This is a genomic window from Pseudomonas sp. ENNP23, assembly GCF_001728945.1.
Lineage (GTDB): Bacteria > Pseudomonadota > Gammaproteobacteria > Pseudomonadales > Pseudomonadaceae > Metapseudomonas > Metapseudomonas otitidis.
In genome coordinates, this window is sequence record NZ_LYSP01000030.1 from 1 (window position 1) to 56,328 (window position 56,328).

At 66.6% G+C, this 56,328-nt stretch carries 50 protein-coding genes (1 of these 50 only partly in view); 28 read left to right on the plus strand and 22 right to left on the minus strand.

Annotated elements, in window-relative coordinates; all coding sequences use genetic code 11:
* Positions 1 to 109: 109 nt before the first annotated feature.
* A complete protein-coding gene (locus A9G05_RS17010) occupies positions 110 to 1,018 on the minus strand; it encodes a LysR family transcriptional regulator (protein WP_069562102.1) in 909 nt (302 codons plus the stop codon).
* Positions 1,019 to 1,128: 110 nt separating this feature from the next.
* Here A9G05_RS17010 and A9G05_RS17015 point away from each other — a divergent pair, with 110 nt between their 5' ends.
* The 5 genes from A9G05_RS17015 (at position 1,129) to A9G05_RS17040 (ending at position 7,951) form a co-directional block, all read left to right on the plus strand.
* On the plus strand, positions 1,129 to 2,853 hold the full coding sequence (locus A9G05_RS17015) for an acyl-CoA dehydrogenase family protein (RefSeq protein ID WP_069562103.1): 1,725 nt from the start codon (positions 1,129 to 1,131) through the stop codon (positions 2,851 to 2,853).
* 17 nt (positions 2,854 to 2,870) lie between these two features.
* Positions 2,871 to 4,067: a CaiB/BaiF CoA-transferase family protein gene (locus A9G05_RS17020; protein ID WP_069562104.1), complete on the plus strand. Its 1,197-nt coding sequence runs from the start codon at positions 2,871 to 2,873 to the stop codon at positions 4,065 to 4,067.
* A gap of 45 nt (positions 4,068 to 4,112) precedes the next feature.
* Positions 4,113 to 4,910, plus strand: a complete 798-nt coding sequence (locus A9G05_RS17025) for an enoyl-CoA hydratase-related protein (protein ID WP_069562105.1) — start codon at positions 4,113 to 4,115, stop codon at positions 4,908 to 4,910.
* Positions 4,907 to 6,442 (plus strand): 3-hydroxyacyl-CoA dehydrogenase, encoded by a 1,536-nt coding sequence (locus tag A9G05_RS17030; protein WP_069562106.1) that lies wholly within the window; start codon positions 4,907 to 4,909, stop codon positions 6,440 to 6,442. Before A9G05_RS17025 ends, A9G05_RS17030 begins: the two co-directional genes overlap by 4 nt.
* A gap of 252 nt (positions 6,443 to 6,694) precedes the next feature.
* On the plus strand, positions 6,695 to 7,951 hold the full coding sequence (locus tag A9G05_RS17040; RefSeq protein WP_069562108.1) for an OprD family porin: 1,257 nt from the start codon (positions 6,695 to 6,697) through the stop codon (positions 7,949 to 7,951).
* Between the two features lie 1,028 nt (positions 7,952 to 8,979).
* Here the strand turns inward: A9G05_RS17040 and metR are convergent.
* Positions 8,980 to 9,897 carry a transcriptional regulator MetR gene (gene metR, locus A9G05_RS17045; protein WP_069562109.1) on the minus strand — a complete coding sequence of 306 codons (918 nt, stop codon included), beginning with the start codon at positions 9,895 to 9,897 and terminating at the stop codon, positions 8,980 to 8,982.
* A 147-nt stretch (positions 9,898 to 10,044) separates the two neighbouring features.
* Here metR and A9G05_RS17050 point away from each other — a divergent pair, with 147 nt between their 5' ends.
* The 5 genes from A9G05_RS17050 (at position 10,045) to A9G05_RS17070 (ending at position 16,753) form a co-directional block, all read left to right on the plus strand.
* Positions 10,045 to 10,932, plus strand: coding sequence for a LysR substrate-binding domain-containing protein (locus A9G05_RS17050; RefSeq protein WP_069562110.1), 888 nt, complete (start codon positions 10,045 to 10,047; stop codon positions 10,930 to 10,932).
* 95 nt (positions 10,933 to 11,027) lie between these two features.
* Complete coding sequence (aguA, locus tag A9G05_RS17055; protein WP_069562111.1) at positions 11,028 to 12,137, plus strand: agmatine deiminase; 1,110 nt, start codon at positions 11,028 to 11,030, stop codon at positions 12,135 to 12,137.
* An 8-nt stretch (positions 12,138 to 12,145) separates the two neighbouring features.
* Complete coding sequence (locus A9G05_RS17060) at positions 12,146 to 13,231, plus strand: extracellular solute-binding protein (protein ID WP_069562112.1); 1,086 nt, start codon at positions 12,146 to 12,148, stop codon at positions 13,229 to 13,231.
* 109 nt (positions 13,232 to 13,340) lie between these two features.
* Complete coding sequence (gene metE / locus A9G05_RS17065) at positions 13,341 to 15,626, plus strand: 5-methyltetrahydropteroyltriglutamate--homocysteine S-methyltransferase (protein ID WP_069562113.1); 2,286 nt, start codon at positions 13,341 to 13,343, stop codon at positions 15,624 to 15,626.
* Positions 15,627 to 15,757: 131 nt separating this feature from the next.
* Positions 15,758 to 16,753, plus strand: coding sequence for an alpha/beta fold hydrolase (locus A9G05_RS17070; RefSeq protein ID WP_069562114.1), 996 nt, complete (start codon positions 15,758 to 15,760; stop codon positions 16,751 to 16,753).
* Positions 16,754 to 17,410: 657 nt separating this feature from the next.
* Here the strand turns inward: A9G05_RS17070 and glpD are convergent.
* On the minus strand, positions 17,411 to 18,937 hold the full coding sequence (gene glpD, locus A9G05_RS17075) for a glycerol-3-phosphate dehydrogenase (RefSeq protein ID WP_069562115.1): 1,527 nt from the start codon (positions 18,935 to 18,937) through the stop codon (positions 17,411 to 17,413).
* A gap of 127 nt (positions 18,938 to 19,064) precedes the next feature.
* Positions 19,065 to 19,823, minus strand: a complete 759-nt coding sequence (locus tag A9G05_RS17080; protein WP_069562116.1) for a DeoR/GlpR family DNA-binding transcription regulator — start codon at positions 19,821 to 19,823, stop codon at positions 19,065 to 19,067.
* Positions 19,824 to 19,928: 105 nt separating this feature from the next.
* Between A9G05_RS17080 and ybaK the strand changes: the two genes are divergently transcribed.
* The 3 genes from ybaK to A9G05_RS17095 are packed head-to-tail and all read left to right on the plus strand — an operon-like array spanning position 19,929 to position 22,747.
* Positions 19,929 to 20,399 carry a Cys-tRNA(Pro) deacylase gene (gene ybaK / locus A9G05_RS17085; protein WP_069562117.1) on the plus strand — a complete coding sequence of 157 codons (471 nt, stop codon included), beginning with the start codon at positions 19,929 to 19,931 and terminating at the stop codon, positions 20,397 to 20,399.
* 27 nt (positions 20,400 to 20,426) lie between these two features.
* Positions 20,427 to 21,923 carry a glycerol kinase GlpK gene (gene glpK / locus A9G05_RS17090; RefSeq protein WP_069562118.1) on the plus strand — a complete coding sequence of 499 codons (1,497 nt, stop codon included), beginning with the start codon at positions 20,427 to 20,429 and terminating at the stop codon, positions 21,921 to 21,923.
* Positions 21,924 to 21,961: 38 nt separating this feature from the next.
* Complete coding sequence (locus A9G05_RS17095; protein WP_240915621.1) at positions 21,962 to 22,747, plus strand: ABC transporter substrate-binding protein; 786 nt, start codon at positions 21,962 to 21,964, stop codon at positions 22,745 to 22,747.
* 24 nt (positions 22,748 to 22,771) lie between these two features.
* Here the strand turns inward: A9G05_RS17095 and A9G05_RS17100 are convergent, their stop codons facing one another.
* A complete protein-coding gene (locus A9G05_RS17100; protein WP_069562120.1) occupies positions 22,772 to 23,881 on the minus strand; it encodes an ABC transporter ATP-binding protein in 1,110 nt (369 codons plus the stop codon).
* Positions 23,878 to 24,795, minus strand: coding sequence for an ornithine carbamoyltransferase (gene argF, locus A9G05_RS17105; RefSeq protein ID WP_069562121.1), 918 nt, complete (start codon positions 24,793 to 24,795; stop codon positions 23,878 to 23,880). Before argF ends, A9G05_RS17100 begins: the two co-directional genes overlap by 4 nt.
* 331 nt (positions 24,796 to 25,126) lie before the next feature.
* On the opposite strand from argF, the gene A9G05_RS17110 reads away from it, so the two are divergent.
* The 3 genes from A9G05_RS17110 (at position 25,127) to grxD (ending at position 28,232) form a co-directional block, all read left to right on the plus strand.
* On the plus strand, positions 25,127 to 25,561 hold the full coding sequence (locus tag A9G05_RS17110; protein ID WP_069562122.1) for a hypothetical protein: 435 nt from the start codon (positions 25,127 to 25,129) through the stop codon (positions 25,559 to 25,561).
* A 139-nt stretch (positions 25,562 to 25,700) separates the two neighbouring features.
* The gene (locus tag A9G05_RS17115; RefSeq protein ID WP_069562123.1) at positions 25,701 to 27,809 is read left to right on the plus strand and encodes a molybdopterin oxidoreductase family protein; all 2,109 of its coding nucleotides are present in this window, start codon (positions 25,701 to 25,703) and stop codon (positions 27,807 to 27,809) included.
* A 96-nt stretch (positions 27,810 to 27,905) separates the two neighbouring features.
* Positions 27,906 to 28,232, plus strand: a complete 327-nt coding sequence (grxD, locus tag A9G05_RS17120) for a Grx4 family monothiol glutaredoxin (protein WP_044414422.1) — start codon at positions 27,906 to 27,908, stop codon at positions 28,230 to 28,232.
* A gap of 57 nt (positions 28,233 to 28,289) precedes the next feature.
* On the opposite strand, the gene bfr is transcribed toward grxD, so the two are convergent.
* The 7 genes from bfr to A9G05_RS17155 all read right to left on the minus strand — a co-directional run bounded on the left by bfr (position 28,290) and on the right by A9G05_RS17155 (position 34,998).
* On the minus strand, positions 28,290 to 28,760 hold the full coding sequence (gene bfr, locus A9G05_RS17125; RefSeq protein ID WP_044414420.1) for a bacterioferritin: 471 nt from the start codon (positions 28,758 to 28,760) through the stop codon (positions 28,290 to 28,292).
* Positions 28,761 to 28,955: 195 nt separating this feature from the next.
* Entirely contained in the window at positions 28,956 to 29,174 is a 219-nt protein-coding gene (locus A9G05_RS17130; protein ID WP_069562124.1) for a bacterioferritin-associated ferredoxin, read from the minus strand.
* 241 nt (positions 29,175 to 29,415) lie between these two features.
* Positions 29,416 to 29,787, minus strand: a complete 372-nt coding sequence (locus A9G05_RS17135; RefSeq protein WP_069562125.1) for a hypothetical protein — start codon at positions 29,785 to 29,787, stop codon at positions 29,416 to 29,418.
* Between the two features lie 97 nt (positions 29,788 to 29,884).
* The gene (locus A9G05_RS17140) at positions 29,885 to 30,688 is read right to left on the minus strand and encodes a putative RNA methyltransferase (RefSeq protein WP_069562126.1); all 804 of its coding nucleotides are present in this window, start codon (positions 30,686 to 30,688) and stop codon (positions 29,885 to 29,887) included.
* A 2-nt stretch (positions 30,689 to 30,690) separates the two neighbouring features.
* Positions 30,691 to 31,830, minus strand: a complete 1,140-nt coding sequence (dapE, locus tag A9G05_RS17145; RefSeq protein ID WP_069562127.1) for a succinyl-diaminopimelate desuccinylase — start codon at positions 31,828 to 31,830, stop codon at positions 30,691 to 30,693.
* A 90-nt stretch (positions 31,831 to 31,920) separates the two neighbouring features.
* Positions 31,921 to 34,515: a glycosyltransferase gene (locus A9G05_RS17150; RefSeq protein ID WP_069562128.1), complete on the minus strand. Its 2,595-nt coding sequence runs from the start codon at positions 34,513 to 34,515 to the stop codon at positions 31,921 to 31,923.
* A 201-nt stretch (positions 34,516 to 34,716) separates the two neighbouring features.
* Positions 34,717 to 34,998, minus strand: a complete 282-nt coding sequence (locus A9G05_RS17155) for an iron-containing alcohol dehydrogenase (RefSeq protein WP_069562129.1) — start codon at positions 34,996 to 34,998, stop codon at positions 34,717 to 34,719.
* 148 nt (positions 34,999 to 35,146) lie between these two features.
* On the opposite strand from A9G05_RS17155, the gene tcdA reads away from it, so the two are divergent.
* Complete coding sequence (tcdA, locus tag A9G05_RS17160) at positions 35,147 to 35,947, plus strand: tRNA cyclic N6-threonylcarbamoyladenosine(37) synthase TcdA (RefSeq protein WP_069562130.1); 801 nt, start codon at positions 35,147 to 35,149, stop codon at positions 35,945 to 35,947.
* Positions 35,948 to 36,224: 277 nt separating this feature from the next.
* Here tcdA and A9G05_RS17165 read toward each other — a convergent pair whose 3' ends face one another.
* The 9 genes from A9G05_RS17165 to map form a co-directional block, all read right to left on the minus strand.
* Positions 36,225 to 36,629, minus strand: coding sequence for a SufE family protein (locus A9G05_RS17165; protein WP_069562131.1), 405 nt, complete (start codon positions 36,627 to 36,629; stop codon positions 36,225 to 36,227).
* Positions 36,626 to 37,828 (minus strand): aminotransferase class V-fold PLP-dependent enzyme, encoded by a 1,203-nt coding sequence (locus A9G05_RS17170; protein WP_069562132.1) that lies wholly within the window; start codon positions 37,826 to 37,828, stop codon positions 36,626 to 36,628. The genes A9G05_RS17165 and A9G05_RS17170 overlap by 4 nt, the downstream gene beginning before the upstream one ends.
* An 86-nt stretch (positions 37,829 to 37,914) precedes the next feature.
* Entirely contained in the window at positions 37,915 to 38,949 is a 1,035-nt protein-coding gene (dapD, locus tag A9G05_RS17175; protein ID WP_069562133.1) for a 2,3,4,5-tetrahydropyridine-2,6-dicarboxylate N-succinyltransferase, read from the minus strand.
* A gap of 85 nt (positions 38,950 to 39,034) precedes the next feature.
* Complete coding sequence (locus tag A9G05_RS17180; protein ID WP_069562134.1) at positions 39,035 to 39,382, minus strand: ArsC family reductase; 348 nt, start codon at positions 39,380 to 39,382, stop codon at positions 39,035 to 39,037.
* 99 nt (positions 39,383 to 39,481) lie between these two features.
* Positions 39,482 to 39,703 carry a hypothetical protein gene (locus A9G05_RS17185; protein ID WP_069562135.1) on the minus strand — a complete coding sequence of 74 codons (222 nt, stop codon included), beginning with the start codon at positions 39,701 to 39,703 and terminating at the stop codon, positions 39,482 to 39,484.
* Positions 39,704 to 39,713: 10 nt separating this feature from the next.
* On the minus strand, positions 39,714 to 40,100 hold the full coding sequence (locus A9G05_RS17190) for a hypothetical protein (RefSeq protein ID WP_069562136.1): 387 nt from the start codon (positions 40,098 to 40,100) through the stop codon (positions 39,714 to 39,716).
* A gap of 160 nt (positions 40,101 to 40,260) precedes the next feature.
* A complete protein-coding gene (gene dapC, locus A9G05_RS17195) occupies positions 40,261 to 41,457 on the minus strand; it encodes a succinyldiaminopimelate transaminase (protein WP_069562137.1) in 1,197 nt (398 codons plus the stop codon).
* Positions 41,458 to 41,487: 30 nt separating this feature from the next.
* Positions 41,488 to 44,190 (minus strand): [protein-PII] uridylyltransferase, encoded by a 2,703-nt coding sequence (locus A9G05_RS17200; RefSeq protein ID WP_069562138.1) that lies wholly within the window; start codon positions 44,188 to 44,190, stop codon positions 41,488 to 41,490.
* 29 nt (positions 44,191 to 44,219) lie between these two features.
* Positions 44,220 to 45,002 (minus strand): type I methionyl aminopeptidase, encoded by a 783-nt coding sequence (gene map, locus A9G05_RS17205; protein WP_069562139.1) that lies wholly within the window; start codon positions 45,000 to 45,002, stop codon positions 44,220 to 44,222.
* Between the two features lie 255 nt (positions 45,003 to 45,257).
* Between map and rpsB the strand changes: the two genes are divergently transcribed.
* From rpsB to lpxD, 11 genes are all read left to right on the plus strand, one after another.
* Positions 45,258 to 45,998 (plus strand): 30S ribosomal protein S2, encoded by a 741-nt coding sequence (gene rpsB / locus A9G05_RS17210; RefSeq protein WP_069562140.1) that lies wholly within the window; start codon positions 45,258 to 45,260, stop codon positions 45,996 to 45,998.
* Between the two features lie 127 nt (positions 45,999 to 46,125).
* Positions 46,126 to 46,995 carry a translation elongation factor Ts gene (gene tsf / locus A9G05_RS17215; protein ID WP_069562141.1) on the plus strand — a complete coding sequence of 290 codons (870 nt, stop codon included), beginning with the start codon at positions 46,126 to 46,128 and terminating at the stop codon, positions 46,993 to 46,995.
* A gap of 191 nt (positions 46,996 to 47,186) precedes the next feature.
* Positions 47,187 to 47,930: a UMP kinase gene (gene pyrH / locus A9G05_RS17220; RefSeq protein ID WP_044414381.1), complete on the plus strand. Its 744-nt coding sequence runs from the start codon at positions 47,187 to 47,189 to the stop codon at positions 47,928 to 47,930.
* Positions 47,927 to 48,484, plus strand: coding sequence for a ribosome recycling factor (gene frr, locus A9G05_RS17225; RefSeq protein WP_044414379.1), 558 nt, complete (start codon positions 47,927 to 47,929; stop codon positions 48,482 to 48,484). Before pyrH ends, frr begins: the two co-directional genes overlap by 4 nt.
* A 12-nt stretch (positions 48,485 to 48,496) precedes the next feature.
* The gene (uppS, locus tag A9G05_RS17230; RefSeq protein ID WP_044414376.1) at positions 48,497 to 49,246 is read left to right on the plus strand and encodes a polyprenyl diphosphate synthase; all 750 of its coding nucleotides are present in this window, start codon (positions 48,497 to 48,499) and stop codon (positions 49,244 to 49,246) included.
* Entirely contained in the window at positions 49,246 to 50,061 is an 816-nt protein-coding gene (locus A9G05_RS17235; RefSeq protein ID WP_069562142.1) for a phosphatidate cytidylyltransferase, read from the plus strand. Before uppS ends, A9G05_RS17235 begins: the two co-directional genes overlap by 1 nt.
* Positions 50,058 to 51,248, plus strand: a complete 1,191-nt coding sequence (ispC, locus tag A9G05_RS17240; RefSeq protein WP_069562166.1) for a 1-deoxy-D-xylulose-5-phosphate reductoisomerase — start codon at positions 50,058 to 50,060, stop codon at positions 51,246 to 51,248. Before A9G05_RS17235 ends, ispC begins: the two co-directional genes overlap by 4 nt.
* 16 nt (positions 51,249 to 51,264) lie before the next feature.
* Positions 51,265 to 52,620 carry an RIP metalloprotease RseP gene (gene rseP / locus A9G05_RS17245; protein ID WP_069562143.1) on the plus strand — a complete coding sequence of 452 codons (1,356 nt, stop codon included), beginning with the start codon at positions 51,265 to 51,267 and terminating at the stop codon, positions 52,618 to 52,620.
* A gap of 72 nt (positions 52,621 to 52,692) precedes the next feature.
* The gene (gene bamA / locus A9G05_RS17250) at positions 52,693 to 55,044 is read left to right on the plus strand and encodes an outer membrane protein assembly factor BamA (protein ID WP_069562144.1); all 2,352 of its coding nucleotides are present in this window, start codon (positions 52,693 to 52,695) and stop codon (positions 55,042 to 55,044) included.
* Positions 55,045 to 55,089: 45 nt separating this feature from the next.
* Positions 55,090 to 55,593 (plus strand): OmpH family outer membrane protein, encoded by a 504-nt coding sequence (locus tag A9G05_RS17255; protein ID WP_069562145.1) that lies wholly within the window; start codon positions 55,090 to 55,092, stop codon positions 55,591 to 55,593.
* 2 nt (positions 55,594 to 55,595) lie between these two features.
* On the plus strand, positions 55,596 to 56,328 hold the 5' portion of the coding sequence (lpxD, locus tag A9G05_RS17260) for a UDP-3-O-(3-hydroxymyristoyl)glucosamine N-acyltransferase (RefSeq protein ID WP_069562146.1). The gene runs 326 nt beyond the window's last position; only the first 733 of its 1,059 coding nucleotides appear in the window; it begins with the start codon at positions 55,596 to 55,598; the stop codon falls past the right edge of the window.

The window sequence follows — 56,328 nt, forward strand, 5'->3', positions numbered from 1 at the left end:
CCCCGCCGATGCAGACAAGGGGTGTGGCGGGGCGGGCTGGCGCGTGGCTTGAGACTCGAGTCGAGCCGGAGTCTAGGAGGGCGGTCGGCAAATCAATAGTCGTTTGTTCTTATGGCGCGATAACGGAATCCGTATCGTCGCGCGCCAGTTGCCGTTGCAGGCGTGCGAGGAAGGCGTGCGCCGCCTCGGGGGCGTTCTCCTCGCTGCACAGGGCGTGGATTTCCGACAGCGCGCCTTCCTGCACCAGCGGGACGCCGACGACGCCCGGCCAGGCGCGGCACAGGGACGCCGGCAGCAGCGCGACGCCCATGCCCTGCGCCACCATGGCGACGATGGTCTGCCACAGCCGCGCCTCATGGCGGATCTGCGGGCTGAAGCCGGCCCCGACGCAGCAGGCGATGATCAGATCGTGGTAATGCGGCGCCGCCGGGCGCGGGAAGAGGATGAACGGATCGTCGCGCAGTTCGGCCAGGTCGATGCGCTCGGCACCCGCCAGGCGGTGCCCGGGCGGCAGGCAGCAGAGGAAGGGTTCGGCCAGCAGGGCCTCGGAGCGCAGCCCCGCCGCCAGTGGGCCGCGATGGACGAAACCGATGTCGATCTGCCCGCGCTGCAGCGCCAGGGCCTGCTCGGCGCTGTTCATCTCCTGCAGCACCACCTCCATGCCCGGTTGCTCCGCCTCGAAGCCGCGCACCGCTGCCGGCAGGCCGCGGTAGAGCATCGAGCTGACGAACCCCACGCGCAGCCGGCCCAGCGCGCCCTGGGCCGAGCGCAACGTCAGGCGCCGTGCCTGCTCGGCCTGTTGCAGCAGGCTGCGGGCCTCGTCCAGCAGCACCTGGCCAGGGGCGGTGAGCTTCACCGACTTGTTGGTGCGCACCAGCAGTTGCACGCCCAACTGCTCCTCCAGCTTCTTGATGTCGAAGGAGAGCGCCGGCTGAGAGATGAACAGGCGCGCGGCGGCGCGGCCGAAGTGCAGTTCCTCGGCGACGGCGATGAAGTAGCGAAGCTGCTTGAGGTCCATTCGGTGCTCCCTTCAACGATATGATTTTCTTATCGTATGGGCCTTTTATTCTATTGGATACTTATCGTAGGGCTTCCTAGTCTCGGCGCACGACACGAAGGAGTGACGCCATGAACGCCCTGATCGAACGCCCCGTCATCGAAGACCTGAACATCCCCGACAGCCGCGGGATGAACCTGTTCGACGCCGACCCCGAGCTTGCCCGCCTGCTGTCCCTTTACCTGCCCGAAGCTGTGCTGGCGCCCTGGCTGCCGCGCCTGCAGGCGCTGGGCGCCCGTGCCGGTGGCGAGCTGGACGCGCTGGCACTCTCGGCGGACAAGAACCCCCCGGTGCTGGCCAGCCGCACCCGCCGTGGCGAGGACCTGCAACGGGTGCTCAAGCACCCCGACTACGTGGCCCTGGAGCGGGTGGCCTATGCCGAGCTGGGCCTGGCCTCCATGAGCCACGTGGCCGACGGCCCGCCGCCGCTGGTCAAGTACGCGCTGACCTACCTGTTTGTGCAGGCCGAGTTCGGCCTCTGCTGCCCGGTGAGCATGACCGACTCCCTCACCCGCACCCTGCGCAAGTACGGCGCCCCGGAGCTGGTGGAGCGCTACCTGCCGAACCTCACCTCGCGGGACTTCGACAGCCTCTACCAGGGTGCCATGTTCATGACCGAGCAGGCCGCCGGCTCCGACGTGGCGCGCACCCGCACCGTGGCGCGGCAGCAGGACGGGGCCTGGACCCTGCACGGCGACAAATGGTTCTGCTCCAACCCCGACGCCGACCTCGCCATGGTGCTCGCCCGCCCCGAGGACGCCCCCGAAGGCATGGCCGGGGTCAGCCTGTTCCTGCTGCCCAGGCACCGGCCCGATGGCAGCCGCAACGCGTACCGCATCGTGCGCCTGAAGGACAAGCTCGGCACCCGCTCCATGGCCAGCGGCGAGATCACCCTGGAAGGCGCCACCGCCTACCTGATCGGCGAGGTGGGGCGCGGCTTCCAGCAGATGGCCGACATGGTCAACATGTCGCGCCTGTCCAACGGCGTGCGGGCCGCCGGGCTGATGCGCCGGGGGCTCAACGAGGCGCTGTTCGTCGCCCGCCAGCGCCAGGCCTTCGGCAAGCGCCTGGTGGACATGCCGCTGATGCAGCGCCAGCTGCTCAAGCTGATGCTGCCCGCCGAGCAGGCGCGTTCCCTGTTCATGCAGATCGCCACCCTCCTGCCCCGTGCCGACGGCGGCGACGAGGCGGCGCAAAAGTGCGTGCGCATCCTCACCCCGCTGATCAAGTTCCGCGCCTGCCGCGATGCCCGCCGTGCCACCGGCGACGCCATGGAGGTGCGCGGCGGCGTCGGCTACATCGAGGAATGGAGCGACGCCCGCCTGGTGCGCGACGCCCACCTGGGCTCGATCTGGGAGGGCACCAGCAACATCGTGGCGCTGGACATCGCCCGCGCCGTGACCCGCGAAGGCGCCCTGGAACCCCTGGCCCGCCACCTGCGCGGCCTGCTTGACGAGGCGGCCCTGCCTGCCGCCGCCGATGCGCTGCTGCGCAGCAGCCTGGACAAGGCCGTCGCGCTGATGGCCGAAGTCGCCGAGGCCCGCCGCCACCAGCAGGTGCGCCAGGCCGGCAGCGCGCTCTACCACGTCGCCACGGCCATCGCCCTGGCGTGGGAAGGCGCGCGTCTTGCCCCCAACCACCGGCGCCTGGCCCTGGCCCTGCTGGTGCTGCGCCATCGCGTGCTGCCCCGCGACCCCCTGGCGGCCGAGGCGGATGCCGGCGAGGCCCTGCTGCCGGCCCTGCTGGCCGAAGGCCCGCTGAGCCTGGACGACGCCCTGCGCCTGCTGCCCCACTGATCGCGGAGCCTCCGACCATGACCACAACGACAGCTCCTCGGGGCGCCTTGCATGGCATCCGTGTTCTCGACCTCAGCCGCGTCCTGGGCGGCCCCTACTGCTCCCAGGCCCTGGCCGATCACGGCGCCGAGGTGATCAAGCTGGAACCCCCGACCGGCGACGAGACCCGGGGCTGGGGCCCGCCCTTCGAGGGCGACACCGCCTCCTACTTCCGTGGCATCAACCGCAACAAGAAGGGGCTGGTGGTGGACCTCGCCCAGCCCGAGGGCCGCCAGTTGCTGCTGCGCCTGCTGGAAGACGCTGACGTGCTGCTGGAGAACTTCAAGCCCGGCACCCTGGAGCGCTGGGGCATCGGCTATGCCGAGGTGCTGGCCGAGCGCTTTCCCCGGCTGATCCACTGCGCCGTCTCCGGCTTCGGCGCCGACGGCCCGCTCGGCGGGCTGCCCGGCTACGACGCGGCGATCCAGGCCATGGCCGGGCTGATGAGCGTGAACGGCGAGGCCGACGGCGGGCCGCTGCGGGTCGGCCTGCCGGTAGTGGACATGGTCACCGGGCTCAACGCCCTGGCCGGCATCCTTCTCGCGCTGCATGAGCGGCAGCACAGCGGGCGCGGGCAGTCCGTGGACATCACCCTCTATGACTGCGGCCTGTCGCTCCTGCACCCGCACCTGCCCAACTACTTCGGCTCGGGCCGGGCGACCCCGCGCAGCGGCAACGCCCACCCCAACATCGCCCCCTACGACAGCTACCGCACCGGCGGCGAGCCGATCTTCCTCGCCGTGGGCAACGACCGCCAGTTCGCCCGGCTCTGCGAGCACCTGGGCGCCGAGGCCCTGCTGGACGACCCGCGCTTCGCCGACAACGGCAGCCGCTCGGTGCATCGCCAGGCGCTGAAGGCGGCGCTCGAATGCCATCTGGCCAGCCATGACGGCCCGCCCCTGGCCGAGGCGCTGATCCGCCTGGGCGTGCCCTGCGGCGCGGTGACCACGGTGGATCAGGCGATCGCCCATCCGCACACCCGCCACCGGGCAATGCTGGTGGAGCTGGGTGATTACCGCGGTATCGCCTCGCCGGTGAAGCTTTCGCGCACCCCGGCGCAGTACCGCAGCCCGCCGCCGGGTCTGGGCCAGCACAGCCGCGAGCTGCTCGATGGCCTCGGCCTGGATGCCGGGCAGGTCGACGACCTGATCCAACGCGGGATCGTGCGCGGCTGACGCACCCCCGTTCCCCCCTGCACAGAGAACTGATCGGAGATCGTCATGAGGGTCCATGAAGAACGCGTTTGCCCGCCGCCTCCGCTGCGGCTCGAACACCCCGGCGCCGGCATCGCCCTGCTGACGCTGGATCGCCCGGAGCGGCGCAACGCCCTGGACCTGGTCTTGCGGCGCACGCTCGCCGAAACGGTTCAAGGGCTGGATGACGACCCGTCGGTGCGGGTCATCGTCATCAGCGGTGGCCCCACGGTGTTCGCCGCCGGGGCGGACCTGGGCGAGCTGGTGGAGGCCGGCCCGCTGCAGGTCCAGCAACGCCGCGTGGAGCGCTACTGGCAGGCCCTGGCGCAGTGCCGCACGCCAATCATCGCAGCGGTCAACGGCCTGGCCCTGGGCGGCGGCTGCGAGCTGGCGCTGCACGCCGACCTGATCGTTGCCGGTGCCACGGCGCGCTTCGGCCAGCCCGAGGTGCGCCTCGGCATCATGCCCGGTGCCGGTGGCACCCAGCGCCTGGTGCGCGCAGTGGGCAAGTACCGGGCCCTGCGCCTGCTGCTGACCGGCTGCCTGGTGGGAGCCGAGGAGGCCCTGGCCATGGGCCTGGTCAGCGAGCTGGCAGAGGACGACGCGCTGCCCCGCGCGCTGGCCCTGGCCGAAGAGATCGCCCGCCTGCCGGCGCTGGCCGTGGCGCAGATCAAGGCGGTGGTGCGCGACGGTGCCGACCTGCCCCTGGAGAGCGCGCTGCTGCTGGAGCGCCAGGCCTTCCAACTGCTGTTCGACAGCCAGGACCAGAAGGAGGGCATGCGCGCCTTCCTCGCCAAGCGCGAGCCGGAGTACCAGGGCCGATGAACGGGAACGAGATCACCCGCCTCGGCGTGGTCGGCTGCGGCGCCATGGGCCAGGGCATCGCCCAGTTGGCGGCCTGTGCCGGCTTGCAGGTGCGGCTGCACGACATGCGGCCCGATGCGGCGGCACAGGCCCGCGAACGCATCCTTGCCGAGCTGGAGAAGCAGCGGGACAAGGGCCGGGTCAGCGACGCCCAGCTTGAACAGGCCCGTGTCGGCCTGCTGCCGGTGGAGGAGGGGTTGCAGGGCCTGGCCGGCTGCCAACTGGTGGTGGAGGCGATCGTCGAGGCGCTGCCCGCCAAGCAGGCGCTGTTCCGCCAGTTGGAGGTGCTGCTGGGGGGCGAGGCGATTCTCGCCAGCAACACCTCGTCGTTGTCGATCACCGCCATCGCCTCGGCCTGCGAGGCGCCGGGGCGGGTGGCCGGGCTGCACTTCTTCAACCCGGTGCCGCGCATGCGCCTGGTGGAGGTGATCCCGGGGCTCGCCACCGACGAGCACGTGGTCGAGCACCTGCTGGCGCTGGTGCGGCGGCTCGGTCACCAGCCGGTGCGGGTGCAGGACTCGCCGGGCTTCCTGGTCAACCATGCCGGGCGCGCCTATGGCACCGAGGCGCTGCGCATCCTCGCCGAGGGCGTGGCGGCGCCGGCCGAAGTGGATGCCTTGTTGCGCGATGGCGCGGGCTTCCCCATGGGGCCTTTCGAGCTGATGGACCTGGTGGGGCTGGATGTCAGCGTGCCGGTGATGGAATCCATCTACCAGCAGTTCTACGAGGAGCCGCGCTACCGCCCGCACCCGCTGCTGCACCAGCGCCTGGCCGCCGGCTATCTGGGGCGCAAGAGCGGGCGTGGTTTCCATCGCTATCCGGCGGTTGCCGAGCCGGTTCCGCAACCGCGCGCCAGCGGCCCACGGATGCCGGTATGGCTGGGGCTGGACGAGGGCTTCGACGCCGCGCTCTTGCGCCCCTGGCTGAGCGGCATGGGCGCGGAGCTGGAGCAGGGCAAGCGGCCTTCCGCCGACGCGCTCTGCCTGCTCGCTCCCCTGGGCCTGGACGCCACCGAAGCGGCGCTGCACTTCGAACTCGACCCCACGCGCGTGGTGGCCTTCGACGCCCTGGCGGAGCGCGCCTCGCACCGCTGCCTGATGCCCACGCCCGCCACTGGGGCGGGCTGCCTGGAGGCCGCGCGAGCCCTGTTCGCGGCCGATGGCGGCAGGGTCACGGTGATCCGCGACAGCGCGGGCTTCGTGGTCCAGCGCACCCTGGCCGGTATCGTCAACCTGGCCTGCGACATCGCCCAGCAGGGCATCGCCACGCCCACCGATATCGACCTGGCCGTGCGCCTCGGCCTCGGCTACCCCCACGGCCCGCTGGCCTGGGGTGACCGCCTGGGGCCGGCGCGGGTGCTGTCGATCCTCCAGCGCCTGCACACCCTCAGCGGTGACCCGCGCTACCGCCCCAGCCCCTGGCTACGCCGCCGCGCGCAGCTGGGCCTGTCCCTGCTGCACACCGGACAGCCACCCCATTCGGGAGAAGACTGATGCTCGACGCCTCTAGCCATGCGGGCCTGCGCACTCCGATCGGCCGCCACGGCGGTGCCATCGCCCTCGGCCATTCGCCGGGCGCCCCCGGCGCTGACCGTCTGCCGCACCCTGCAATGCAAGAACCCGCGCGACCCCCTGGTCAGCCTCGGTGTGGGGCTGGGCCAGGGCGTGGCCGTGGTCCTGGAGCGCCCTTGAGCGCTTCGTGATGGAGGGCGCGCCCGCCGCTCGCCCCGAGCCTTGGAGAGCACCATGCATAACAACAAGAAACACCCCGCTGCATTCACTGCCCTGCTGCTGGGCGGCGCGGCCCCCTGCGCCCTGGCCGCCGATGGTTTCATCGAGGCCTCCAGCGCCACCCTGCAGATGCGCAACTTCTACATGAACCGCGATTTCCGTGATGGCGCGGGCGACTCGCGGCACGAGGAATGGGCCCATGGCTTCCTCCTCGACTATCGCTCCGGCTACACCGCCGGCACCGTCGGTTTCGGCCTCGACGCCATGGGGCGCCTGGGCCTGAAGCTGGACTCCGGCAAGGGTCGTTCCGGCACCGGGCTGCTGGCAGTGCAGGACGATGGCCGCGCCGCCGACGACTACGGCCGCCTCGACGGGACCTTCAAGGCGCGGGTGTCGCGTAGCGAGCTGAAGCTCGGCGCCCTGGTGCCCAGGCTGCCCACCCTGCAGCCCAACAATGGTCGGCTGTTCCCGCAGACCTTCCACGGCGGGCTGGTGGAATCCCGCGAATGGGAGGGCCTGGGTTTCACCCTGGCGCGGCTGGACGAGGTGAGCCAGCGCAATGAGGGTGGGCGTAGCGACCTGGCTCTGTACAACCGCAACAAGCGCTTCACCGCCGGGCCGCGCGCCGGGCACCTGGACCTGGCCGGGGTGGACTGGGAGGCACGCCCCGGCTGGACGCTGAGCTACCACCATGCCGAACTGGAAGACCTCTACCGGCAGGATTTCTTAGGCCTCAAGGGCCGCGTGCCCCTGGGCGGGGACCGCCTGGAGCTGGACCTGCGCCTGTTCGACAGCCGCGATGCCAGCACCGGCTGGCGCCGCGAGATCGACAACCGCGCCCTCGGCGCGCTGTTCACCTACCGCCGTCACGATGGCCATGCACTGGGCCTGGGTCTGCAGCGCATGAGCGGCCGCACGGCCTTCCCCTACGTGCAGGGGGCCGACGCCTACCTGGTCAACTTCGGCCAGTACTACGACTTCGCCGAGCGTGGCGAGCGCTCCTGGCAGCTGCGCTACGACTTCGATTTCGCCACCCTGGGCGTGCCGGGCCTGGCGTTGATGACCCGCTACTTCAAGGCCGGGGACGGCGAGCTGGGCGACGGCCGCTCGGTGCATGGCTGGGAGCGCGACACGGACCTCAGGTACGTGGTGCAGAGCGGCCCGCTCAAGGACCTGGGGCTGACCTGGCGCAACGCCGTCTACCGCACCAGCGTGGGCCGGGGCGTGGACGAGAACCGGGTGATCCTGAGCTACAGCCTGGCGTTGTTCTAGCGCACGTAGCCCGGGCTTCAGCCCGGGAGCGGGGCGGGAGCTTTCCCGGACTGAAGTCCGGGCTACTGCATGTGTTGGGTGGACGCCGCTTTTTGCGTCCGGCGGCGGTGCTGCGGGTGGCCCGACGGTGGACCGGTGAAGCGCGGTCCACCCTACGCTCGGCAAGGGGCGCTGTAGCCCGGGCTTCAGCCCGGGAGCGGGGTGACCTTCCCCGGACTGAAGTCCGGGCTACTGCATGCGTTGGGTGGACGCCGCTTTTTGCGTCCGGCGGCGGTGCTGCGGGTGGCCCCGACGGTGGACCGGTGAAGCGTGGTCCACCCTACGCTCGGCAAGGGGCACTGTAGCCCGGGCTTCAGCCCGGGAGCGGGGCGGGACCTTCCCCGGACTGAAGTCCGGGCTACTGCATGTGTTGGGTGGACGTCGCTTTTTGCGTCCGGCAGCGGTGCTGCGGGTGGCCCCGACGGTGGACCGGTGAAGCGTGGTCCACCCTACGCTCGGCAAGGGGCACTGTAGCCCGGGCTTCAGCCCGGGAGCGGGGCGGGACCTTCCCCGGACTGAAGTCCGGGCTACTGCATGCGTTGGGTGGACGTCACTTTCTGCGTCCGGCAGCGGTGCTGCGGGTGGCCCCGGCGGTGGACCGGTGAAGCGAGGTCCACCCTACGCTCGGCAAGGGGCGCTGTAGCCCGGGCTTCAGCCCGGGAGCGGGGGAGCTTTCCCGGACTGAAGTCCGGGCTACTGCATGCGTTGGGTGGACGTCACTTTCTGCGTCCGGCAGCGGTGCTGCGGGTGGCCCCGGCGGTGGACCGGTGAAGCGAGGTCCACCCTACGCTCGGCAAGGGGCGCTGTAGCCCGGGCTTCAGCCCGGGAGCGGGGCGGGACCTTCCCCGGACTGAAGTCCGGGCTACTGCATGCGTTGGGTGGACGTCGCTTTTTGCGTCCGGCAGCGGTGCTGCGGGTGGCCCCGACGGTGGACCGGTGAAGCGCGGTCCACCCTACGCACTACAGGGATGGTGTCGGTGGGTTGCGCATCAACGTGCGGCGCTGACGCCTTCGAGGGTGGCGAAGGAGGTGTCCTTGGCAGTGAGGAGGAAGTCGCGCATGAAGGGGGCGTCGAGCATGTCGGCGCGGATGGCGGCGTGCAGGGTGGCGTACAGGCCCTTGTCGCCCAGGCGCTTGGCGGTGACGTAGCCCCGCGAGCTGTATTCGTGCAGCGCCCAGTTGGGCAGGCAGCACACGCCACGGCCGCTGGCCACCAGTTGCATCATCATCACCGTCAGCTCGGCGGTGCGGATTTGCGCGGGTTCGACGTCGGCTGGTTCGAGGAAGCGGGTGAACACGTCGAGGCGGTCGCGCTCCACCGGGTAGGTGATGAGGATTTCGCTCTCCAGATCCTCGGGCACCACGTAGGGCTTGCCCGCCAGCGGGTGCTGGTTGGCCACGGCCAGCAGCGCTTCGTAGGTGAATAACGGCACGTAGCTGATACCCGGCAGCTCGATGGGGTCGGCGGTCACCACCAGGTCCAGGTCGCCCCGGGCCAGGGCCGGCAGCGGGGCGAAGGAGAAGCCCGAGGCCAGGTCCAGCTCCACTTCCGGCCAGGCGTCGCGGAACTGGTCGATGGTGGGCATCAGCCACTGGAAGCAACTGTGGCACTCGATGGCCATGTGCAGGCGCCCGGCAGTGCCGCCGGCCAGGCGTGCCAGGTCGCGTTCGGCGGCGCGCATCTGCGGCAGTACGCTGTCGGCCAGTTGCAGCAGGCGCAGGCCGGCGCTGGTGAAGCGCACCGGTTTGGTCTTGCGGATGAACAGCGGCAGACCGAGGCGCTCCTCCAGCTCCTTGAACTGATGGGAGAGGGCGGACTGGGTGAGGTGCAGGCGCTCGGCGGCTTCCACCAGGCTGTCGGCCTCGCGCAGGGCATGCAGGGTCTTGAGGTGGCGTACTTCGAGCATGCGTGGGCTCCCGTCCATGAGTGGAACTGGTGAAGAGGCGAAGGGGCATGAGTTTCCTTCATCCGCTCGGCGGGTGTCGAGCGGCGCCCTTGTCGCAGCCTGCGCCTTGCGCCAGCATGCGCCGTCCGTTTCCGGGAGCCTTCTGCCATGCGTCGCCTGCCTTCGCTCACCGCCCTGCGCACCTTCGAGACGGCCGCGCGCCATGCGCATTTCGGCCGTGCCGCCCAGGAACTGTGCGTTACCGACAGTGCGGTGAGCCACCAGATCCGCCAGTTGGAGGAGCAGCTCGGGGTGACGCTGTTCGAGCGCGAAGGGCGGCAGGTCCGGCCCAATGCGCCGGCGCGGCGCCTGCTGCACAGCCTGCAGCAGGCCTTCGAGCTGATCTTCGATGCCTGCGATGAGCTGCGCGACCCCGGCTCCCAGGCTCAGTTGCGGGTGGCAGTGACCACCGAGCTGGCGCAGAAGTGGCTGGTGGGGCGGCTGGCGGACTTCACCGAGCGCCACCCGCAGATCACCCTGCACCTCCACGAGCAGGCGCTGGAGGCGCAGTTGCCCGGTGCGGAAATGGACCTGGCGATCATCTACGGCACCGGCCCGGAGGATGCCAGCAGCTACTTCGTGCGGCCGCTGCCGACCCTGCAGTTCTTCCCGGTGTGCAGCCCGGGCCTGTTCAACCAGTCGCCCCTCAAGCACCCCCGGGACCTGGCGCGCCACTGCCTGTTGCACGACGACCAGGACGGCAAGACCTGGAACGCCTGGCTGGCCACCCACGCCGCCGACCTGCGCCCGGCCCGGCACCTTTACCTGGGCCACGCGGGGCTGACCATGGAGGCGGCGGCACGGGGCCAGGGTGTGGCGATTGGCGACAACCTCACCAGCGCCGAGGACCTGGCCAGCGGGCGGCTGGTGAGGCCGTTCGCGGCCCAGGTGCCGTCCCTCGGGCAGTACGCGCTGGTGTGCGAGCGCCTGCGGCTGGACAAGCCGGCGGTGGCGCAATTCGTTGATTGGTTCAGTGATCAGTTGGCTGATGTGTGAATTGAATTCATGAATTGACTGAAAAAGGTCATTGGTCGCCAGCGCGTCGGCGCGGGTACTGTCGGGGCATTCCCATCCCCCACGAGGACCTGAACATGGCACGCACCCTGACCTCTCTGCCCAAGGCCGACGGCTTCCGCCTGCCCGGCGAGTTCGAAACCAAGGCCCGTTGCTGGCTGGGCTGGCCGGAGCGCCCGGATGTGTGGCGCAACGGTGCCAAGCCGGCGCAGAAGGTCTGGGTCGATATCGTCACCGCCATCGCCAGCAGCGAGCCGGTCACCGTCTGTGCCTCGGCGGCTCAGTACGCCAATGCTCGCCGCCTGCTGCCCCAGCATGTGCGCGTGGTGGAGATGACCTGCAACGACACCTGGTTCCGCGACAGCGGGCCGGCCTTCCTGGTCAATGACGCCAGCGGTGAGGTGCGCGGCGTGGACTTCGAGTTCAACGCCTATGGCGGCCTCGACGGCGGCCTCTACTATCCCTGGGACAAGGACGACCAGATCGCCCAGAAGATTCTCGAGATCGAGGGCTACGACCGTTACCGCGCGCCCTTCATCGCCGAGATGGGCGGTATCCAGAGCGACGGCCAGGGCACCCTGCTGACGACCGAGCAATGCCTGCTCAACCGCAACCGCAACGCTCACCTGGGCAAGACGGAAATGACCGGGCGCCTGTGCGACTACCTGGGCGCCGACCAGGTCATCTGGCTGCCCCGTGGCTGCAAGTTCGACGAGACCGATGGCCACATCGACGACCTGGCCTGCTTCGTCCGCCCCGGCGTGGTGGTGATGCAGTGGACCGACGACCGCAGCGACCCGCAGTGGGAGATCTACCAGGAGGCCTACGACATCCTGCGCAGCACCCGTGATGCGCGTGGCCGCGCGCTGGAGGTACACAAGCTGCCGCAGCCGCGCGTGCTGGAGTGGACGGCGGAGGAGGCCGAGGGCCTGGATCAGGTGGACGGTACCCACCTGCGCCAAGCCGGCACCCGTATCTGCGCGTCCTATATCAACTACTACGCCGGCAATTCGGCCATCGTGCTGCCGCTGTTCAACGACCCGTGCGACGAGATCGCCCAGGCCACACTGGCGGATCTGTTCCCGCAGCACCGCATCCTCGGCATCGGTGCATCCCGCGAGATCCTCCTGGGGGGCGGCAACGTCGCCTGCATCACCATGCCGCAATACGCCGCGCGGCAGCGCTAGGAGGCACTATGCGCCCACTCGTCGCCGTACTCCTGCTCGGCCTGGGCCTGGGGGCCCAGGCCGAGGATGCGCCCCGGCAGGTCAACCTGTTCATCTGGGGCGAGTACATGGCCCCGGATACCCTCTCGCGCTTCCAGGCCGAGACGGGCATCCGCGTGGTGGCCGATCACTTCGACTCCCTGGAGTCGATGGAGACCAAGCTGCTCACCGGTCACAGCGGCTACGACCTGGTGCTGACCGCCGGCCAGCACCTGCAGCGGGCGATCCGCAGTGGTGCGGTGCAGCCCCTGGACAAGGGGGCGCTGCCACACTTTGCCGGGCTGGGGGATGAGTTCCTCCAGCACATGGCGGCCTTCGACCCGGGCAACCGCTATGCCGGGCTCTATGCCTGGGGCACCACCGGCTTCGGCTACCAGGAGGAGGCCATCCGCACGCGCATGGCCGATGCCCCGGTGGACAGTTGGGCGATGCTGATGGACCCGGCAGTGGTGGCGCGTTTCGCCGATTGCGGGGTGAGCCTGCTGGACGACCCCAACGAGGTGTTCGGCGCGGCCATGCGCTACCTCGGCCTGGACATCAACCGCCAGGACCTGGACGACCTTAAAAAAGCTGCCGAGCACTTGGCAAAGGTCCGCCCCTCGATCCGCTACTTCGCCAATGACCGCAACATCAACGACCTGGCCAACGGCAACACCTGCCTGGCGATGGCCTGGAACGGCAATGCAACAGTGGCCGCCAGCCAGGCGACCCAGGCTGGCAAGCCCTACCACATCCGCTATTCGATTCCGCGGGAGGGGGCGCAGATCTGGTTCGATGCGATGGTCATCCCGGCGGATGCACCGCACCCCCGCGAGGGCCTGGCGCTGATGGACTTCCTCATGCGGCCGGACGTGATCGGCCCGATCACCAACAGCATCGGCTACGCCAACGCGGTGACGGCGGCTTCGGCCACGGTGGACCCGGCCATCCTCGCCGACCCCGGCACCTACCCGCCGACCGAGGTGCGCGCCCGGCTGTACACCAAGAACGACAACGGCTCGGCCTTCAATCGTGCCCTGACCCGTGCTTTCACGCGCTTCAAATCAGGCACATGAACGCTCGGGTCTGCATGAGCGTTATTTGAGTTGAAAGAGAATTTTATGAGTTTGTCTCATGTTCTGTGGGTGCCCAGAATGCCCGGCATTCACAGACAAGGAGACAGACATGGTCCGGGTACACTCCCTCGGCTTTCCCCGCATCGGTCGCGATCGCGAGCTGAAGAAGGCCCTTGAAGCCCATTGGAAGGGCGAGCTGGACGAAGCCGGCCTGCGCGACGTGGGCCGCACCCTGCGTGCCGAGCACTGGCGTCTGCAGGCCGAGGCGGGCATCGAGCTGCTACCGGTGGGCGACTTTGCCTGGTACGACCAGGTGCTCACCCATTCCCTGATGGTCGGTGCGGTGCCGGAGCGCTTCCGCCCGGCGGATGGTTGCGCGACCCTGGCGACCCTGTTCGCCATGGCCCGTGGTGTGGGGGCCGGCTGCTGCGGCGGACACGCCCAGGAGCTGACCAAGTGGTTCGACAGCAACTACCACTACCTGGTCCCCGAATTCAGCGCCGGCCAGACCTTCCACCTCGGCTGGGAGCAGCTCTTCGAGGAGGTCGACGAAGCCCTGGCGCTGGGCCATGCGGTGAAGCCGGTGGTGCTCGGCCCGCTGACCTACCTCTGGCTGGGCAAGGCGAAGGGTGGCGCCTTCGACCGCCTGGACCTGCTTGAGCACTTGCTGCCGGTGTACGGCGAGATCTTCCAGCGCCTGGCCGAGCAGGGCGTGGAGTGGGTGCAGATCGACGAGCCGATCCTCGCCCTGGACCTGCCCCAGGACTGGCGCACGGCCTTCGAGCAGGCCTACAACCTGCTGCAGCGCGAGCCCCTGCGCAAGCTGGTGGCCACCTACTTCGGCGGCCTGGAGGACAACCTCGGCCTGGCCGCCAGCCTGCCGGTGGACGGCCTGCACATTGATCTGATACGTGCCCCTGAGCAGTACCCGACCATCCTTGACCGATTGCCGGCCTACAAGGTGCTGTCCCTTGGCGTGGTGAACGGCCGCAACGTGTGGCGCTGCGACCTGGATCGCGCGCTGGAGGTGCTGCGCCATGCCCATGAGCGCCTTGGGGATCGGCTGTGGGTCGGGCCCTCCTGCTCGCTGCTGCACTGCCCGGTGGACCTGGCCCGCGAGGACCGCCTGGACGCCGAGGTGAAGAGCTGGCTGGCCTTTGCCGTACAGAAGTGCACCGAGCTGGCTCTGCTGGCTCGCGCCCTGCGCGAGCCGGAGCACCCCGAGGTGCTCGCGGCCCTGGCTGCAAGCCGCGAGGCGTTGGCGGCGCGTGCGGCCAGTACCCGCATCCACAAGCCCGAGGTGGCGGCGCGCCTGGCGGCGATCCGCCCGCAGGACAGTCAGCGCCGGTCGCCCTTCGACCAGCGCATCGTCCACCAGCGCGAGCGCCTGGGGTTGCCGGCGTTCCCGACCACCACCATCGGCTCCTTCCCGCAGACGGCCTCCATTCGCCTGGCGCGCCAGGCCTATCGCCAGGGTCGCCTGTCGCTCGCCGCCTACACCGAGGCGATGCAGGCCGAGATCCGCCACGCGGTGGAGGTGCAGGAGCGCCTCGGGCTGGACGTGCTGGTGCACGGCGAGGCGGAGCGCAACGACATGGTGGAGTACTTCGCCGAACAGTTGGACGGCTACGTGTTCAGCCGCTTCGGCTGGGTGCAGAGCTACGGCTCGCGCTGCGTGAAGCCGGCGATCATCATTGGCGACCTGTCACGCCCGGCGCCGATGACGGTGGAGTGGATCCGCTATGCCCAGGGCCTGACCGGCAAGTGGATGAAGGGCATGCTCACCGGTCCGGTGACCATGCTGATGTGGTCCTTCCCCCGCGAGGACGTGCCCCGTGAGGTGCAGGCGCGCCAGTTGGCGCTGGCCATCCGCGACGAGGTGCTGGACCTGGAGGCGGCGGGCATCCGCATCGTGCAGATCGACGAGGCGGCTTTCCGCGAGGGGCTGCCCCTGCGCCACAGCGGCTGGGCCCATTACCTGGAGTGGGCCACCGAGGCGTTCCGTCTGGCGGCCAGCGGGGTGCGCGACGACACTCAGATTCACACCCACATGTGCTACAGCGAGTTCAACGATGTGATCGAGTCCATCGCGGCGATGGATGCGGACGTCATCACCATCGAGACCTCCCGTTCGGACATGGAACTGTTGAGGGCGTTCGAAGCTTTCGCCTACCCCAACGAGATCGGCCCGGGCGTCTACGACATCCACTCGCCCCGGGTGCCGGACACCGCCGAGATGGTCAAGCTGATGCGCAAGGCAGCGCGGCGCATCGACCCACAGCGTCTGTGGGTCAACCCCGACTGCGGTCTGAAGACCCGTGGCTGGCCGGAGGCCGAGGCGGCGCTGGTGAACATGGTGGCGGCGGCGCGGCAGTTGCGTGCGGAGTTCGCCTGACGAGCCGGCGGGGAAGGGCGCCATGACCGTTTGGCGCCCTTCATCAAACTGTCACGGTTCTGTGGCAGAGCGCATGGCGAGAATTCATCAGAATCGCGCTTCACTGGGGTTCTGCATTCCGGATTTCCACCATGCGCCTGTTCATTCTTCTCGCCGCATTGCTGTGCGGCCTGCCTACCTTTGCCGCTGCGCGCTGCGACACCCACGTACCCACCGAGACGGTGGCGCTGGGAGACGTGCGCCTGGCCTACCAGAGCATCGGTGACGCCGATGACCCGGCCCTGCTGCTGATCATGGGGTTGGGCGGCCAGCTCATCCATTGGCCGGACGAGGTGGTGGCGGCACTGTGCGAGCAGGGTTTTCGCGTCATCCGCTACGACAACCGTGATGTTGGCCTGTCTGCCTGGGCCCAGTCGGCGCCCAGCGCGAATCTGACCTATGAGGTGATCCGCTACCGCCTGGGCTTCCCCGTGGAGGCGCCGTACAGCCTGCGGGACATGGCCGGCGATGCGCTGCATCTGATGGACGCCCTGCAGGTGCGCGAAGCCCATGTGCTTGGCGCCAGCATGGGCGGGATGATCGCCCAGCACCTGGCGGACATGGCCCCCGAGCGGGTACTGAGCCTGACCCTGGTGATGACCAGTTCCAGCGCCCAGGGCCTGCCGGCGCCCAGCGATGCCTTGCTGGCGCTGCTGGCCCGCCGCGAGGCACCGACCCGCCAGGTGGCACTGGAGCAGCAGGCCGACCTGCTGGCTGCCCTGGGCAGCCCGCAGGTGGCGGATGACCGAGCGCAACTGCTGGAGCAGGCTGCGCGGGCCTATGACCGGGCGTTCAATCCCGAGGGGGTGCAGCGGCAGATGCTGGCGATTCTCGCCGAGCCGAGCCGGGTGGAACTGCTCAACCGCCTGCACGTGCCGACCCTTGTGGTACACGGCACAGCCGACCCGCTGCTGCCGGTGATGCACGGGGTGCATGTGGCGGCACATATCAAGGGATCGGAACTGCGGTTGATCCCCGGCCTCGCCCATCGCTTCCAGGACGCCTTCAAGGAGCCGTTGCTGGCTGCGGTGTTGCCGCACCTGATGGCTCATCGGCAGTCGGCAGACGGGCACTTCGCGCAGTTGTGATGGCGCTGCCTGGGTAGAGCGAGCTCTGCTCGCGAAGTCTCTTGGCTCCCGTAGCCCGGGCTTCAGCCCGGGAGCGGGGGTGACTTCCCGGACTGAAGTCCGGGCTACGTCAGATTCACTCATGGCGCTGTGCAGCCCCTGCGATGGGCTTCGCACCGCTCAGCCCATGCCACGGACGGAGCGGCCCGTAGGATGCGGTTCGCTCGGCGAGCCGCATCTGGCCTTCGTAGCCCGGGCTTCAGCCCGGGAGCGGGGGTAACTTCCCGGACTGAAGTCCGGGCTACGTCAGGCTCACTCATGGCGCTGTGCAGACCCAGCGATGGGCTTCGCACCGCTCAGCCCATCCTACGGACGGAGCGGCCCGTAGGATGCGGTTCGCTCGGCGAGCCGCATCGATTCATGGCGGGGATGTAGGCGCGAGCGCTGCTCGCGAAGCCTTTGGCCTTCGTAGCCCGGGCTTCAGCCCGGGAGCGGGGGTAACTCCAGGACTGAAGTCCGGGCTACGTCAGATTCACTCATGGCGCTGTGCAGACCCTGCGATGGGCTTCGCACAGCTCAGCCCATGCCACGGACGGAGCAGCCCGTAGGATGCGGTTCGCTCGGCGAGCCGCATCGATTCATGGCAGGGATGTAGGAGCGAGCGCTGCCCGCAAGGCTTCAGGCCGCGTCGGCCTGGGCGCGGTGGATCAGGTACTGGGCGAGGCGTTCCTGCTGGCCGGGAGTCATGAACAGCCCGTGCTTGGTGCGGCGCCAGAGGATGTCTTCGGCGTCTTGTGCCCATTCCTCGCGGCACAGGTAGTCCACTTCGCGGGTGTAGAGGCCGCCGCCCAGGTGTTCGCCCAGGTCGGTGAGGTTGCCGACCCCTTCCAGCAGTTTCCACACGCGGCTGCCGTAGGTGCCGGCCCAGCGCCGGGCCAGGCTGTTGGGCAGCCAGCCGTAGCGTTCGCAGAGGGCTTCGGCCAGGGCCTCCTGGCTGTCCATGGACTCGCCGCCGGGCAGGGTGGCGGCGGCGGTCCAGCTGCCGCCCATGCTGGGGAAGAAGGGGGCGAGCTGCGCCAGCGCCGATTCGGCGAGCTTGCGGTAGGTGGTGAGCTTGCCGCCGAACACCGAGAGCAGCGGGGCTTCGCCCGGGTGGGCATCCAGCGCCAGGGTGTAGTCGCGGGTGACGGCGGACGGGTCGTCGGATTCGTCGTCGCACAGCGGGCGCACGCCGGAGTAGGTGCGCAGGATGTCGTCGGCGCTGATCTGCTTCTTGAAGTGCTGGTTGACCACGTCGAGCAGGTAGCAGGTTTCTTCCTCGGTGATGGCCACCTTCGCCGGGTCGCCCTGGTACTCGCGGTCGGTGGTGCCGATCAGGGTGAAGCGCCCCAGGTAGGGGATGGCGAAGACGATGCGGCGGTCCTCGTTCTGCAGGATGTAGGCGTGTTCGCCTTCGTAGAGCTGCGGCACGACGATGTGACTGCCCTGGATCAGGCGGATGCCGTAGGGCGACTTCTGCTTGAGGTCGTCCTTCAGCAGCCGGGCGACCCAGGGGCCGGCTGCGTTGACCAGGACCCGGGAGCGGATCGACAGCAGGGTGCCATCGGCACGCTCCAGGTGGATGTGCCACAGGCCCTTGCTGCGCCGGGCGCTGACACAGCGGGTGCGGCTGTGGATGTGGGCACCATGCTCGCGGGCGCTCATGGCGTTGAGCACCACCAGGCGCGCGTCGTCGACCCAGCAATCGGAGTATTCGAAACCGCGTGTGATACCGGCCTGCAACGGGCTGCCGACGCCGAAGCGCAGGCCACGGGAGCCGGGCAGTTTCTCGCGCTTGCCGAGGTGGTCGTAAAGGAACAGGCCGGCGCGGATCATCCACGCCGGGCGCAGGTGCGGGCGATGTGGCAGTACGAAACGCATTGGACGGACGATGTGCGGCGCCTTGGCCAGCAACACTTCGCGTTCGGCGAGGGCCTCGCGCACCAGGCGGAATTCGTAGTGCTCCAGATAGCGCAGGCCGCCGTGGATGAGCTTGCTGCTGGCGGATGAGGTGTGCTGGGCGAGGTCGTCGCGTTCGCAAAGGAACACCGACAGGCCACGGCCTGCTGCATCGGCGGCAATGCCGACTCCGTTGATGCCGCCGCCGATCACGGCCAGGTCATAGACTTCGGAAATGGGCGCGGAACGCTTCGTCGAGGCGGGCATGGCAGGGCACCTGAATCGAAAGTGAACTTCTAATGTTCGTTTCCGAAAAATGCTAGTCGAAGCGAAGGCGAATCGCCACCCCCGCCGAGCGGTCGTGGGGGGATGGGCGACGAAAGGCAGGCGGCGATCAGACCGGTTCGAGCTTGACCTTGTGCTCGGCCATCAGCCGGGCCAGGGCGGGGGAGGGGGCGTGGTCGGTGAACAGGCGGTTCACCAGGGCGATGGAGCCCAGGCGCACCACGGCGTTGCGGCCGAACTTGCTGGAGTCGGCGGCGAGGAATACCTGGCGGGCGTTGTCGATGATGGCCTGGGAGACGCGCACTTCCTGGTAGTCGAAGTCCAGCAGGCTGCCGTCCTCGTCGATGCCGCTGATGCCGACGATGGCGAAGTCGACCTTGAACTGGCGGATGAAGTCCACCGCCGAGGGGCCGACGATGCCGCCGTCACTGCGCACTGTGCCGCCGGCCACCAGCACTTCGAAGTCGGGCCGGTCAGCGAGCTGGGCGGCAACGTGCAGGTTGTTGGTGATGACCTTCAGGCCCTTGTGTCCCATCAGCTCACGGGCGATGGCTTCGGTGGTGGTGCCGATGTTGATGAACAGCGAGGCGTGGTCGGGGATCTGCGCCGCCACGGCTTCGGCGATGCGCTGTTTCTCGTCGCGCATCTGCCCGGCGCGCATGGCGTAGGCGGTGTTCTGGGTGCTCGAGGCATCCGTTGCGGCGCCACCGTGGGTTCGCCGCAGCAGGCCCTGTTCCGCGAGTTGGTTGATGTCGCGGCGGATGGTCTGCGGCGTCACCGCGAAGGCCTGAGCCAATTCGTCGATGCTGACGTAGCCGCGTTCGCGGGCGAGGTCGAGGATGTTCTGTTGGCGGGGGGCCAGGGTCATGAACGGAGTCCCGAATTTTTGTCGCGCATTATAGCGGCGTGCTGTCGAACGGCGACTTTTCAGCTAAGGTACGACCACTTCGTCGCATTGTTTTCACTTTCGAACATGACCCCAGCCATCGACCTGCTCAAGAAGGCCAAGGCCGAGCACCGTGTGCTCAGCTATACCCATGATCCGAAGGCGCCCTCCTATGGCCTGGAGGCAGCGGAAAAGCTCGGTCTGGAGCCGGCGCGGGTGTTCAAGACCCTGCTGGCGGCTACCGAGAAGGGCGAGCTGCTGGTGGCGGTGGTGCCGGTGGCCGGCAGCCTCGACCTGAAGGCCCTGGCCCATGCGGCAGGCGCCAAGAAGGTCGACATGGCCCAGGCCGACGCGGCGCAGCGTGCCACCGGCTACCTGGTGGGCGGCATCAGCCCGCTGGGGCAGAAGAAACGTCTTCGCACCTTCATCGACCGCTCTGCGCTGGACCATCCCACCATCCACGTCAGCGCCGGCCGGCGTGGTCTGGAAGTGGAATTGGCAGCGCAGGTGCTGGCTGAACACACCCAGGCCGAGTTCGCCCCCATCGGGCGGGAATGACCCCTCCATAACAACAAGGAAGCCGGAATGGCCCAGTACCTTCTTGCCATCGACCAGGGCACGACCAGCAGTCGCGCCATTGTATTCAGTGCCCAGGGCTTGCCTGTTGCTCGCGCCCAGACGGAGTTCAAGCAGTACTTCCCGAAGGACGGCTGGGTGGAGCACGACGGCGAGGAAATCTGGCTGACGACGCTCAAGGTCTGCCGCGAGGCCATCCGCCAGAGCGGGCTGCAGGCGTCGCAGATCGCGGCCATCGGCATCACCAACCAGCGCGAGACGACCCTGGTGTGGGACGCCGAGACCGGTACGCCGATCCACCCGGCCATCGTCTGGCAGGACCGCCGCACCGCCGACTACTGCTCCAGCCTCAAGGCCGATGGGCACGACGAGGAGGTGTCACGACGCACCGGGCTGCTGATCGACCCGTATTTCTCCGCCACCAAGCTGCGCTGGATTCTCGACAACGTGCCGGGGGCTCGTGAGCGCGCCGAGCGCGGTGAGCTGCGTTTCGGCACGGTGGATTGCTTTCTGCTGTGGCGCCTGACCGGCGGCAAGGTGCACCGCACCGACGCCACCAACGCCTCGCGCACGCTGCTGTTCAACATCCATGAGCAGCGTTGGGACGATCACCTGACGCAGCTGTTCGACATTCCGCCGAGCCTGCTGCCGGAGGTGCTGGACTGCTCCGCCGAGTTCGGCATCACCGAGGCCGGTCTGCTGGGCAGCGCCATTCCGGTGCTGGGCATGGCCGGTGACCAGCAGGCGGCGCTGATCGGCCAGGCCTGCTTCCAGCCGGGCATGGTGAAAAGCACCTACGGCACTGGCTGCTTCATGATCCAGAACACCGGTGATACGCCGGTGACTTCGCGCAATCGGCTGCTGACTACTGTGGGTTACCGCTTGGACGGGAAGGTGACCTACGCTGTAGAAGGCAGTATCTTCGTTGCCGGTGCGGCAGTTCAGTGGTTGCGCGATGGCATCAAGTTGATCAGCCACGCCCGGGATACCGAGGCGCTGGCGGAGCAGACCGGGGATGCCTGTGGCGTTTACCTGGTGCCGGCCTTCACCGGCCTGGGGGCGCCCTACTGGGACCCGAAGGCCCGGGGGGCGATCTTCGGCCTGACCCGCGACACCGGGATCAAGGAGATCGTCACCGCTGGTCTGCAGTCGGTGTGCTACCAGACCCGCGACCTGCTGGAAGCCATGCGTCAGGACGGGGCCGCCGCGCCCAGCGCCCTGCGCGTGGACGGCGGGATGGTGGAGAACAATTGGGTCATGCAGTTCCTGGCGGACATCCTCGGTGTGGCGGTCGAGCGCCCCGAGGTGACCGAGACCACCGCCCTGGGCGCCGCCTACCTGGCGGGCCTGAAGGCGGGGTTGTACCGGGACCTGGACGAAATCGCCCGGCACTGGCACCGCCAGCAGCGCTTTGCGCCGCGCATGGCGGATGCCCACCGGGCCAGGCTTTATGAAGGATGGCTGGATGCCGTCCAGCGAGTACGCAGCGAGGCTTCCCAGGGGTAGTTGCACGCCTGGTCGGCCGCTCATGAAGGGAGTTCGCCTTGACCATACAGGATGCACGTCTGACCCCCGCGGCCCTGCTCGTCGGTATGGTCGCGCTGTTCGCTTCCGGTTCGCCGAAGGCAGAGACCCTGGTCATTGCCGGTGACCTGTGGTGCCCGATCAATTGCCAGCCTGATTCACCCCGGCCGGGCATCTTCGTCGAACTGGCGCGGGAGATCTTTGCCGAGTCCGGCATCGAGGTGGAGTACCGGGTGGTCAACTGGGCCCGGGCACTCAGCGATGCGCGGGCGGGCAAGGTCAACGCGGTGATCGGCGCGGGCATCCAGGACGCGCCGGATTTCGTCTACACCCCTACCGCGCCGGGTATCTCGCGCATGTGCTTCTACACGGCGCTGGACGCGACCTGGCGCTACCAGGGGCTACCTTCGCTGCCGCAGGTGCGCCTGGGCAGTATCAACAGCTACAGCTACGGCCAGGAAATCGACACCTACATCCGTATGCACCGCAGCGTTGGGGACCGGGTGCAGGTGGTGGCCGGCGATCAGGCGCTGGACATGAACATGGAGAAGGTCCGCCACGGCCGACTCGATGCGACCATCGAGAACAGCTGGGTGATGGACAACCTGCAATCCACTCTGCCGCCCTCCGAGCGCTTGCGCCTGGCGGGCTGTCGCTCACCGGACGTGGCCATCTACCTGGCCTTTTCCCCGGCGCTGACCGCCAGCGCCCGCTATGCCGCGATCTTCGAGGAGGGGCTGACCCGTTACCGGGAGAACGGCAAGCTGCGCAAGGTGATGGGGCGCTATGGCGTCAGCGAGCCTTGAGCGGCTCGCCGATGCGCGGCGGGATCAACTGGCGGTGACGTAGCGACGGACGCCGCTGTCCTGCACCGGGAGTTGGGCGGCGACGCTGCCCTGTGCGGGGAACACCACCAGGTGATCGGCGGCGATGCGGATGCCCACTTCCTGGCCCGGTGCGTGGTCGGCATGGCTCGGGAAGATGGCTTCCAGTTGGGTGCCGGTGGGCAGTTGCAGGCGATAGAGCGTGGCGGCGCCGAGGAAGGTCTTGCCGGTGACGGTGGCCTTGAGGCTGGCATCGCTGGCGGGGACGATGTCGTCCGGGCGCAGCAGTACGTCCACTGCGCTGCCTTCCGGCCAGGTGTAGGCGCGGTTGCCGCGGATGGTGCCCAGCTCCGTCTGCACGGTGTCGGGGCTCAACTGCTGGCCACGGATGAAGTAGCCCTGGCCGATGAAGCTGGCGACGAAGGGGGTCGCCGGCTCGTGGTAGAGGTTGTAGGGGGTGTCCCACTGCTCCAGGTGGCCTTTGTTGAACACGCCGACCTGGTCGCTGACGGCGAAGGCTTCCTCCTGGTCGTGGGTGACCAGGATGGCGCTGGTGCCACGGGCCTTTAGGATGTCGCGGACCTCGTGGCTGAGACGCCGGCGCAGTTCGCCGTCGAGGTTGGAGAAGGGTTCGTCGAGCAGCAGCAGGGCCGGCTCCGGCGCCAGGGCGCGGGCCAGGGAGACGCGCTGCTGCTGGCCGCCGGACAGCTCGTTGGGGAAGCGCTTGGCCAGGGCCGAGAGGTTCACCAGCTCCAGCAGCTCGCCGACGATGCGCTCGCGCTGCGGGTGTTTGCGAATGCCGAAGCCGACGTTCTCCTCCACGGTGAGGTGGGGGAACAGGGCGTAGTCCTGGAACACCATGCCGATGCGCCGCCGCTCGGGAGCGAGGGTGTAGCCGGCGCGGGAGATGACCTCGCCGGCTAGACTGATCTCGCCTTCCAGCACCGGCTCGAAGCCGGCGATGGCGCGCAGGGTGGTGGTCTTGCCGCAGCCCGAGGGGCCCAGCAGGCAACCGATGTCCCCGGCGTTGAGGTGGAGGTTGAGGTTCTGGACGACGCGCTGATCCTGGTAGCCGCAGCTCAGGTCACGCAGGTTGAGTAGCAGTTCGTGGCTCATGCTCTGGACGCGTGTTCGACGAGGAATTCCAGCAGCGCCTTCTGGGCGTGCAGGCGGTTTTCTGCCTGGTCCCAGGCCACTGAACGGGGATCGTCCAGCAGGTCCATGCTGATTTCCTCGCCCCGGTGTGCCGGCAGGCAGTGCATGAAGATAACCGCTTCATCGGCCAGGTCCAGCATTTCCTTGTTCACCTGGTAGGGCGCGAACAGGGCCAGGCGGCGCTCGGTTTCCTCTTCCTGGCCCATGGAGGTCCACACATCGGTGCTCACCAGGTGGGCGCCACGCACGGCTTCGCGCGGGTCACGCATGACGCGGACGCGCTCGCCGGCCTGGGCCACCAGCGCCGCGTTGGGCTCGTAGCCCTCGGGGCAGGCGATGTTGAGGTGGAAGCCGAACTGGATCGCCGCCTCGATGTAGGAGTTGCACATGTTGTTGCCGTCGCCGATCCAGGCCACGGTCTTGCCCTGGATCGAGCCGCGGTGTTCCTGGAAGGTCTGCATGTCGGCCAGCAACTGGCAGGGGTGCAGGTCGTCCGACAGGCCATTGATCACCGGCACGCGGGAGTGGGCGGCGAACTCCACCAGCTTGCTGTGGGCGAAGGTGCGGATCATCACCGCATCGAGCATGCGCGACATGACGATGGCGCAGTCGCTTATCGGCTCGCCACGGCCCAGTTGGGTGTCACGCGGGGACAGGAAGATCGCCTGGCCGCCGAGCTGGATCATGCCGGCCTCGAAGGACAGCCGGGTACGGGTAGAGGCTTTCTCGAAGATCATCCCCAGCACGCGGCTCTTGAGCGGCTCGTAGAGCACCCCTCGATGGCGCAGGTCCTTCAGCTCGATGGCTCGACGGATCAGGCTGCTCAGCTCCTGGGGGGTGCAATCCATCAGGGAGAGAAAATGCCTTGCGCTCATTGCTGACTACCTTTTTTGTTGCCGCTGGCCGCAAGTCCGGGCCGGGTTTTTCGAGGAAAAGCAGGCGGGACCGGCGGGCTGGGCCGCTCGGGGGCGACGGAATGGGGAAGGCGCGATCTTATAAGGAAATTACGCATAGGCGCAAATTGCCCCCGCAGATGCTTCGTCGAAGCGGCGGGAATGAGCCTGACGGCAGCTTGGGAAGTCATGAACTGATGGGAAAAAAGCCAGGGCTGTAGGGTGTCGCCTCCCCGGATCGGACCCGGTCCGGGGCTCGGTCCATCAAAACGTGGAACAGGACCGAGGCACATTCCCAGACATGGAGTACCACATGAAAAAGTTCCTGATGCCCGCTGCCCTGATGGCGCTGATTGCTTCGGTAACCGGCTGCAGCAGCTACCACATCAGCCAGCCGTCTTCCGCCCTGGAAGCCGAAGTCCAGACCGACCTGAAAGCCGACGTTGCCGTCGGTGAGTCGATCAGCGGGCAGTCCGAAGTGAACATCCTGTTCAACTTCATCCAGTTCGGTGGCGACAGCCAGTTCGCTGACGGCGTCACCTACGGCGGCGCTTCCTCCGGCCTGCCGTTCGGTCCCGATCCGGTTGGCGCGGTCAAGTCCGCTGCTGCCTTCAAGGCCGTGAAGAACTCCGGCGCCGACCTGATCGTCGCCCCGCGCTACGAGCTGAACATCGACGACTACTTCGTGTTCAAGAAAGTCAGCGCCAGGGTCGTGGGCAACAAGGGCACCATCCGCTCCATCAAGTAAGCCCGCACCACCCGAATCGGCAGGCTTGATGCCTGCCGATTCACATCGCTTAAGCCGCTGGTCAAGCGGCAGCCCTGCTTCCATAGTTCAGCGATTGCGACCCGACCGGTCGTTTCGAACAAGAACATGAGGCAAGGCCATGACCAAGTCCGTTCACTACCGTGCATGCCACCTGTGCGAGGCCATCTGCGGCCTGGCCATCGAAACCGAGGAGCGTGCGGACGGTTCGCGGCACATCCTCTCCATCAAGGGCGACCCGCAGGACAGCTTCAGCCGTGGGCATGTCTGCCCCAAGGCCGTGGCCCTGCAAGACATCCAGAACGACCCCGATCGCCTGCGCCAGCCCATGCGCCGTGCCGGCAGCGAGTGGCAGCCCATTGGCTGGGACGAGGCCTTTGCGCTGGTGGCCGAGCGACTGGCCGATATCCAGGCCCGCCACGGGCAGCAGGCGGTCGCCGTGTACCAGGGCAACCCCAGCGTGCACAACTATGGGCTGATGACCCACAGCAACTACTTCCTCGGCCTGCTGAAGACCCGCAACCGCTTCTCCGCCACCTCGGTGGACCAGTTGCCCCACCACCTGGTGAGCCACCAGATGTACGGTCATGGGCTGCTGATCCCGATCCCGGACATCGACCACACCGATTTCATGCTGATCCTCGGCGGCAATCCGCTGGCCTCCAACGGCAGCATCATGACGGTGCCGGATGTGGAAAAGCGCTTGAAGGCGATCAAGGCCAGGGGCGGGCGTCTGGTGGTGGTGGACCCGCGGCGCAGCGAGACGGCTGCCATCGCTGACCAGCACCTGTTCGTGCGGCCGGGTCAGGACGCGGCCCTGCTGCTGGGCATGCTCAGCACCCTGTTCGAGGAAGGCCTCGGCCGGGGCAGCCACCTGCCGGTGGACGGTCTCGACGCCGTGCGCCAGGCCGTGGCGCCCTTCACCGCCGAGGCCATGGGGCCGCGTTGCGGCATCGAGCCGACGGTGATCCGCCAGTTGGCGCGCGACTTCGCCGCTGCCGAACGGGCGGTGTGCTACGGGCGCATGGGCGTGTCCACCCAGGCGTTCGGCAGCTTGTGCCAGTGGCTGATCCAGGTGATCAACCTGGTCACCGGCAACCTCGATCAGCCTGGCGGCGTGCTCTGCACCGAGCCGGCGGTGGATCTGGTGTCGACCACCTCCGGCGGGCACTTCGGCCGTTGGCACAGTCGGGTCGCGGGCCTGCCGGAGTACGGCGGCGAGCTGCCTGTTTCGGCGCTGGCCGAGGAGATGCTCACGCCGGGCGAAGGGCAGATCCGCGCCCTGGTCACGGTAGCCGGCAACCCGGTGCTCTCCACCCCCAACGGGCGGCGCCTGGAGCAGGCGCTGGACGGCCTGGAGTTCATGGTCAGCGTAGACCTCTACATCAACGAGACGACGCGCTACGCCGACCTGATCCTGCCGCCGACCGCGCCGCTTGAGCACGATCACTACGACACCACCTTCAACCTGTTCGCGGTGCGCAACGTCACCCGCTTCAACGAGTCGGTGCTGGCCAAGCCCGCCGGTGCGCTGGATGACTGGGAGATCTTCGTCGGGCTGGCCCGGGCCTTCGCGGCGCGCACCGGCGTGGAGCTGAAGCCGACCCTGCCGCCGCGGCAGATGATCGACATGGGGCTGCGCTTCGGCCCCTATGGCGAGCGCTCCAGTTGGGGGCTTTCCGTCGCGCGCCTGGCGGAGCATCCCCACGGGCTGGACCTGGGGCCGCTCAAGCCGAACCTGGCCGGCCGCCTCAAGACCGAGGCGCGCTGTGTGGTGGCGGCCCCGGCGCTGTTCATGCGGGACCTGGCCCGGTTCGCCGAGCACCCCGCTCCGGTGGCCGGTGAGCTGGTGCTGATCGGCCGGCGGCATGTCCGCAGCAACAACTCCTGGATGCACAACTACCGCCGCCTGGTGAAGGGCAAGCCGCGCCACCAGTTGCTCATGCACCCGGACGACCTCGCCCGGCGCGGTCTGGCCGATGGCCAGCGGGTGAGGGTGCGTTCGCGGGTCGGCAGCATCGAGGTGGAGGTGGCCGCGAGCCTGGAAATGATGCCCGGCGTGGTGAGCCTGCCCCATGGCTGGGGCCATGGGCGGCCCGGGGTGATGATGGCGATCGCCGCCGAGTTGCCAGGGGCCAGTGCCAATGACCTGACCGACGAGCGGTTTCTCGATGCGGTGTCCGGTAATGCTGCGCTGAATGGTGTTCCGGTGGAGGTGGTGGCCGCCTGAAAAGTGGCGGTGCAAGTCCGAGCGACATGCTCGGACTTCCGTTACAATGCCGCCACCGCGCCGACCCTGTAGTCGGATAGTTCAGCCGAGGTAGCCATGGATATCATCGAAACCATCAAAGAGCAGATCGCCAACAACACCGTCCTGCTGTACATGAAAGGCTCTCCCAATGCTCCCCAGTGCGGTTTCTCCGCCCGTGCTGCCCAGGTCCTGATGGGCTGCGGCGAGAAGTTCGCCTACGTCGACATCCTGCAGAACCCGGAAATCCGCGCCAACCTGCCCAAGTACGCCAACTGGCCGACTTTCCCGCAGCTGTGGGTGGCCGGTGAACTGGTCGGCGGCAGCGACATCCTCGTCGAGATGTACGAGAAGGGTGAGCTGCAGCAACTGATCAAGGATGCGGTGAGCAAGGCCGGCGCCTGAGTCTCCCGCTGAAATGAAAAAGCCCCGCATCGCGGGGCTTTTTCATGGGCGGGTGTTTTACTCGTCCATCTGCGACTGCAGGTAGTTCTCCAGGCCGACCTTCTCGATCAGGCCCAGCTGGGTTTCCAGCCAGTCGATGTGCTCTTCCTCGGACTCGAGGATGTCTTCGAGCAGTTCGCGGCTGCCGTAGTCACCGACGCTTTCGCAGTAGGCGATGGCGGCCTTCAGATCGGGCAGGGCGTTGTGCTCCAGCTTCAGGTCGCTGCTGAGCATTTCCTTGGTGTTCTCGCCGATCATCAGCTTGCCCAGGTCCTGCAGGTTCGGGATGCCTTCCAGGAAAAGGATGCGCTTGATGAGCTTGTCGGCATGCTTCATCTCGTCGATGGACTCGTGGTACTCGTGCTCGCCGAGCTTCTTCAGGCCCCAGTCCTCGTACATCCGGGCGTGCAGGAAGTACTGGTTGATGGCCACCAGTTCGTTGCCGAGGATCTTGTTGAGATGCTGGATGACTTTCTTGTCGCCTTTCATGAGGAGGTCCTGCCACACAAGGGGTTGAGTGACGGAATTTTAACCAGTTTCGCCAGGGTGTCAACGTAAGTACTTGATATATAAGATAATTTGAATCTGAATACGAACGCTTCAAGTCCGCGTCTTGTCGCTAACTGCTTGATTTTCGGGCATAAAAAAACCGGACTCGAGGTCCGGTTCTTCATAAGGGGGTTTTCAGGCCGGTACGAAAGTTGCCGGGTAGGCGAGGGCGGCCTGGCTGGACTGCATCTCGGTGAGGGTCTCGCGTACCACCTGCTTGGCCAGGCAGGCACATTTACCGCACTGGGTGCCGACGCCGAGCGTCTCGCGGATTTCACGGTAGCTGCAGCAACCTTCGTAGATCGCTTCGCGGATGTGACCGTCGGTGACACCTTGGCAGAGGCAGACGTACATGGGGACCGGCACCTGTGGTTGGATTCGATGGATGGCGATACTAATTAGAATGAGAATGATTGTCAAAGTCCGTCCGTCTGCTCCGTGTGTAGGTCATTTCACGCGGGGTTTGTCGAATCCGGCGGCGATGTGCTGCGGTTGTTTCGGGGGTGAAGCTGCAGCGGCTTCATGAACAAGGCGACGTAAGAGGGCCGGAATGAAAGAACCCGGCCGGGGCCGGGTTCGTCTGCAGCGGGAGGGGTCAGTCCGTACGCCAGGTGATCTCGCTGACGCCGTCGGCATTGACCTTGAGCCAGCGGTCGGCGTCTTCCTCGCCCTGGGCTTCGTCCCAACCGCCGGGGGCACAGCGGATCTCCACGCCCAGCGCCTGGTGGGCCGCCTGGGCGCAGGCCAGATCGCTGTCCCAGGGGGTGGCGTCGCTTTCCAGCAGAAGGCTGTGCCACTTGCCAACGGCCTTGGGCAGCCAGGTCACCGGGATGTCGCCCGCGCGGCATTTGAAGGTCTGGCCACGCGCCTGCCAGTCGCTGCAGGGACCGATGGCTTCGCTCAGCCAGGCGGTGACGGCGTCCTGTTCGGCGTCCTTCAGGTAGATCTCGATATCGGGTTGGCGCATGGGAAGGTCCTGGCGGGGCCCCGGCCGGTGCGCGGGGCGGTCACTCGTGAGGCTGCAAGTTTAAGAGGGAGTGGGCGCTATTTCGAGTCTGCCGGGGCTAGGCCTTGGTGATCCAGTCGTAGCGGATGGACACCGTCACGTCGAACGGCTCAGCGATCACTGCGGCGCGGCGCTCGGCACTGGCGCGCCAGCCGTGCGGCGTCATCGCCAGCAGGTCGGCACGGGCCTCGGCGCTGTCCAGGTGCAGGGTGTACTCCAGGGTTTCGCTGTGGGCCAGGGCCATGCCGGTGGGAATCAATGCCAGGTGCTTCTGGTCATCGTAGTCGCGCACCTCGTCGTAGATGCGCTCGCGCAGCTGCAGCAGGTGCACCCGCGTGGGGCCCATGCGCAGCAGGGCGCCTCCGGGGGCCAGCAGGCGCTGCGCCTCCTGCCAGTCCAGCGGGCTGAAGACGCTGGCCAGCAATTGGCAACTGGCGTCGGCCAGGGGCACGCGGGCCATGCTCGCCACCAGCCAGGTGAGATTGGGTGTGCGGCGGCAGGCACGCTTGACCGCCTCGCGGGAGATGTCCAGCGCATAGCCGTCGGCTTCCGGCAGGGCTGCGGCGAGCTGGGCGGTGTAATAGCCCTCGCCACAGCCGATGTCGAGCCAGCGGCCTGGCTGGCGCGCGGCTGCCAGTTCCGCCAGGCGGCATGCCAGGGGGGCGTAGTGGCCGCCATCGAGGAAGCGCCGACGGGCTTCCACCATGGCGGCGTTGTCGCCCGGGTCGCGGCTCTTCTTGTGCTGCACCGGCAGCAGGTTCAGGTAGCCCTGGCGGGCGCGGTCGAAGCGGTGGCCGGCGGGGCACACGACACCGTTGTCGAGCGCCGTCAGGGCGCTCTGGCAGAGGGGGCAGGTGAGCATGATCAGGCCAGCAGGCGGACGAGGGTCTGTTGGTAGATGTCGGTCAGCAGGTCCAGGTCGCTGGCGAGGACGCGCTCGTTGATCTGGTGGATGGTGGCGTTGACCGGACCCAGCTCGACCACCTGGGTGCCCATGGTGGCGATGAAGCGACCATCGGAGGTGCCGCCGCTGGTGGAGGGTGTGGTCTCGCGGCCGGTCACCGCCTTGATGCTGGCGGCGACCGCGTCCAGCAGTTCGCCGGGTTCGGTGAGGAACGGCAGGCCGGACAGGGCCCACTCCACGTGGTAGTCCAGGCCGTGCTTGTCGAGGATGGCGTTGACCCGCTGCTGCAGGCCTTCGACGGTGGATTCGGTGGAGAAGCGGAAGTTGAACACCGCCTTCAGCTCGCCGGGGATGACGTTGGTCGCGCCGGTGCCCGCGTTGAGGTTGGAGACCTGGAAGCTGGTGGGCGGGAAGAAGGCGTTGCCGTCGTCCCAATGCTCCGCCGCCAGTTCGGCCAGCGCCGGGGCGGCCAGGTGGATCGGGTTCTTCGCCAGGTGCGGGTAGGCCACGTGGCCCTGCACGCCGCGTACGGTGAGGGTGGCGCCAAGGGAGCCACGACGGCCGTTCTTCACCACGTCGCCCACCAGGGTGGTGCTGGAGGGCTCGCCGACGATGCACCAGTCCAGGCGCTCGCCACGGGCGGCCAGGCGTTCCACCACGGCCTTGGTGCCATGGTGCGCCGGGCCTTCCTCGTCGCTGGTGATGAGGAAGGCGATGGCGCCCTTGTGCTCCGGGTGCTCGGCAACGAAGCGCTCCACCGCCACCACCATGGCGGCCAGGCTGCCCTTCATGTCGGCGGCGCCACGGCCGCAGAGCATGCCGTGCTCGTCCACCAGGGCCTCGAACGGCTGGTGTTGCCAGGCCTGCACCGGGCCGGTGGGCACTACATCGGTGTGGCCGGCGAAGCACAGCACCGGGCCTTCGCTGCCGCGGATCGCCCAGAAATTCTCCACCTCTTCGATGCGCATGCGTTCGATGCGGAAGCCGGCGGCTTCCAGGCGGCGCATCATCAGCTCCTGGCAGCCTTCGTCGACCGGGGTGACCGACGGGCGGCGGATCAGGTCGCAGGCGAGTTCCAGGGTGGGGGAGAGGGCGGTCATGCAAGGGCTCCGGGGCGGCAAGGCGGAAAAGGGCGACATCTTAAAACATAAACGGCGGCCATTGGCCGCCGTTTAGGACGCTCGCGGAGGTCAGGCCGCGGCGGGTTGGGGCTGCTCGGCCACCACCGGTTTCGGTGCCGAGGACAGCAGTGCCATGACCAGCGCGGCGGCGTAGGGCAGCGACTGCACCAGCAGGGTGGCGACCCAGAACTTCACGTCGGAGCTGGGCAGGCCCTGCACGATGGCGATGCCGATGGCGGCACCCCACAGCAGCAGCATGATGAACACTTCCTCGCGGGCTTCGGCCAGGGCCATCAGCAGGCCGTGGTTGGTGCGCATCTTCGGCGTGCGGAAAAACGGGATGGTCTTGGTGAAGAACCCGTACAGCACCGCCTTGGCGATGGTGTGCGACAGCGCCAGGCCGGCGATAGCGGCACAGAAGGCATCCTTCAGGTTGACCCCCACCGCGCGCTGGTAGAGGAACACGATCTTGCCGAGCTTGAAGAAGAACAGCGTCAGTGGCGGGATGGCGAAGATCAGCAACGGCGGGTCGACCCGTTGCGGCACGATGATCATCGCGGCCGACCAGAGCAGGGCACCGACGGTGAAGAAGATGTTCAGGCCATCTGCGATCCACGGCAGCCAGCCGGCGATGAAGTGGTAGCGCTGGCCGCGCTTGAGCTCGGAGTCCTTGCCCATGAACAGGCTGCGGGCGTGGCCCTTCATGATCTGGATGGCGCCGTAGGCCCAGCGGAAACGCTGCTTCTTGTAGTCGATGAAGGTGTCGGGCATCAGGCCCTTGCCGAAGCTGTCGTGGGCGTAGGCGGCGGCGTAGCCCTTCTCGAACACGCGCAGACCCAGTTCGGCGTCCTCGCAGATGGTCCAGTCGGCCCACTGCAGCTCGTCCATCACGCTGCGGCGGATCATGGTCATAGTGCCGTGCTGGATGATCGCGTTGCGGTCGTTGCGGGTCACCATGCCGATGTGGAAGAAGCCCTTGTACTCGGCGTAGCAGAGCTTCTTGAAGGTGTTCTCGTTGCCGTCGCGGTAGTCCTGCGGGGACTGCACCACGGCGATGGACGGGTCGGCGAAGTGCGGGACCATGTGCTTCAGCCAGTTGCGGTTGACGCAGTAGTCCGAGTCGATCACCGCGACCACCTCGGCGTCCGGGGCCGTGTGCGGCAGGATGTAGTTCAGCGCGCCACCCTTGAAGCCGGCGAGCGGCGCCACGTGGAAGAAGCGGAAGCGCGGGCCGAGCTGTTCGCAATAGGCCTGCACCGGCTCCCACACGGCCGGGTCCTTGGTGTTGTTGTCGATGATCAGGACTTCGAAGTCCGGATAGTCGAGGTTGGCCAGGGCGTCGAGGGTCTGCTTCACCATCTCCGGCGGCTCGTTGTAGCACGGCACGTGGATGGAGACCTTGGGACGGTAGGCGCTGTCGGCCAGCACCGGCATGAACGGCCGGCGACGGGCGCGTACCCACACGGCCTCGGCCAGCTCATGGGCCTCGGTGAGCAACACGATGAACACGCCCAGGGCGCCGATGCCCAGCAGCACGCCGACGGTCATGCTGAACCAGGTGCTGTACTGCTGGCTGTAGTCGTAGGCGATCCACACCAGGGCGGAACCGCCGGCGAAGGCGACGAAGGTGAGGAAGGTGCGACCGCGCTGGCGCAGGGCACTGCCGTCGATCAGGGTCAGGGCCAGGGCCAGCAGGGCCATGACTACCGAGGCGACGGCGAGCATGCGCCATTGCGGGATGGCGATGACCGGGCCTTCGAAGTTGAACTTGGGTTGTCGCTCGAGGTTGTAGACGCCCCAGTAAGCGCCCACGGAGCCTTCGTCACTGGCCTTCCACGGCTGGTCGAAGGCCTCGATCACGAAGTAGTTGTAGCCCTGTGCGTTGAGGGCGTTGACCAGGGTGCGCAGGTAGATGGCCTGGTCGGCCTGGGTAGCGTCGGCGCCGCCACGCATGCGGCCGTTGCTCGGCCAGCCCACTTCGGACAGCAGCAGCGGCTTCTTCGGGAAGGTCTTCTTCAGGTCCTTGGCGCGCTCCAGCACGAACTGGGTGGAGTCCCGCATGGGGATGAACTCCCAGTAGGGCAGTACGTGGGCGGCGATCAGGTCGACGTGCTTGGCCAGTTCCGGGTACTTCAGCCAGATGTGCCATTGCTCGGAGGTGGTCACCGGCACTTTCACGGCGGCGCGTACGCGGTCGAGGTAGACGGAGAGGTCCTTGCGGCTGATCTCGCGGCGGAACAACGCTTCGTTCCCCACCACCACGCGAACCACGCTGCGGGAGGTGTTGGCGATTTCGATGGCCTTGGTGATTTCGCGCTCGTTGCGCTCTTCATCGGGGCTGATCCACACGCCGAGGGTCACCCGCAGGCCGAACTCTTCGGCGATGCGCGGGATGTCGGCCAGGCTGCCGTCTACCGAGTAGGTACGGATGTTGTCGGTCTGCTTGCTCAGCAGCTCCAGGTCCTCGCGGATCTGTTCGTCAGTGGGGTACTGGTTCTGCTGGGGATTCTGATCCACCCGGAACGGCGAATAGGAGTAGCCGGAGATCTGCTCGGGCCAGTCGGGTGCGCTGACCGGACGGTTGTACAGCGCCCAGAGTCCGGTGAACAACGCGGCGACCGCCACGAAGACCACCAGGTTGAGACCAAATTTACGCGATGACATAGGAGTTTCGGGTTCCGAAGCGTGGAACGGGGGTGATAGGGCCAGCGAACGCTGGTCGGCGCGCATGCTACTCCGGCGTCCGGCGACTGTATAGATTGTGTACGAACGTTAGACACACCGCCCTTTCGCTGCACAAACCCTTTGTCCTCCGGCGGCTGCGGAAGTTTCGCAACGATGCGCATGGAGCCGCTGGGAAGGGGGTCAGAGCGCCTTCAGCAGGATGCGCTCGCTGGCTGCCAGGTCCAGGTCGCGACGCTCGCCAAGGGTGGTCATGCCGTGGCGTTCCAGTTGGGCCAGGACACGGGGAACGGCATCGGCATCAAGGCCATGGTCGGCCAGGTGGGTGGGCACGCCCATGCGCTCGAAGAAGCCACGGGTGGCGTGGATGGCGCCGTCGATGCGCGCAGCCTCGTCGCCGGTCAGTCCCCAGACCCGCTCGGCGTACTGCAGCAGCTTCTCGCGGTAGAAGGTGAAGTTGCGCATCGGGCTCCCCCTGTCGGTGTGCAGGGACTATAGCGTCGGCCTACCCCGGCTGAATCTATGGGCTGCCATTCAGCCGGGATGGGCTTGGGGCGGAGCAGGGCCCTTCCTATAATGCGCGCCGCCCGCCGGTGGGCGACGGAGTGACGAGATGACAAACGAACGATTTGGCGGTATCGCCCGCCTCTACGGCCAGGAAGGCTTCGCGCGCCTGCAGGCCGCCCATGTGGCCGTGGTCGGCATCGGCGGCGTCGGCTCCTGGGCGGCCGAGGCGCTGGCACGATCCGGCGTCGGGGAGATTTCCCTGTTCGACCTGGACGACGTCTGCATCACCAACACCAACCGCCAGGTACATGCCATCGCCGGCAGTGTCGGCAAGGCCAAGGTGGAGGTGATGGCCGAGCGCATCCGCGCCATCAACCCGGCCTGTGTGGTCCACGCGGTGGCCGACTTCGTCACCCGCGAGACCATGGCGGAGTACATCACCCCGGAGCTGGACGCGGTGATCGACTGCATCGACAGCGTGGCGGCCAAGGCGGCGCTGATCGCCTGGTGCAAGCGGCGCAAGATCCAGATCGTCACCACCGGTGGCGCCGGTGGCCAGGTGGACCCGACGCAGATCCAGGTCACCGACCTGAACAAGACCTTCAACGACCCGCTGGCGGCCAAGGTGCGCTCCATGCTGCGCCGCGACTACAACTTCTCCCGCACACCGGGGCGTACCTACAGCGTGCCCTGCGTGTTCTCCACCGAGCAGCTGCGCTACCCCAAGCCCGATGGCTCGGTGTGCCAGCAGAAGAGCTTCGTCGGGGAAGGTGTGAGGCTGGACTGCGCCGGCGGGTTCGGCGCGGTGATGATGGTCACCGCCAGCTTCGGCATGGCTGCGGCGGCGAAGACGGTGGACAAGCTGGTGGCCGGTGCGCGGCGGCCGTCGGAGCGGGCTGCGGGCTAGCACGTTTGCACCGGGAGCTGTTTCGCGAATGAATTCGCTTCTCCCGCTGGGTGGTAGCACGCGGTTCAGGGGCATTCCCCGTAGGGTGGGCCGGGCGGCGTTCCGCTTCAGCCCACCATCGGAGTCACCCGCAGCCCCATGGGCGAGCCTGACGTAGCCCGGACTTCAGTCCGGGACGTGCCACGCCGCTCCCGGGTTGAAGCCCGGGCTACCGGGCCGGAGGCTGCGCGAGCAGAACTCGCTCCTACAGGCGCGAGCGGATTCATTAACCCACCCTTCACAGTGCGGCCTTGCGCATCCTGTCGAGCACAGCGTTGAGGCCGTTGGTGCGGGACGGTGAGAGCTGGCGGGAGAGGCCGAGCTGGGCGAACCAGTCGCTGAGGTCCAGCGTGGCCAGCTCCTCCGGCGCCAGTCCGTCGACCCGCGCCAGCAGCACGGCCAGCAGGCCACGGATCAGCCGCGCATCGCTGGTGGCGCGGAAGTGGCGGCGCCCTTCCTTTATCTCCTCCACCAGCCAGACCTGGCTTTCGCAGCCGTGCACGCAGTTGGCTTCGCTGCGCTCGGTGTCGCTCAGGGGCTCCAGGCGTTCACCCCATTGCATCAGCAGGCGCGCGCGCTGTTCCCAGCTGCCGGCAGCGCTGAAGGCAGCCAGGGCTTCGGTGGCTTGGGAGGGAAGGTTCATCGCAGCAGCTCCAGGGCATTGTCCAGGGCTGAGAGGAAGCGCTCCAGGTCAGCGCCGTCGTTATAGAGCCCGAGTGACACGCGGATCGCGCCGCTGAGTCCGAGCCCCTGGTACAGCGGCATGGCGCAGTGGTGCCCGGCACGCACGGCGATGCCCTGCTCGGTGAGCAGGTGGGCGAGGTCGGCGTTGTGCACGCCGTCGACGCAGAAGCAGGCCAGCGCCACCTGGGGCTCACCCACCAGGCGCACGCCGTCGCGGGCGGCGAGGCCAGCCATCAGCTTGGCGTGGAGCACCGTCTCGTGGGCGCTGACCGCTGCAGCGTCGAGGCTGGCGAGGTAGTCCAGTGCAGCGCCGAGGCCGATCACCGAGGCGATGGCCGGGGTGCCGGCCTCGAAGCCCAGCGGGGCATCGTGGAAGTCGGCGTCGTGGTAGCCCGCACGGCGCACCATCTCGCCACCGAACTGCCAATGGGTCAGGCGGGCCAGGGCTTCGGTGCGGCCGTAGAGTACGCCGACGCCTTCCGGGCCGTAGAGCTTGTGCCCGGAGAACACGTAGAAGTCACAGCCCAGCGCTTGTACGTCATGGCGCCCATGGACTATTCCCTGGGCGCCATCCACCACGCTCAGGGCGCCCTGTGCACGGGCCAGGGCCAGCAGTTCGCCGAGGGGTTGCCAGCGACCGAGCACGTTGGACAACTGGCTGACGGCCAGCAGGCGGGTGCGCGAGTCGATCAACTGGCGGGCCTGGTCGAGGTCGATGTCACCCTGCGCATCCAGCGGCAGCACTACCAGTTCGAGTTGGCGACGGCGAGCCAGCTGCTGCCAGGGCAGCAGGTTGGCGTGGTGCTCCAGGGCGCTGATGACGATGCGTTCGCCCGGCCGGAACTGCTGCTCCAGCCCGTAGGCCAGGAGGTTGAGCGCTTCGGTGGTGCCCCGGGTGAAGACGATCTGTGCCGGGTGCTCGGCATTCAGCCACTGGGCAACGCAGGTGCGGCTGCCTTCGAAGGCGCGGGTGGCGCGCTCGCCCGGCAGGTGTTGGGCCCGGTGCACGTTGGCGGCACCGCTGGCGTAGTAGCCGAGCAGCGCATCCAGCACCGCCTGGGGTTTCTGCGAGGTGGCGGCGCTGTCCAGGTAGGTCTGGCCCTCGGCGTCGAGGGCCGAGAGTGCGGGGAAGTCGGAGCGCCAGGGGGATGGGAGCATGACGATGGGCCTGAAGCCGGACGGCGGGAAGTGAAAAGCCGGTGCCGGAGGCTGTGGAGCATCCGACGCCGGCTTCCCTGTGCAGCTTAGTTGTGGGCGTGGAGGGCTTCGTTCAGCTCAATGGCTGTTTTATTGGTCTTGCACTCGACGGCGCCGTTCTGCGAGTTGCGACGGAACAGCAGGTCGGGCTGGCCGGCCAGGTCGCGGGCCTTGACCACTTTCACCAGGGCGTTCTGGTCGTCCAGCAGGGCGACCTTGGTGCCGGCGGTGATGTACAGGCCGGCTTCGACGATGTTGCGGTCGCCCAGCGGGATGCCGATGCCGGCGTTGGCGCCGATCAGGCAGCCTTCACCCACGGAGATGACGATATTGCCGCCACCGGAGAGGGTGCCCATGGTGGAGCAGCCGCCGCCTAGGTCGGAGCCCTTGCCGACGAAGACGCCTGCGGAGACGCGGCCTTCGATCATACCCGGGCCTTCGGTGCCGGCGTTGAAGTTGACGAAGCCTTCGTGCATCACGGTGGTGCCTTCGCCGATGTAGGCGCCCAGGCGCACGCGGGCGCTGTCGGCGATGCGCACGCCGGCGGGGACGACGTAGTCGGTCATTTTCGGGAACTTGTCCACGGAGAAGACTTCCAGCAGGTTGCCCTTCAGGCGGGCTTCCAGTTGGCGCTCGGCCAGTTCGGCCAGGTCCACGGCGCCTTCGCTGGTCCAGGCCACGTTGGGCAGCAGCGGGAAGATGCCGGTGAGGTTCAGGCCGTGGGGCTTGACCAGGCGGTGGGAGAGCAGGTGCAGCTTGAGGTAGGCCTCGGGGGTGGAGGTCAGCGCGGCATCTTCGGCCAGCAGGGTGGCGACCAGCGGCTTGTGGCTCTCGGCCAGGCGGGTCAGCAGGGCGGCCTGGGTGGTGTCGATCTCTTTCAGGGCGCTGGCCAGGTCAGCGGCCTGGGCGTTGCTGAGGGTGATGGCCTGGTTGCCGCCGGTGTAGCCGAGCAGCGGGGCCACGGCGGCGACCAGCGCTTCGGTGGGCTTGAGCAGCGGCTGTGCGTAGAAGACTTCCAGCCAGTTGCCCTGGCGGTTCTGGGTGCCAACGCCGAAGGCGATGCTGAAGAGTGCGTGAGACATGGACATTCCTCGTTCTGAAAGGGTGGTTCGGACGCCCGCTGCCGGTCGCGTGCCTGGCGGTCGGATGTCCGTTCGGTGTTCGGGGTTACTTGAGCGCGGCGGCGTAGAGGTCCGGCTTGAAGCCGACCAGGGTGCGGTCACCGAGGTCGAGCACCGGGCGCTTGATCATCGAGGGTTGGGCCAGCATCAGGTCGATGGCCTTGGCCTGGTCGAGGTCGGCCTTCTGCGCGTCGTCGAGCTTGCGGAAGGTGGTGCCGGCACGGTTAAGCACGGTTTCCCAGCCGTGTTCGTCGCACCATTTCTTCAGGCTGGCGCGGTCGATGGCGGCGGTCTTGTAGTCGTGGAAGGCGTAGCTCACGCCCTGCTCGTCGAGCCAGGTGCGGGCTTTCTTCATGGTGTCGCAGGCCTTGATGCCATAGAGGGTAATGGTCATTGAGCAGCTCGGTTCGCGGTGGGCCATGGGGCGCGCGGCGAGGGGGCCGCGCGGCGTCGGTCGGCGATTATGCCACGCCCGACGCCGCGTGGGAGCGTGCTACAGGAGCAGCGTAGCGGCGCCCAAGACGGCCATGGCGAGTCCCAGCAGGCGCAACAGGGCGGGGCGCGAGGCGAGCTGCTCGGTCGGTGCCAGGCGCACCAGCGGGTAGCGCCCGTAGAACCGCGCCAGCACGGCGCCGGCCTGGGCCGGGCGCAGCAGCAGGTAGAGCGCCAGGGCCAGGAGCAGCGCGGCGAGGATCAGTCTGAGTGCAAGGTCCATGCAGCCTCCTTCACAGCGCCCAGCGGGTGACGTTGTGGGACACGCTGATGTCGACGCCGCCGTAGTCGGTGGAGACGGTGGTGGGGATCAGCGGGCCGTTGGGGATCTTGATGCCGCCGCCGATCTTGACGCCGGCACCGGCTTCCACGGAGACGCCGCCAATGTAGCCGTAGCCCTCGAAGCTGTCGGAAGACTTGCTGTCGTCATCGGTGAAGCGGAAGGTGCTGGAGGTGGCGCGGAAGGCGGGCAGGCCGACGCCGATGCCGGCCATGTAGATGGTGTAGAGCGAGGTGCGGTTGTTGCTGGTGTCGCGAACCTTGGCGTTGAAGATGCCGCCGCCGATGATGACGTGGCCGACGGCGCCGCCGACGGTGATGGTGACTTCGAAGACTTTCATGCTGACTCCCGTTCCATGGTGGCCGCTCCCGGCGTCTGCCGGGGCTGCTTGCCCACCCGTCCTTGGATGAGCGCTCGGATAGTCGGGGCGCGGGCGCCTGGAGGCAAGCCCGGATGTCCCGCTTTGTGACACCGGCCCGGTTGATGACCGGGCGGTCGGGTCAGAGGCTGCGGACGAAGCGGCGGATGCGTTCGGCGGCTTCGGCGCACTCGGCCAGCGGGGCGACCAGGGCCATGCGCACGCGGCCGGCACCCGGGTTGATGCCATTCACTTCACGGGAGAGGTAGGAGCCGGGCACCACGGTGACGTGCTCGCGGGCGAAGAGTTCGCGGGTGAAGGTCGTGTCGTCCACTGGGGTCTTGGCCCAGAGGTAGAAGCCACCATCCGGGCGCTGCACGTCGAGCACGCCACCGAGGATGTCGAGCACGGCGTCGTACTTCTCGCGGTACAGGTCGCGGTTGGCGCGCACGTGGGCCTCGTCGTTCCAGGCGGCGACGCTGGCCAGTTGGGTCTGCACGGGCATGGCGCAACCGTGGTAGGTGCGGTACAGCAGGAAGGCCTTGAGGATGGCGGCGTCACCGGCGACGAAGCCGGAGCGCAGCCCCGGCAGGTTGGAGCGCTTGGACAGGCTGTGGAACACCACGCAGCGGGCAAAGTCGTTGCGGCCCAGTTCGGCGCAGGCGGTGAGCAGGCCGGCCGGCGGGTTGGCTTCGTCGAAGTACAGCTCGCTGTAGCACTCGTCGGCAGCGATGACGAAGTCGTGTTCGTCGGCCAGGGCGATCAGCTTCTTCAGTTGCTCCACCGGCACCAGCGCGCCAGTGGGGTTGCCCGGGGAGCAGAGGAAGAGGATCTGGCAGCGCTTCCACACCTCGACCGGTACGGCGTCGAAGTCGGGGTTGAAGCCGTTTTCCGCCAGGCACGGCAGGTAGTGGGGTTCGGCGCCGGCCAGCAGGGCTGCGCCTTCGTAGATCTGATAGAAGGGGTTCGGGCTGACCACCAGGCCGTTGTCGGCGCGGTTGACCACGGCCTGGGTGAAGGCGAACAGCGCTTCGCGGGTGCCGTTGACCGGCAGTACGTGGCGCGCGGCATCGAGCCAGCCGGCTGGCACCTTGAAGCGGCGCTCGCACCAGGCGGCAATGGCTTCGCGCAGGGCGGGGATGCCCAGGGTGGTGGGGTAGACGGCGAGCTGGTCGAGGTTGTCGGCCAGGGCCTTGGCGACGAAGTCCGGCGAGCGGTGCTTGGGCTCGCCGATGGAGAGGGCGATGGGCGCGCGGTCGGCTGGGGGCTGGGCGCTGGCGAGCAGGGCGCGCAGTTTTTCGAAGGGGTAGGGCTGCAGCTGGTTCAGGGCGTGGTTCATGTGCGGTTCCTGGTGGTGCGGTCGGGCGCGTCAGAGGCTGATGCGGCCGATCTGGGCGTTCTGGCCACTGGCCTCGGAGAGCTGGGAGACGATGGCCGCCTGCAGGCGCTGGCAGAGCTCGGGGTCGGACAGTGGCTGGTTGTCGGCATCGGTGATGAAGAAGACGTCCTCTACCCGCTCGCCGAGGGTGGCGATCTTGGCGTTCTGCAGCGACAGGTCGAAGTCGAGGAAGATGCGTCCGATGCGCGCCAGCAGGCCTGGGCGGTCGGGGGCGATCACTTCCAGCACGGTCACCGGACGCTGGGCGTCGTTGGAGATGGTGACCTCCGGCGGGAAGGCGAAGTGCTTGAGCTGGCGCGGGACGCGGCGCTGGATGATGGCCGGGTACTCGTCGGGGTTCTTCAGGGCGTCGATCAGACCCTCGCGGATTTCCTGGATGCGTGCCGGGTCGTTGCCGATGGAGCCGCCGGCGGTGTCCAGCACGATGTAGGTGTCGAGGGTGAACTGGCTGGTGGAGGTGATGATCCGCGCGTCGTGGATGTTCAGGTTGAGCTGGCTCATCGCCGCCACGGTCACGGCGAAGAAGTCGTGCTGGTCGGGGGCGTAGATGAAGATCTGGGTGGCACCTTCGAACTCGCGCTGGGCGGTTTCCTTGATCAGCACCAGCGGGTCGTTGCCGTCCGGGTGCTGGAGGATGGCTTCGGTGTGCCAGGCCACGTCGCTGGCGGTGTGGCGCAGGAAGTAGTCGTCGCCGAGCTGGGCCCAGAGCTGTTCGGCGTCGTCCTGGTCGATGCCGTTGCGCACGAGGATGTCGATGGCGGCGACCTGGGTCTGACGGATCTGTTCTTCGCGGTCCAGCGGGTTCTCCAGGCCGCGGCGCAGGGCGCGCTTGGTCTCGGTGTAGAGCTGGCGCAGCAGGCTGGCGCGCCAGGAGTTCCACAGGCTCGGGTTGGTGGCGTTGATGTCGGCCACGGTGAGCACGTAGAGGTAGTCGAGGTGCGTCTGATCGCCTACCAGTCGGGCGAAGTCGAGGATCACCTGAGGGTCGGAGAGGTCCTTGCGCTGGGCGGTGGTGGACATCACCAGGTGGTTCTGCACCAGCCAGGAAACCAGGCGCGAGTCCCAGGCCGGTAGTTGATGACGGGCGCAGAAGGCCTCGGCGTCGATGGCGCCCAGTTCGGAGTGGTCGCCACCGCGGCCCTTGCCGATGTCGTGGTAGAGCCCGGCGATGTAGATCAGCTCGGGCTTGGGCAGCTTGTCGATGACCTTGCTGGCCAGGGGGAACTTTTCCGCCAGTTCCGGCCACTTGAGCTTGCGCAGGTGCTTGATGAGGTTGAGCGTGTGGGCGTCGACCGTATAGATGTGGAAGAGGTCGTGCTGCATCTGCCCGATGATGTGGCCGAACTCGGGCAGGTAGCGCCCGAGGATGCCGTAGCGGTTCATGCGGCGCAGGTTGCGGTGGATGCCCTGGGGGGACTTGCACAGCTCGATGAACAGGCTGGTGTTGCGGATGTCGCTGCGGAAGTCGTCGTCGATCAGGTGGCGGCTGTCACGCAGCAGGCGGATGGTGTCGGCGCGCACGCCCTTGATCTCCGGGTGCTGGGCCATCAGCACGAAGATCTCCAGCAGGGCGAAGGGGGTGCGCTTGAAGACGTTGGGGTGGGCCACTTCGATGTAGCCGTCACGCAGTTGGAAGCGGCTGTTGAGCGGCTGGGCGACGGCGTTCTCGCCGCTGCGCAGGATGACCTCTTCGAAGTGCTGGTTGATCAGGTCGCTGAGCTCGGCGACGGCCATGACCACGCGGTAGTACTTCTGCATGAAGTGTTCGATGGCCTGCTTGGCGTCGCTGCCGTGAAAGCCGAGCAGGCCGGCGAGCTTGCGCTGGTGGTCGAACAGCAGGCGGTCTTCGGCGCGGCCGGCGAGCATGTGCAGGGCGTAGCGGACCTTCCAGAGGAACTCCTGGCTGGAGGCGAGCATGCTGCATTCGCTCTCCACGAGGAATCCTTCCTTGACCAGAGCGTGCAGGTTGAGGCTGCCGAACTGGCGGCGGGCGACCCAGAGGATGGTCTGGATGTCACGCAGGCCGCCGGGGGAGCCCTTCACGTTGGGCTCGAGGTTGTACTCGGTGTCGTTGTACTTGGCGTGGCGGGCCTTCTGCTCCTGGCGCTTTGCTAGGAAGAAGTCCTTGCTGGCCCACATCCGCTCCGAGCTGGTGACCTCCTGCATGCGCCGGCGCAGGGATTCCGGCCCGGCGATGGTGCGGCTTTCCATCAGGTTGGTGACGACGGTGAGGTCGGCACGGGCCTCTTCGGCGCATTCGTCGACGGAGCGCACACTCTGGCCGACTTCCAGGCCGATGTCCCAGAGCAGGGTGAGGAAGCCTTCGATCGGTTCGCGGAAGGTCTCGTGGTCGGCGCTGTCCAGCAGGATCAGCAGGTCGATGTCGGAGTAGGGGTGCAGTTCGCCCCGGCCGTAGCCGCCGACCGCCAGCAAGGCGATGTCGGCGTCTTCGCTCCAGTCGAAGCGTGCCCAGGCCTCACGCAGGATCTGGTCGACGAACCAGGCACGGTCCTCGACCAGGCGGCGGATGTCCCGGCCGCTGGCGAAACGGGCGTCGAGTACATCCTTGGCCTGGCGGATGGCCTTCTTGAACGCGGCGATGGGGCTGGACTTCAGCGCCAGTTCGGCCTGGAACTGGCCGCGGTCGAAAAGCTCGGGATCAACCTGCGGCATCTACGGCCTTCCTTATATGGAGGAAACGATCAGGGGGCGGTGCGCGGCAGGGTGTCGTCGCTGCGCAGGGTGAGGATCTCGTAGCCGTCGGCGGTCACCAGGATGGTGTGCTCCCATTGGGCGGAGAGCTTGCGGTCCTTGGTGATGGCGGTCCAGCCGTCGCCCAGTACCTTGGTCTCGGGGCGGCCCTGGTTGATCATCGGTTCGATGGTGAAGGTCATGCCTTCCTTCAGCTCCATGCCGGTGCCGGCACGGCCGTAGTGCAGCACCTGGGGCTCTTCGTGGAACACGGCGCCGATGCCATGGCCGCAGAACTCGCGGACCACCGAGAAACCGTTCTTCTCGGCGTGCTTCTGGATCACCTCGCCGATGTCGCCCAGGCGGCAGCCCGGCTTGACCAGTTCGATGGCCTTGTACATGCATTCCTGGGTCACCTGGGACAGGCGCTCGGCCCAGACCGGCACCTTGCCGACGTGGAACATGCGGCTGGTGTCACCGTGGTAGCCGTCCTTGATGACGGTCACGTCGATGTTCAGGGTGTCGCCATCCTTCAGCGGCTTCTCGTTGGGGATGCCGTGGCAGACGACGTGGTTGATGGAGGTGCAGATGGACTTGGGGAAGCCCTTGTAGTTCAGCGGGGCGGGAATCGCCTGCTGGACGTTGACGATGTAGTCGTGGCAGATGCGGTCGAGCTCTTCGGTGGTCACCCCGGGCTTGACGTGCTCGCCGATCATCTCCAGCACTTCGGCGGCCAGGCGGCCTGCCACGCGCATTTTCTCGATTTCGTCGGCGGTCTTGATGGTGACGGTCATGGCGGTTCTCAGGCGTATCCGTATGAAGGCGGCAATCTTATCAGCTTCGAGCGGCAAGCCAGAAGCCGCGAGGGCGCGGCGTGCCGGTTCCATGTAGCTTGCTGCCACTTTTTATGCTATAAAACGCGCCGCTTTACGGGCAGTGGTGCCCGCAAGGCTCAAACCCACACACGTATCGACACGGTCTCCTGGGTGCCCGCAAGGGTTGGATATCGGGATACGTGGAGGCCTAACCCGACTTATCGAGGAATTGAGATGTCCCAAGTCAACATGCGCGACATGCTGAAGGCCGGTGTGCACTTCGGCCACCAGACCCGTTACTGGAACCCGAAAATGGGCAAGTACATTTTCGGCGCGCGCAACAAGATCCACATCATCAACCTGGAAAAAACCCTGCCGATGTTCAACGAGGCCCTGTCCTTCGTTGAGAAGCTGGCTGCAGGCAAGAACAAGATCCTGTTCGTCGGCACCAAGCGTTCCGCTGGCAAGATCGTCCGCGAAGAAGCTGCTCGTTGCGGCTCCCCGTACGTCGATCACCGCTGGCTGGGCGGCATGCTGACCAACTACAAGACCATCCGTCAGTCCATCAAGCGCCTGCGCGACCTGGAAACCCAGGCCCAGGACGGCACCTTCGCCAAGCTGACCAAGAAAGAAGCCCTGATGCGCACCCGCGACCTCGAGAAGCTCGAGCGCAGCCTGGGTGGTATCAAGGACATGGGCGGTCTGCCGGATGCTCTGTTCGTGATCGACGTCGACCACGAGCGCATCGCCATCACCGAAGCCAACAAGCTGGGCATTCCGGTCATCGGCGTTGTCGATACCAACAGCAGCCCGGAAGGCGTTGACTACGTCATCCCCGGTAACGACGATGCCATTCGCGCCGTTCAGCTGTACCTGGCTGCCATGGCCGACGCCGTTATTCGCGGTCGTCAGAACGCTGCTGGCGGTGCGGACGAGTTCGTCGAGGAAGCGGCTTCCGAGGCAGCCGAAGGCTGATTTCGGAGCGCTCCAGCGTTACCCGGTGCGCAGGAAGGGGGCTAGGCCCCCTTTTTGCCACCTCACAGAATTGTCTGCCCGGGTTGCCGGGCTGAATGGTTGAAAACCTATTCAAGAGGATTGCGACATGGCAGAGATTACTGCAGCCCTGGTGAAAGAACTGCGCGAGCGCACCGGCCTGGGCATGATGGATTGCAAGAAGGCCCTGACCGCCGCTGGTGGTGACATCGAGAAGGCCATCGACGACATGCGCGCCGCTGGCGCCATCAAGGCTGCCAAGAAGTCCGGCAACATCGCTGCCGAAGGCTCCATCGCGGTCAAGATCGCTGACGACAACAAGGCTGCCGTCATCATCGAAGTCAACTCCCAGACCGACTTCCTGGCTCTGCAGGACGACTTCAAGGCTTTCGTTGCCGCCTCCGTCGAGCAAGCCTTCAACGAGAAGCTGACCGACGCCGCTCCGCTGGTCGCCTCCCGTGAAGACGCCCGCCTGGCCCTGGTTGCCAAGACCGGCGAGAACGTCAATATCCGCCGCCTGGCCCGTGTCGAGGGTGACATCGTCGGTGCCTACCTGCACGGCCACCGCATCGGTGTTCTGGTGAGCCTGAAGGGCGGCAACGTCGAGCTGGCCAAAGACATCGCCATGCACGTCGCTGCCAGCAACCCGCAGTTCCTGAACGCCTCCGAGGTTTCCGAAGAAGCCATCGCCAAGGAAAAGGAAATCTTCCTGGCCCTGAATGCCGACAAGATTGCCGGCAAGCCGGAGAACATCGTGGAGAACATGGTCAAAGGCCGTATCTCCAAGTTCCTGGCCGAGGCCAGCCTGGTCGAGCAGCCGTTCGTCAAGGACCCGGAAGTCAAGGTCGGCGAGCTGGCCAAGAAAGCCGGTGCTGAAATCGTTTCCTTCGTTCGCTTCGAAGTGGGCGAGGGCATCGAGAAGGTGGAAGTGGACTTCGCTGCCGAAGTAGCTGCCCAGGTCGCTGCCACCCAGCAATAAGACGGCCTCGGCTGTCGCCCCGCAAGAGGCTGCCCGCTCACGCGCGCGGCCTCTTCGTCAAACTGGGGAACCCATTTGGGGCAGGTTCCGTGGCGTGCGCCTGGCGTTCGCCATCGGCACGGCCAGCGCCGTGCCCCGCGTACCGGGCCTTTGGCCCATGAATTCGAAAAACGCCGCAGGAGAGACTCGTAATGGCTCAGCAGGTGAGTGGTCGTCAACCTCGCTATAAACGCATTCTGCTCAAACTCAGCGGCGAAGCGCTGATGGGGTCCGAGGAGTTCGGTATCGATCCGAAAGTCCTGGACCGCATGGCGCTGGAGATCGGTCAACTGGTCGGCATCGGTGTCCAGGTCGGCCTGGTGATCGGTGGTGGCAACCTGTTCCGTGGCGCGGCCCTCAGTGCGGCCGGCATGGACCGGGTGACCGGCGACCACATGGGCATGCTGGCCACCGTGATGAACGGCCTGGCCATGCGCGATGCCCTGGAGCGCTCCAACATTCCCGCGCTGGTGATGTCGGCCATCTCCATGGTTGGCGTGACCGATCACTACGACCGCCGCAAGGCGATGCGCCACCTCAAGAGTGGTGAAGTGGTGATCTTCTCCGCCGGCACCGGCAACCCCTTCTTCACCACTGACTCGGCTGCCTGCCTGCGGGCCATCGAGATCGATGCCGACGTCGTGCTGAAGGCGACCAAGGTGGATGGCGTGTACACTGCCGATCCCTTCAAGGACCCCAATGCCGAGAAGTTCGAGCGCCTGACCTACGACGAGGTGCTGGATCGCAAGCTGGGGGTGATGGACCTGACCGCCATCTGCCTGTGCCGTGACCAGCAGATGCCGCTGCGGGTCTTCAATATGAACAAGCCCGGTGCCCTGCTGAATATCGTGGTGGGCGGTGCCGAAGGAACCCTGATCGAGGAGGGCGAACAATGATCAACGAGATCAAGAAGGACGCGCAGGAGCGCATGAAGAAAACCCTGGAGGCCCTGGATCACGCCTTCGCCAAGATCCGCACCGGCCGCGCTCACCCGAGCATCCTGGACAGCGTGATGGTCTCCTACTACGGCGCCGATACTCCTCTGCGCCAGGTCGCTAACGTAGTGGCCGAGGACTCCCGCACCCTGGCCCTGACCGTGTTCGACAAGAGCATGATCCAGGCGGTCGAGAAGGCCATCATGACCTCCGACCTGGGCCTGAATCCGGCTACCGCCGGCACCACCATTCGCGTTCCGATGCCGGCCCTGACCGAGGAAACCCGCAAGGGTTACACCAAGCAGGCCCGCGCCGAAGCCGAGAACTCCCGCGTGGCCGTGCGCAACATCCGTCGTGATGCGCTCGCTCAGCTGAAGGACCTGGTGAAGGAAAAGGAAATCAGCGAAGACGAAGAGCGTCGTGCTGCTGATGAGGTCCAGAAGCTCACCGACAAGTACGTTGGCGAGATCGACAAGGCCCTGGAGGCCAAAGAAGCCGACCTGATGGCGGTCTGACGGCGTTCTGAAATGGAAAAGAAAGGCGTTTCTCCAGCGGTCCCGCGGCATGTGGCGATCATCATGGATGGCAACAATCGCTGGGCCAAGAAGCGCCTGCTCCCCGGCGTCGCCGGCCACAAGGCCGGCGTCGACGCGGTCCGTGCGGTCATCGAGGTCTGCGCGGATGCAGGGGTGGATGTGCTCACCCTGTTCGCCTTCTCCAGTGAGAACTGGCAGCGGCCGGCCGACGAGGTCAGCGCGCTCATGGAGCTGTTCCTCGGCGCCCTTAGGCGCGAGGCGCGGCGGCTCAATGACAACGGCATCCGTCTGCGTATCATCGGCGACCGTTCCCGTTTCCACCCCGAGCTGCAGGCTGCCATGCGCGAGGCCGAACTGCTGACGGCGGGGCACAATCGTTTCACCTTGCAGATCGCCGCCAACTACGGCGGGCAGTGGGATATCACCCAGGCTGCGCAACGGCTGGCGCGCGAAGTCCAGGCCGGCCACCTCCAGGTGGACGAGATCACGCCCGGGCTCCTGCAGAACTGCCTGGCCACGGGTGACCTGCCGCTCCCCGACCTGTGCATTCGCACCGGTGGTGAGCATCGCATCAGTAATTTCCTGCTCTGGCAGCTGGCATACGCCGAGCTTTATTTTTCCGATCTGTTCTGGCCCGACTTCAAGCATGACGCCATGCGCAAGGCTCTGGCGGACTTCGCGACGCGCCAGCGCCGCTTCGGCAAGACCAGTGAACAAATAGAGGCCGAGGCCCGTCCCTGATGCTCAAGCAACGAATCATCACCGCTCTGGTGCTGCTGCCGCTCGCCCTTGGTGGCTTCTTCCTCCTGGATGGAGCGGCCTTTGCGCTGTTCATCGGTGCCGTGGTGACGCTTGGGGCTTGGGAGTGGGCGCGCTTGGCAGGGCATGAGTCTCAGGGCGTCCGTATCGGCTATGCCGCTGTCGTCGCCGTGGCGCTGCTGGCCCTTTATCAATTGCCGGCGTTGGCGCCGCTGGTCCTGCTGCTGGGCGTGCTCTGGTGGGGGGCTGCCACCGTCCTGGTGCTGGGCTATCCCGAAAGCAGTCGGCATTGGCGGGCCCAGGCCAGCAAGTGGGTGATCGGTCTGCTGATCCTGCTGCCGGCCTGGCAAGGGCTGGTGCTGTTCAAGCAGTGGCCGCTGGCTAATCTGCTCATCCTGGCAGTCATGGTGCTGGTCTGGGCGGCTGACATCGGTGCCTACTTCTCCGGCAAGAGCTTCGGCAAGCGCAAGCTGGCTCCCGCGGTGAGTCCCGGCAAGAGTTGGGAAGGGCTGATCGGCGGGCTCATTACCTGCCTCGTCATCACTCTGTGTGTCGGTCTCTACCGCGGTTGGTCCGCCGGTGAGCTCGTGCTGGGGTTGCTGGGCGCGGCCGTGGTGGTGCTTATCTCGGTGGTAGGTGATCTGACCGAGAGCATGTTCAAGCGCCAGTCCGGCATCAAGGACAGCAGCGGCCTGCTGCCCGGTCATGGCGGTGTGCTGGATCGCATCGACAGCCTGACCGCCGCTATCCCTGTGTTCGCCACCCTGTTGTGGGCCGCGGGTTGGGGCGCATTGTGAGCCGTCCTCTGCGCGTTTCGGTGCTGGGGGCCACGGGCTCCATTGGGCTCAGCACCCTGGATGTGATTGCTCGCCACCCTTTGCGTTATGAAGTCTTCGCTATCAGCGGCTTTTCCCGCCTGGCTGAACTGCAAACCCTGTGCATGCGCCATCGGCCACGTTTCGCGGTGGTGCCGGATGCGCCAGCAGCGCGCGTCCTGCAGGAGGCGCTGGTGGTTGCCGGTCTCGGGACCCAGGTGTTGTCGGGAGAGGCGGGGCTATGTGAAGCCGCCGCACATCCGGACGTGGATACGGTAATGGCCGCCATCGTCGGCGCGGCCGGGTTGCGTCCGACCCTGGCAGCGGTCGAAGCGGGCAAGCGTGTCCTGCTGGCCAACAAGGAAGCGTTGGTGATGTCCGGTGCCCTGTTCATCCAGGCAGTGCGCCGCCATGGTGCAGTGCTGCTGCCGATCGACAGTGAGCACAATGCGATCTTCCAGTGCCTGCCCGGAGACTATGGGCGTGGCCTGGCGCAGGTCGGCGTACGGCGCATCCTGCTCACGGCCTCTGGAGGGCCTTTCCGCGAGACGCCTCTGGAAGCGCTGGACAATGTCACGCCGGAGCAGGCGTGCGCTCATCCCAACTGGTCCATGGGGCGGAAGATCTCTGTCGATTCGGCCAGCATGATGAACAAGGGGTTGGAGTTGATCGAGGCCTGCTGGCTGTTCGATGCGGCACCTTCCCAGGTCGAGGTGGTGATCCACCCGCAGAGCGTCATTCATTCCCTGGTCGACTATGTCGATGGTTCAGTGCTGGCGCAGCTCGGTAACCCCGACATGCGGACGCCGATAGCCCATGCGCTGGCCTGGCCGGAGCGGGTGGATTCAGGTGTTGCGCCTCTCGATCTTTTCCGTATCGGTCGGCTCGATTTCCAGGAGCCCGATGAGGGGCGTTTTCCCTGCCTGCGCCTGGCTCGTCTGGCGGCCGAGGCGGGGGGCAGTGCACCCGCCATGCTCAATGCTGCCAACGAAGTTGCCGTTGCGGCATTCCTTGAGCGGCGGATTCGCTTCACCGAGATCGCGAGTATCATCGACCAGGTGCTGAACCGAGAGGCGGCGCTGGCGGTCGAATCGCTCGACGCCGTGGTCGAGGCGGACGCTCGCGCCCGTGCAGCGGCTCAGCAATGGCTGGTTCGGAACGGGCGTTGAGCCCGAAGGTGATTCGATGAGCGCGCTATACATGTTCGTGGGCACCCTGGTAGCACTCGGGGTGCTGGTGACTTTCCACGAGTTCGGGCACTTCTGGGTGGCCCGTCGCTGTGGCGTCAAGGTGCTGCGATTCTCCGTAGGCTTCGGTACGCCGCTGGTGCGTTGGCATGACCGCCATGGCACGGAGTTCGTCATCGCTGCCATCCCGCTGGGTGGCTACGTCAAGATGCTCGATGAGCGTGAGGTCGATGTCGAGGTTCCGCCCGAACAGCTCGATCAAGCCTTCAATCGAAAGCCTGTCGGCCAGCGCATCGCCATCGTCGCGGCGGGGCCGGTGGCCAACTTCATTCTGGCGCTGGTGTTCTTCTGGGTGTTGGCCATGCTGGGCAGTCAGCAGGTTCGCCCGGTGGTCGGCGCCGTTGCGCCGGATAGCATCGCGGCGCGTGCCGGCCTGATGCCTGGGCAGGAAATCGTCGCTGTGGACGGCAAGGCGGTGACCGGGTGGGGCGGCGTCAATCTCCAGCTCGTGCGTCGCCTGGGGGAGTCCGGAACACTGGATGTGCAGGTTCGCGAGCCCGGCTCAAGCGTCGATGCGTCCGTGCAACTGCAGCTCGATAACTGGCTCAAGGGTGCTGAAGAGCCCGATACCATCGGTTCGCTCGGCATCACGCCTTGGCGCCCGACCTTGCCGCCTGTGGTGGGTGAAGTGCCGGATGGGCCCGGCAAGGTTGCCGGGCTGCAGGTGGGGGATCGCATTCTCGCGCTGGACGATGTTCGTCTGGACGACTGGCGGCAGTTGGTGGACTACGTCCGCCCCCGTGCCGGTCAGCCAGTCCTGGTCCGCTATGAGCGTGCCGGCAGCGTAGCTGAGGTCTCCATCACCCTGGGCAGTGCTGGGGAAGGCGAGGCACGCCGGGGCTTCATGGGCGTGGGTGTCAAGCCGGTCGACTGGCCGCCGGAAATGCTCCGCGAGGTGGCCTTTGGGCCGCTGGATGCGGTCGCTGAGGCAGCGGCACGCACTTGGTCCATGAGTCTGCTAACTCTGGATTCCCTAAAGAAAATGTTGCTCGGCGAGCTCTCGGTAAAAAACTTGAGCGGGCCGATAACCATTGCTAAAGTGGCGGGCGCTTCGGCCCAGTCGGGCGTGGGGGATTTCCTGAACTTCCTGGCCTACCTGAGCATAAGCCTGGGGGTTCTCAATCTACTGCCAGTTCCCGTCCTTGATGGGGGGCACCTGCTGTTTTACCTGATCGAGTGGACGCGTGGCCGCCCATTGTCAGAACGGGTGCAAGCTTGGGGGGTACAGATCGGTATCAGTCTGGTCGTTGGGGTCATGCTTCTGGCCCTGGTGAATGACTTGAGTCGACTGTAACGCGTCACTGAATTCCGGATCTGCCGCGCTATGCGGCAGATTCCTTATTATCAGTTGGAAAAAAAGGACTTCATGAAACGCCTGCTGCTAACCGCGGTGTTTGCCGCACTCATGATCGGCAAAGTTCACGCCGAGTCCTTCACCATCTCCGACATCCGCGTCAACGGCCTGCAGCGTGTATCCGCAGGCAGTGTGTTCGGCGCCCTGCCGCTGAATGTGGGCGACCAGGTTGATGATCGTCGCCTGGTCGAGGCCACCCGTTCCCTGTTCAAGACCGGCTTCTTCCAAGACATCCAGCTTGGCCGCGATGGCAGCGTGCTGGTTATCAGCGTAGTCGAACGCCCGTCCATCTCCAGCATCGAGATCGAGGGCAACAAGGCCATCAGCACCGAAGACCTGCTGAAGGGGCTGAAGCAATCTGGCCTCTCCGAAGGTGAGATCTTCCAGCGTGCGACCCTTGAAGGCGTGCGCAACGAGCTTCAGCGGCAGTACGTGGCCCAGGGCCGCTACTCCGCCGAGATCGAGGCCGATGTGATTCCCCAGCCGCGCAACCGCGTCGCGCTGAAAATCAACATCAATGAAGGTACGGTCGCGGCGATCCAGCACATCAACGTTGTCGGCAACACCGTGTTCCCCGACGAAGACCTGATCAATCTGTTCGAGCTGAAGACCACCAACTGGCTGTCTTTCTTCAAGAACGACGACAAGTACGCCCGCGAAAAGCTCTCCGGTGACCTGGAACGCCTGCGCTCCTATTACCTGGATCGCGGCTACATCAACATGGACATCTCCTCTACCCAGGTGTCTATCACGCCCGACAAGAAGCACGTCTACATCACCGTCAACGTTGATGAAGGCCAGAAGTACACCATTCGCGACGTGAAGCTCTCCGGCGACCTCAAGGTTCCCGAGGAGGAAGTGAAGGCATTGCTGCTGGTCAAGGAAGGGCAGGTGTTCTCCCGCAAGGTGATGACCACTACGTCCGAACTGATCACCCGTCGCCTGGGTAATGAGGGCTACACCTTCGCCAACGTCAACGGTATCCCACAGACTCACGACGATGACCACACCGTCTCCGTGACCTTCGCCGTCGACCCGGGCAAGCGCGCCTATGTCAACCGCATCAATTTCCGCGGCAACACCAAGACCGAAGATCAGGTGCTGCGCCGCGAGATGCGTCAGATGGAAGGTGGCTGGGCCTCGACCTACCTGATCGACCAGTCCAAGACCCGACTCGAGCGCCTGGGTTTCTTCAAGGAAGTTAACGTCGAAACTCCACAGGTGCCGGGCACTGATGACCAGGTGGACGTGAATTACAGCGTGGAAGAGCAGCCCTCCGGCTCGATCACCGCCAGCGTGGGCTTCGCCCAGAGCGCCGGTCTGATCCTGGGCGGCTCCATCAGCCAGAACAACTTCCTTGGTACCGGCAACAAGGTCAGCATCGGCCTGACCCGTTCCGAGTATCAGACCCGCTACAACTTCGGTTTTGTCGACCCCTACTGGACCGTCGATGGCGTCAGCCTGGGCTATAACGCCTTCTACCGCACCACTGACTACGACAAGCTGGACGTGGACGTTTCCAGCTACTCCGTGGACAGCCTGGGTGCTGGTGTGAGCGTTGGCTACCCGATCAGCGAGACCTCGCGCCTGACCTTCGGCCTGACCGTACAGCAGGACGAAATCGGGACGGGCCGCTACACCGTTGATGAGATCTTCAACTTCATCAAGAACGAAGGCGACAAGTACCTGAACTTCAAGGGTTCGATCGGCTGGTCCGAGTCCACCCTCAACAAGGGCGTCATGGCGACCCGAGGCCACTCCCAGAGCCTGGTGCTGGAGACCACCATTCCCGGCAGCGACCTGTCGTTCTACAAGCTCGACTACCGTGGCCAGATCTTCACCCCGCTGACCCAGAACACCGCTCTGCGCTGGCACACGGAGCTGGGCTATGGCGACAGCTACGGCTCCACTTCGGAGTTGCCGTTCTACGAGCATTACTTCGCCGGTGGTTTCAATTCCGTTCGTGGTTTCGAGGACAGCAGCCTCGGTCCACGCAGCACACCGAGCAAGGGTACCAACCCCGGAACCCTGGCTGACCCGGATCAGGACCCGTTGCCTTTCGGTGGCAACGTATTGGTACAGGGCGGCGTCGAATACCTGTTCCCGCTGCCTTTCGTGAAAGACCAGCGTCAGCTGCGTACCGTGCTGTTCTTGGATGTGGGCAACGTGTTCGACACCAGTTGCTCGTCCACCGCGAAGAACTGCAGCAACATCAACCTGGGCGACCTTGCCAGCTCGGTGGGTGTAGGGCTGACCTGGATCACTGCGCTGGGCCCGCTGAGCTTCAGCCTGGGCATGCCGATCAAGAAGCCCGACAATGCCGACACCCAGGTGTTCCAGTTCTCCCTGGGCCAGACCTTCTAAGTGTTTTGATCAAGACGACAACAGTATTTGTTGCAGGAGTGCATCGTGCGTAAGTTGACTCAACTCGTTCTGGTAGCCGCGGCCATGATGGCCACCCCGGCGTTTGCCGAAATGAAGATCGCGGTACTGAACTACCAAATGGCGCTCCTGGAGTCCGACGCTGCCAAGAAGTACGCCGTCGATGCCGAGAAGAAATTTGGCCCCCAACTGAACAAGCTCAAGACTCTGGAAAGCGACGCCAAGCGCATTCAGGACCGTCTGGTCAAGGATGGCGAGAAGATGCAGCAGGCCGAGCGTGAGCGCCTCGAACTCGAGTTCAAGCAGAAGGCACGTGACTTCCAGTTCCAGTCCAAGGAACTGAACGAAGCCAAGGCCGTTGCCGATCGCGACATGCTCAAGCAACTGAAGCCGAAGCTGGACCAGGCCGTCGAAGAAGTCCTGAAGAAGGGCTCTTATGACCTGGTGCTCGAGCGTGGTGCCGTGATCGACGTGAAGCCGCAGTTCGACATCACCCGCCAAGTCATCGAGCGCATGAACCAGCTGCGCTGAACATGACAGCCGTCTCTTACACCCTCGGCCAGTTGGCCGAGCGCCTTGGCGCCACTGTGCGCGGCAATGAAGCGCGTCTGATCAGCGGGCTGGCTACTCTGCAGGATGCCAGCTCGGATCAACTGACCTTCCTGGCCAACCCTCAGTACCGCAAGTTCCTTGCGGAGACCCGTGCCGGTGCCGTGCTGCTGACTGCAGGCGATGCCGAAGGGTTTGCGGGGGATGCGCTGGTGGTGCCGGACCCCTACCTGGCGTATGCGCGCCTGTCGCACCTGTTCGATCCCAAGCCGGTCGCTGCTGCGGGTATCCACCCGTCCGCCGTTGTCGCTGTGGATGCACAGGTCGACCCGAGTGCGAGCATCGGTCCCGGCGTCGTGATCGAGTCAGGTGCCTGCGTAGGCCCTGGCGTCACCATCGGTGCCTACAGTGTCATCGGTGCGCGTAGCGTCATCGGCGAAGGCGGCTGGCTGGCTCCGCGCGTGACCCTTTATCACGACGTGAAGATCGGCAAGCGAGTGGTCATCCAGTCCGGCGCCGTGATCGGCGGCGAAGGCTTCGGTTTCGCCAAGGAAAAGGGCGCCTGGCAGAAGATCGCGCAGATCGGTGGCGTGACCCTGGGCGACGATGTCGAGGTCGGTGCCAACACCACCATCGACCGTGGCGCCCTGTCCGACACGCTCATCGGCAACGGTGTGAAACTGGACAACCAGATCATGATCGCCCACAACGTGCAGG

Bases quoted from the DNA above. Each gene is read 5' to 3' on its own strand.
- A9G05_RS17010 (WP_069562102.1), bottom strand. From the start codon at position 1,018: ATGGACCTCAAGCAGCTTCGCTACTTCATCGCCGTCGCCGAGGAACTG.
- A9G05_RS17015 (WP_069562103.1), top strand. From the start codon at position 1,129: ATGAACGCCCTGATCGAACGCCCCGTCATCGAAGACCTGAACATCCCC.
- A9G05_RS17020 (WP_069562104.1), top strand. From the start codon at position 2,871: ATGACCACAACGACAGCTCCTCGGGGCGCCTTGCATGGCATCCGTGTT.
- A9G05_RS17025 (WP_069562105.1), top strand. From the start codon at position 4,113: ATGAGGGTCCATGAAGAACGCGTTTGCCCGCCGCCTCCGCTGCGGCTC.
- A9G05_RS17030 (WP_069562106.1), top strand. From the start codon at position 4,907: ATGAACGGGAACGAGATCACCCGCCTCGGCGTGGTCGGCTGCGGCGCC.
- A9G05_RS17040 (WP_069562108.1), top strand. From the start codon at position 6,695: ATGCATAACAACAAGAAACACCCCGCTGCATTCACTGCCCTGCTGCTG.
- metR (WP_069562109.1), bottom strand. From the start codon at position 9,897: ATGCTCGAAGTACGCCACCTCAAGACCCTGCATGCCCTGCGCGAGGCC.
- A9G05_RS17050 (WP_069562110.1), top strand. From the start codon at position 10,045: ATGCGTCGCCTGCCTTCGCTCACCGCCCTGCGCACCTTCGAGACGGCC.
- aguA (WP_069562111.1), top strand. From the start codon at position 11,028: ATGGCACGCACCCTGACCTCTCTGCCCAAGGCCGACGGCTTCCGCCTG.
- A9G05_RS17060 (WP_069562112.1), top strand. From the start codon at position 12,146: ATGCGCCCACTCGTCGCCGTACTCCTGCTCGGCCTGGGCCTGGGGGCC.
- metE (WP_069562113.1), top strand. From the start codon at position 13,341: ATGGTCCGGGTACACTCCCTCGGCTTTCCCCGCATCGGTCGCGATCGC.
- A9G05_RS17070 (WP_069562114.1), top strand. From the start codon at position 15,758: ATGCGCCTGTTCATTCTTCTCGCCGCATTGCTGTGCGGCCTGCCTACC.
- glpD (WP_069562115.1), bottom strand. From the start codon at position 18,937: ATGCCCGCCTCGACGAAGCGTTCCGCGCCCATTTCCGAAGTCTATGAC.
- A9G05_RS17080 (WP_069562116.1), bottom strand. From the start codon at position 19,823: ATGACCCTGGCCCCCCGCCAACAGAACATCCTCGACCTCGCCCGCGAA.
- ybaK (WP_069562117.1), top strand. From the start codon at position 19,929: ATGACCCCAGCCATCGACCTGCTCAAGAAGGCCAAGGCCGAGCACCGT.
- glpK (WP_069562118.1), top strand. From the start codon at position 20,427: ATGGCCCAGTACCTTCTTGCCATCGACCAGGGCACGACCAGCAGTCGC.
- A9G05_RS17100 (WP_069562120.1), bottom strand. From the start codon at position 23,881: ATGAGCCACGAACTGCTACTCAACCTGCGTGACCTGAGCTGCGGCTAC.
- argF (WP_069562121.1), bottom strand. From the start codon at position 24,795: ATGAGCGCAAGGCATTTTCTCTCCCTGATGGATTGCACCCCCCAGGAG.
- A9G05_RS17110 (WP_069562122.1), top strand. From the start codon at position 25,127: ATGAAAAAGTTCCTGATGCCCGCTGCCCTGATGGCGCTGATTGCTTCG.
- A9G05_RS17115 (WP_069562123.1), top strand. From the start codon at position 25,701: ATGACCAAGTCCGTTCACTACCGTGCATGCCACCTGTGCGAGGCCATC.
- grxD (WP_044414422.1), top strand. From the start codon at position 27,906: ATGGATATCATCGAAACCATCAAAGAGCAGATCGCCAACAACACCGTC.
- bfr (WP_044414420.1), bottom strand. From the start codon at position 28,760: ATGAAAGGCGACAAGAAAGTCATCCAGCATCTCAACAAGATCCTCGGC.
- A9G05_RS17130 (WP_069562124.1), bottom strand. From the start codon at position 29,174: ATGTACGTCTGCCTCTGCCAAGGTGTCACCGACGGTCACATCCGCGAA.
- A9G05_RS17135 (WP_069562125.1), bottom strand. From the start codon at position 29,787: ATGCGCCAACCCGATATCGAGATCTACCTGAAGGACGCCGAACAGGAC.
- A9G05_RS17140 (WP_069562126.1), bottom strand. From the start codon at position 30,688: ATGCTCACCTGCCCCCTCTGCCAGAGCGCCCTGACGGCGCTCGACAAC.
- dapE (WP_069562127.1), bottom strand. From the start codon at position 31,830: ATGACCGCCCTCTCCCCCACCCTGGAACTCGCCTGCGACCTGATCCGC.
- A9G05_RS17150 (WP_069562128.1), bottom strand. From the start codon at position 34,515: ATGTCATCGCGTAAATTTGGTCTCAACCTGGTGGTCTTCGTGGCGGTC.
- A9G05_RS17155 (WP_069562129.1), bottom strand. From the start codon at position 34,998: ATGCGCAACTTCACCTTCTACCGCGAGAAGCTGCTGCAGTACGCCGAG.
- tcdA (WP_069562130.1), top strand. From the start codon at position 35,147: ATGACAAACGAACGATTTGGCGGTATCGCCCGCCTCTACGGCCAGGAA.
- A9G05_RS17165 (WP_069562131.1), bottom strand. From the start codon at position 36,629: ATGAACCTTCCCTCCCAAGCCACCGAAGCCCTGGCTGCCTTCAGCGCT.
- A9G05_RS17170 (WP_069562132.1), bottom strand. From the start codon at position 37,828: ATGCTCCCATCCCCCTGGCGCTCCGACTTCCCCGCACTCTCGGCCCTC.
- dapD (WP_069562133.1), bottom strand. From the start codon at position 38,949: ATGTCTCACGCACTCTTCAGCATCGCCTTCGGCGTTGGCACCCAGAAC.
- A9G05_RS17180 (WP_069562134.1), bottom strand. From the start codon at position 39,382: ATGACCATTACCCTCTATGGCATCAAGGCCTGCGACACCATGAAGAAA.
- A9G05_RS17185 (WP_069562135.1), bottom strand. From the start codon at position 39,703: ATGGACCTTGCACTCAGACTGATCCTCGCCGCGCTGCTCCTGGCCCTG.
- A9G05_RS17190 (WP_069562136.1), bottom strand. From the start codon at position 40,100: ATGAAAGTCTTCGAAGTCACCATCACCGTCGGCGGCGCCGTCGGCCAC.
- dapC (WP_069562137.1), bottom strand. From the start codon at position 41,457: ATGAACCACGCCCTGAACCAGCTGCAGCCCTACCCCTTCGAAAAACTG.
- A9G05_RS17200 (WP_069562138.1), bottom strand. From the start codon at position 44,190: ATGCCGCAGGTTGATCCCGAGCTTTTCGACCGCGGCCAGTTCCAGGCC.
- map (WP_069562139.1), bottom strand. From the start codon at position 45,002: ATGACCGTCACCATCAAGACCGCCGACGAAATCGAGAAAATGCGCGTG.
- rpsB (WP_069562140.1), top strand. From the start codon at position 45,258: ATGTCCCAAGTCAACATGCGCGACATGCTGAAGGCCGGTGTGCACTTC.
- tsf (WP_069562141.1), top strand. From the start codon at position 46,126: ATGGCAGAGATTACTGCAGCCCTGGTGAAAGAACTGCGCGAGCGCACC.
- pyrH (WP_044414381.1), top strand. From the start codon at position 47,187: ATGGCTCAGCAGGTGAGTGGTCGTCAACCTCGCTATAAACGCATTCTG.
- frr (WP_044414379.1), top strand. From the start codon at position 47,927: ATGATCAACGAGATCAAGAAGGACGCGCAGGAGCGCATGAAGAAAACC.
- uppS (WP_044414376.1), top strand. From the start codon at position 48,497: ATGGAAAAGAAAGGCGTTTCTCCAGCGGTCCCGCGGCATGTGGCGATC.
- A9G05_RS17235 (WP_069562142.1), top strand. From the start codon at position 49,246: ATGCTCAAGCAACGAATCATCACCGCTCTGGTGCTGCTGCCGCTCGCC.
- rseP (WP_069562143.1), top strand. From the start codon at position 51,265: ATGAGCGCGCTATACATGTTCGTGGGCACCCTGGTAGCACTCGGGGTG.
- bamA (WP_069562144.1), top strand. From the start codon at position 52,693: ATGAAACGCCTGCTGCTAACCGCGGTGTTTGCCGCACTCATGATCGGC.